Genomic DNA, 57,671 nt, shown 5'->3' on the forward strand with positions numbered 1-57,671 from the left:
GCTCGAAGTGGGGAAGGTTTTGGCGATCGCAGAAGGACAATATCCTGACCGTTTTGGTGGCGATCGGCTTGGCGGTTTTGATTCGAAGCTTTGTGGCGGAATCGCGCTACATTCCGTCGCCGTCGATGGTGCCCACGCTGTATCCCGGCGATCGCATTGCGGTGGAAAAGCTATCCTATCGATTCCGAGACCCACAGCCCGGCGAGGTGGTGGTGTTTTACCCGCCCAGCCAGCTCCAGATGGCGGGCTATCCTGCGGATCAGGCGTTTATCAAGCGGGCGATCGCGGTGGCGGGGCAGACCGTGCAGGTGCATGAGGGCCGCGTTTACGTCGATCGAGTTCCCCTCACCGAACCCTACATTGCCGAACCGCCGTCCTACGAAATGCCTGCCGTGCGGGTGCCTGTGGGAATGCTGTTTGTGATGGGCGATAACCGCAACAACAGTAACGATTCCCACGTTTGGGGCTTTTTGCCGAAAGAGAATGTGATCGGACGCGCTAACCTTCGCTTTTGGCCGCCGGGAGAGATTGGCTTCATTGCAGATCCTGCATCGCCCAAAATTGCAACGAAACAGCCGCTTTGAGGTAAAACGCTTATTGCGACTTTAGCGTTAGCTTCATTTTGGTGTTCGTTGTCATATACATCATCTTGGGGGAGTTAGGAGAAACCATTTCAGAGCGAAGCTGAGCGGTCATATTTGAATCGATCGGTATTAAACGATCCAGCTTCACGACAGTTTGTCCCTGCCCGGTTCCCACGAGGGACTTCAGGTTCAAAATTTTACCGCTTGGGAGCCCAGTCGCATTCATCTGCTGAGGTGATGCCTTCTGATCGAGCGTGACGCGCAACGTCATTCCCCCTTCTTGAAAACTGAGCAGTTCGTAGGTTGCGACTTGTTTGAGGGTAATTCCATTAAACTTAGGCGCAGAAATAACGCGCCACTTTGCTCCCACGCCAAGCGCAGGTTCTGGCACGGGAGAAGACAACTGCTCCACCGAATTGGTAATCTGCTTGAGCATTTGTTTGTTCGCGCTATCGAGTTCGGTCGACAGTTCGAATTTTCCTGACTTGGTTTGTCCCCGGTTATCGGCTACAACCCTCCCGCGAATCCCCTTCAGCTTTTGAAGCTGAGTGCGAAGCTTGTTCAGTTGCTCGGAAGGCAGTTTAGAATCTTCAACCACATCGACGTTCGTGTATTGAAACTGATAGTGGATATCTCCGTTGGGGTCAATCCGATCCACGAGGGTTTCAAAGGTCATGACCGTACCGGGCAACTTGTATATCGGCACGGGCTGACCTGAAATGGCCAGTCCCATATCCATTCCCATCGTCATGGTGGCAGTCTGCTTGGTATTGAGCGCTGGCTTAAACCGCAGGACCTGTTGGGGCGCTCTCCCTACGGCCAGCAATTCTAAGTACGGGCGCGGTGGAGGTGCCTGCTTGGGGACGACTGGCTTTGACTCTGGGGTCGATGGCTGGGCCAAAGCTGCTACCACGCTTCCGCCGCATAAGAGCAGCGCGCTTCCAATTGACAAAACTTTTTTCATACGCTCAAAGTTAACGACTTAGGCTCAGCAATTTTCATTCTGAAGGATTTGGAGTTGATTACAGCATAAGTTGGACTGGGATGATATATGGCACAATGAAGTACGCCAGATCATCTAAAACTCAGGTATTTTTTGTGAGCGCAACTGTCAAAACTCCTCAGCGAGCGGTCTATCCCTTCACGGCGATCGTGGGCCAAGAAGAAATGAAGCTGGCCCTCATCCTTAATGTCATCGACCCCCGCATTGGTGGCGTGATGATCATGGGCGATCGCGGGACGGGTAAGTCCACGACCATTCGCGCGCTGGCCGACTTGTTGCCGGACATTGAAGTGGTGGCAGACGACCCCTTCAACAGCCATCCCAGCGACCCTGAAATGATGAGCGACGACGTTAAAGCCCTCGTCTCTGCGGGGAAAAAGCCTGCCCTTGCCAAAAAGAAAGTGCCCATGGTGGACCTTCCCCTAGGCGCAACAGAAGACCGCGTGTGCGGCACCATCGATATTGAAAAGGCGCTGTCTGAAGGGGTAAAGGCATTTGAGCCGGGACTTTTAGCAAAAGCCAATCGCGGCATCCTCTACGTCGATGAAGTCAACCTGCTCGACGACCACTTGGTCGACGTTCTGCTCGACTCCGCCGCATCGGGCTGGAACACCGTCGAGCGCGAAGGGATTTCGATTCGCCACCCCGCGCGGTTTGTGCTAGTGGGTTCCGGCAACCCAGAAGAAGGAGAACTGCGCCCCCAACTGCTGGATCGGTTTGGGATGCATGCCGAAATCCGAACCGTCAGAGACCCCCACCTACGCGTCCAGATCGTGGAAGAGCGCACCAGCTTCGACCGAAATCCTCAGATTTTTTTAGAAGACCACCAAGCCCAGCAGACGGCACTTCAAGAAAAAATTGTAGCGGCTCAGCACGCCCTCAATAACGTCAAACTCGATCGCGACCTGCGGGTTAACATCTCTCAAGTCTGTTCCGATCTCAATGTAGACGGACTGCGCGGCGATATCGTCACCAATCGAGCCGCAAAAGCCCTTGCTGCCTTTGAAGGGCGCGCTGAAGCCACCGCAGACGACATCAAGCGGGTGATTACCCTTTGCCTGCGCCATCGCCTCCGTAAAGATCCGCTAGAGTCCATCGACTCCGGCTACAAAGTCCAAAAAGCATTCAACCAGGTGTTTGGCCTCAGCGAGGACGACGAGGGCGATACCGCTCAAAACAATAGCGCGATCCCCTCTATGGCTGGAGCTGCAAGGGTTTGACCTGAGTCGTTCTTCCTCAGTCAATCCATATCGAAAAAACTCAGATCGATCTCGTCGTATTTAATGCGGCCATCGGTCATGGTTGGTGGTGGGGGAAATCCAGAATGGTCTTCAGTCGGCTGCGAGGTCGCTTCAGCTGGCTGACTCGTGGCTTTGGACAAACCTTCGCTTTCTAAAACAGCCTCAATGGTTTTGACCAAATCCTTGAGTCGAATTGGTTTGACCAGATAGTGGAGCGTCTCTCCAGCCTGCTGGGCGCGCTCGATCGTGGCGCGATCTGAAAATGCGGTGATGTAGATAACGGGCACCGATTGCTTTTGCTGGATTACTTTACTGGTTTCAATACCATCCAAAGCCCCTTTGAGCATGATATCCATCAGGATAATATCTGGCGGCCTTCGGAGCACTGCATTAATTGCTTCATGACCGGAGCTGACAATACCAGCGATCGTATAGCCTTTGCGTTGCAGATCCAGGGCCAAACTTTCAGCCACGATAAGTTCGTCTTCAACAATCAGAATTGAGGCTAGGTCTTGAGTCAGCATGGAACGTTAGAGGTAGGGACAGTAGAACACAAGCGAAACAGGCAGACAGGGTGCCTAGAGGCGGGCTTCGTAAGCCAGCTCCGAAAAAGTAAGGCAAAAGCAAGTACCTTTTGTATCGGCAGTTTGGGTCAGCGTTGCATCGAGTTGGCGGGCGAGGAGTCGCACCAAACGCAAGCCTAAGGTAGGGCAGTTGTGCCAATCGATGTTTGGCGCAAAGCCCTTGCCGTTATCTTGCACGATCAGTTGGAGTTCGCGGGCGTGGCGCGTGAGGGAAATGGAAATTTTCCCCGGTCTGCCGTCCGAGAATGCATGCTTGAATGCGTTTGTCACGAGCTCGTTGAGAATTAACCCACAGGGCGTTGCAGTTTCGAGATTTAAATCGATGTCGGGAATGTCGATACACAGCTCTATCTCAGCAGCAGTCGCGCTTTGAGAGGCCATAAAGAGGTGGTTGACCAGATCTTTGACGTAGTCTGCAAAATTCAGCTGCGCCAAGTTTTCAGACCCATAAAGCTGTTCGTGAATCATCGCCATCGTGCAAATACGGCTCTGGCTGTCGATGAACATATCGACAATGGTGTCGTCATCGACGTAGCTCGCTTGGAGATTGAGCAAGCTAATAATAACGTTGAGATTGTTTTTGACGCGGTGGTGGATCTCCTGGAGCAAAATTTCTTTCTCTACCAAGGATGCCTTGAGCTGCTCCTCAATTTCTTTGCGATCGCTGATGTCAACGCAATAGCCAATCCGCTCTAAAGGTTTGCCACTCTCGTCATATACGACCTTTTGCTGGTCGTAGAGCCATCGATAGGTGCCATCGCTATGCAGAAATCGATATTCTTGATTGACAATAGGGCGATCGCTCAGCACCTGTACGCGGGGTCTGTCCTCGGGATGAATGCGATCGATCCAAAAATCGGTTTCGATCGTATCGAGCGAGCTATAGCCCAACTGCGCGTGGAGATTCTTTCCAAAAAAAATTCGCTGGCCGTTATCTTGAGCCAAGCAACTGTATAAAATTCCAGGACTAGAAGAGAGCACGTAGCCGATCTGTTCCTGCTGGACCAGCAGGATTTGCTCTGCCCTCGTACCGATCTCTAACGCCCGCTGCCGCCTTTGATTGAGTTCGGCCTGCTCGATTGAAATTGAGACGTGCGCTGCAACTTGAGTCAGAAGATCCAGCTCAGGTGGATTCCAGGCGCGAGTTCCAGAACACTGATGGGCCATAATAAATCCCCAAGGCGTAGATCCGTTCAAAATTGGGACGATCGCCGTCGCTTTTGTACCCAACGACGTCAACGCTTCAAGCAGGGGAGGATTGACCGTTTGGTACGCCTCAACAACATCTTGGATTGCTTTGTAGGGCAGCTTAATCAGGTTTTGCTGACATTGCGGCGAAAATAATGCGGCGGGGAACTCAGCCCCCATCGTCGAGGGCCAGCCTGGCGCGACGGACTCGGCTATTACCTTACCGTCGCCGTTGGGGTTGACGCGGTAAATGAGAATGCGGTCTGTTTGGAGGCACGACTGAATTTCCGAGGTGGTCGTGTAGAGAATCTCCTCCAGATCCAAAGACTGTCGGATTTTAAGAATGAAATCCTTTAAAATCTGAGACTTAGTAGTCTGAAGCTCCAGATTGAGATAGCTCTGTTCGAGTTCGGCAATTTTATGTTTGAGTTGAATATTTGCCTGAAGACCTGAAAGATTTTGTTGACTGACCAAGGTCTTAAGCTGATAGTTTTTCTCTAGCAAAACCTGTTCCGATCGCTGAAGATCGCGGATCTGCTGCTGTTGCTGTTGAGCCTGGAGCGCGCGCCCGAGCGCGCAGGCAACATGTTGGCTGACTCGTTCGACAACCTGAATCTCTAACGTTTCCCAAAGATGCGTGCGGGCGCAGTGATGGGCAACAATTGCACCTAAATCTCGGCCTTTAAAGGTCAGAGGCATCATCAAGCAAGACTTTACCTGCTGCTGACTTAAAATAGCGCTATAGCCTTCGACAAAAGAAGCTTCTTCAACCCGATCGATGGCTTGAGCGCTAAAGCGTCTCTCTTGCCGCGCGCCACTTTGCAAGGCAAAAATACTCTCCACCTCCATCCCCAACGCAGCACTCCATCCTGCCCTCTTGCATTCTGCGGTAATCGCACCCCGAGCGTTTTCATCAAACTGATAAATCGCAACGCGATCGACGTCTAAAAGTTTTTGTAGGGACTGGGTTGCAATATTGAGAATCTCATTGATAGATAGGGACTCTGCAATTTTTAGGGTAATTGAAGCTACGGAACAATCCCACGGACTATCTGACAATCTTTGGCTTAAAAGTCGATCGTTATTACTATTTAAAGCCTGCATAATCGTTTATCTAGTAGATTGGTGCATCAGTCAAAAATGGGCTATTTCCCAGCTTCTGCGCCGTACAGTTCGAACCGTAACCCAGCCATAGAGCGCTCCCCAGTTAATTTTCAGTCAACCGCCCGCGCTTGGCATCCGTAAAAAACCTGAACTTTTGAGTTTTCTATCTAAATCTAGACGCGGAAGGCAGTAAAAACTCGGATTTTACCCTTACGCTGACAACGGGTTCTCGATCGCCTTCTAGCTTTTGCACTGAAAGCACGCGGGATTTGTTCGAGTCCGAGAGGGTTAGGATAGGATTCTAAGGAGTACTCGTTCTAAATCCCATCGAAACTGTTGCCCCCATGTCAGAATCTCCCACGATTGCCGTCGCCCATCTAGGCTGCGAAAAAAATCGGATCGATACCGAACACATGCTGGGCCTGCTGGTCGAAGCAGGGTATGCGGTCGATACCGATGAAGAAATGGCCGATTACGCGATCGTCAATACCTGTAGCTTCATTCAATCGGCGCGCGAGGAATCGGTGCGTACGCTGGTAGAGCTGGCTGAAGCCAATAAGAAAATTATCATTACGGGCTGCATGGCCCAACATTTCCAGGAGCAGCTCTTAGAAGAACTGCCAGAAGCCGTGGCGCTCGTGGGGACGGGGGACTATCACAAAATCGTAGACGTGATTAAACGCGTAGAATCCGGCGAGCGCGTCACGGAAGTGAGTCAAGAACCCACCTACATCGCCGATGAAACGACCCCTCGGTATCGCACCACGACAGAAGGGGTCGCCTACCTCCGCATTGCAGAAGGCTGCGACTATCGCTGTGCGTTCTGTATTATCCCCCACCTGCGCGGCAACCAGCGATCGCGCTCGATCGAATCCATCGTGGCCGAGGCCCATCGGCTGGCCGCCGAAGGGGTCAAAGAGCTGATTCTGATTTCCCAGATCACGACGAACTACGGCACGGACCTGTATGGCAAACCCAAACTGGTCGAGCTTTTGCAAGAATTGGGCAAAGTAGACGTGCCCTGGATTCGGATGCACTATGCCTACCCGACCGGGCTCACGCCCGAAGTCATTGCCGCCATCCGCGACACCGACAACATCCTGCCTTACCTAGACCTACCCCTCCAGCACTCCCATCCCGAGGTCCTGCGGGCCATGAACCGCCCGTGGCAGGGTCGCGTCAACGATGCCATCATCGAGCGCCTCAAGGCCGAACTGCCGGATGCGGTTCTGCGGACGACGCTGATTGTAGGGTTTCCCGGCGAAACGGAAGCGCATTTCGAGCACCTGTGCGCCTTTATCGAGCGCCACGAATTCGACCACGTGGGCGTCTTCACCTTCTCTGCGGAAGAAGGCACGGCTGCCTACCACCTGCCGGACCCAGTTCCCCAGGACGTGATGGATGCCCGACGCGATCGCATCATGGCCCTCCAGCAGCCCATCTCTCTGCGTAACAATCAGAAACAAATTGGCAAAACGGTTCGGGTTTTAATCGAGCAGGAGAATCCCGGTACGGGACAGTTGATCGGACGTTCGGCCCGGTTCTCGCCGGATGTAGATGGATTGGTTTACATTCAGCCCAACCCAGCCGACGGTCAACCCGCTTCCGCTCGGCTGGGTACCATGGCCCTCGTTCAAATTACCGATGCCGATCCTTACGACTTATATGGGCATTTGGTGACAGTCCAAAATCTCTTGAATGTGCCCCAGACTACAAAGTTTTAGCGGCTTTTCAAGATCTTGCGGCGCACAAGTCGAGAAATCCCTACTCTTAAATTATTCGCTTTTTGTAACGGTTTGTTGCAGAATAGAGAAGCGCACGGTGGATCGTTTGCATGCGACCGTTATAGAAGTGCGCATTTGTTTTAGTGACGCTGCTCTGCTGAATTTCAGTTTACGGACAGATGAACGGAAAGCTTGGCTTTTTACTTCATCTCTGTGGATGAGTCTGCTGTTTGCCTGATGAGGGCGAGTTCCGTGCAGACCTTTTCAAATTTGAGCGGCGGCACATTGTTGACCCGCTATTAGGAGAATACATGACCTCATTGTTCAGTCAGCTCGGTCTGTCTCAACAACGCGTTCAATGTCTCGAGAAATTAGGTTTCTCAGAACCGACACCGATTCAGGTACAGGCCATTCCAATTCTATTGGAAGGTAAGGACATCATTGGACAAGCACAAACAGGGACGGGCAAGACGGCTGCGTTTTCGCTCCCCATTCTCGAGCGCATCGACCCCAAATCTAAGGCGGTTCAGGCGCTGATTTTAACCCCAACTCGCGAACTGGCGCTTCAAGTCAGCCAGTCGATTCAGAGTTTTAAGGCAAATCCCAGCATTTTCGTATTGCCTATCTATGGGGGGCAATCCATCGATCGCCAAATTACCCAGATCCGTCGCGGCGCGCAAGTTCTCGTCGGCACGCCCGGACGCGTTTTGGATTTGCTCAATCGAGGCGTCTTGGTCCTCGATCAGCTGATGTGCTTTGTATTAGACGAAGCTGATGAAATGCTGAACATGGGTTTTATTCCAGACGTTCGGCTCATTTTAGGTCGCGTCCCCGAAACTCGCCAAACGGCCTTTTTCTCGGCGACGATGCCCCCGGAAATTTACCGGCTCACGAAGCAATTCTTGAAAGATCCGGTTACGGTCAGCATCAAGCAGGCCCAGGCCAGCCCCCTTCAGATTCGCCAGATTGCCTATCGGGTCCCGAGACTGAGCGCTCGCGCCGCTGTCCTCCAGACGGTGTTGGAGCTAGAAGATCCCGATACGGCCATTATCTTCGTCCAAACCCGACGGGAAGCTGCCGACCTAACCAATCGTTTACAATCCGCAGGCTACAGCGTAGACGAGTACCACGGCGACCTCAGCCAGAGCCAGCGCGAACGGCTCCTGTGGCGCTTCCGGCAGAAGCAGGTGCGCTGGGTGGTCGCGACAGATATTGCCGCCCGTGGTATCCACGTGGACGACTTGACCCACGTCATCAACTACGACGTGCCCGACAGTCAGGAAAGCTACGTCCACCGCATCGGTCGTACGGGTCGGGCGGGCAATGAAGGGGTGGCGATCACGCTGGCTCATACTTCCGAGCGTTGGAAGATGCGCCAGATCGAGAATCACGTCCGTCAAGAAATTCCAGTCCTACCGACGCCGACCCGAGCGCAAATTGAGGAACGACGCCTCGAGAAGCTCACGGGCGAAATGCGCGAAGCCTTGATGGGCGAGCGGCTGGCTTCTTTTCTGCCGATGATTTCTTCCTTGAGCGAAGAGTACGATATCCGGGCGATCGCCGCTGCTGCGTTGCAGATGGCCTTCGACCACTATCCTGCGATTACGACTCAACTCGAAGAAGAGTTAGAAACCGCCAGACCGATCAAAAACAACAAAGTCATCAAAGTCGATCGGCCTCAACAGGTTTCTTCGACGTCCCAGCGCTAGCGCTAACGTCTCGTCTGAATTGACTGAAACGGGTGAGGAGTCTTCTCTAAAGGAGACTCCTCACCATTTTTTGTTACTGTTGACGTAAGACAGCGAGGCAGGGAGATCGGGCAATTCCGCATTTCCCGCACCGCCATTCGAGACCCCCATCAGAACCCCTCATTCGAGACCTATAGGTTTACACCATTGGATAGCCAGACCTCCGTCGAACCGCAATCCTGGCAGCAGGGTCAGTTTATTGAAGTGCCAATTTCAGATCTCAGCGCCACGGGGGATGGAGTGGGCCACTGGGGACCAGACCGCCGCGTCGTATTCGTACCCGATACGGTACCGGGCGATCGCATCTCTGCAAAGCTCGCTTTTGTGAAACCCAGTTACGCCCACGGCGTGCTGGTAGAAGTGTTAGAACCCTCTGCCCATCGCACCAAACCCCACTGCATCGTGGCCGATAAGTGCGGCGGTTGTCAGTGGCAGTTTGCGACTTACGACTATCAGCGCTCGGCCAAGCGCAACCAAGTCATTCAGGCATTAGAGCGGATCGGCAAATTTTCCAACCCGCCCGTCGAAGAGGTATTGGCCGCGCCGTCCCCCTTTGGCTACCGCAATAAATCCACCTATCCTCTGGGGTTCGCGATCGACAAGGGACAGCGCAAGGTGCAGGCGGGCTATTACCAAAAGCGCAGCCATCGCTTAATTAACTTGAACCAATGTCCCGTTCAAGACCCGCGCTTAAATCCCATCCTGGCCTTCCTGAAACAAGAGATCCAGCAGCAGGATTGGTCGATTTACAACGAACAATCCCACAAGGGAGAACTCCGCCATCTGTCCCTGCGGGTGGGACGCCGCACGGGCGAAGTCTTAGCGACGCTGGTGGCCCGCACGGGAAACAATCTCGCGGGCATCGAAGAGCAGGCCAAGCACTGGATGAAAGCCCATCCCGAAATCGTAGGGGTTTGCCTGAATGTAAACGGCGATCGCACCAATCGCATCTTCGGCACCCAAACCCGACGGGTCGCGGGTCAGCCTTTTTTACACGAGACCTTTGCGGGACTGACGATTCAGGTTCACCCCAACACCTTCTTTCAGGTCTATACAGAACAGGCTGAAGCGCTATTGCAGGCGATCTTAGAGCACCTCAACCTGCAAGGCTGCGAAACCGTCTTAGATGCCTACAGCGGCATTGGCACCCTTACCCTACCGATCGCCCGCGTTGCTAAATCCTGTCTGGGGCTGGAGGTCCAGGCCGATGCCGTGGAGCAGGCCATCCAGAACGCCCGGCTCAATGGCATTACAAACGCAGAATTCCAAGTGGGGACGGTGGAGCAAAGCCTGATAGAACTCGAACTTCAGCCCGATGTGGTCCTGCTCGACCCGCCCCGAAAGGGCTGCGAAGCGGGAGTTTTACAGAATCTCATCGAGCGTAAAATACCGCGCATCGTTTACGTGAGCTGCAACGCTGCAACCTTAGCCCGCGATCTGCAAAAACTCTGTCAGGAAGGACCTTACCGACTGGTCCGCGTCAAACCTGCCGACTTTTTTCCGCAAACGGCTCACGTAGAATGCGCCGCCTTTTTAGAGTGTGAGGCAAGCTAACACCGCCCATGACCGATGCATTATTTCACGCCTACGCATCGTTATGCATCTGGATGAGTCTGGGGGTTGTTCTCTATCGAATTTTGCCCGATCGGGTGCCGAGGTGGATAGGACGAGGGTTGTTTTGGGCGGGCATGCCCGTCGAGATCTTTACCTTGGCGCGACACGCTGATTTTTCCCGACCGATCTGGCTGGCGCCGACCGCGACGGTTTGTACGTTGCTATTGGGGCTGGGGATTGCCCTGGGTTTGTTACGACTCAGCCAACGCTGGCCTCAGGACTGGCTCGGCTTGCAGAGCGGGCCGCGTAAGGGCAGTTTTGTGCTGTCCTCAATGCTCGGAAATACGGGCTTTGTGGGACTGGCGATCGCCGCTTCCGTCCTCAATCCCGAAAATTTGGGTCTGGCGGCCTTTTTTACAGTCGCGCACAATGCCACGGGGCTTTACGGCATGGGTGTTTTAGTGGCGCATCACTTTGGAGAACGAGAGCCAGGCGAGGGTGAATCCAGCGATCGTCCTTGGTGGACGTCTTTGATTGCCGTGCTTAAGGTACCATCGCTGTGGGCGTTTCTGCTGGGGGCTTCTACGCAATCCGTGATGTTTTCAGAAGCGACGGAAGCAGCGCTCGCTCGCTCGATTTGGGTTGTGATTCCCTGCGGATTTTTGCTCATGGGAATGCGGCTCAGCCAGCTCAAAAGCTGGCGCAGCCTTGTCTGTGGCTTGGTACCCGCCGGGATCAAAGTACTGCTAATGCCTGCGATTGTGGCGCTGGTAACGCCTTTCTGGGACATTGTAGGCGAACCGCGCTTGGCCCTAGTGTTGATGGCGGGCACCCCTACGGCGTTGACCGCTCTCGTCTTGGCAGAGGAATATAACCTCGATCGCGAGCTAATTGCCAGCAGCATTGCGCTGAGCATGATTGCCTTAATCCCGCTCGTTCCCCTTTGGCTGACGATTCTAAGCTAACAATAAATTTTTCAGTTTTCTGAGATTAATGCAAGGTTAGCTTTTGGTTAAAGTCATGACCTTAAAACCGTTGTCCGAAGGTCGAGTGGTAGGATGATTCTGGAAATAGAGCAAACGTCTAATCCCTATTGAGTTGCAGTTTATGCTGTCCACAATGGAATCTGCCTTTAATAAGGCTTCAGCGATTGAGGCATCTACCGGTCATATCTTATTGGTTGAAGATGAAGAAACGATTCGGGAAACCATCTGCCTCACCCTGCGCGGGGAAGGCTACTCTGTCGTAACTGCAGCCGATGGCCGTACCGCCCTAGACCTCATCCGCACCTATTCCGAGCAACCTCAAGGGGGGGATTTACCGCCTTTAGATCTGGTTATCCTCGATATCATGCTGCCCGGTATCAATGGTTTGGACCTGTGCCGTTTTCTGCGCCGCGAAGGATCGGCGATCCCCGTCCTGATGCTGAGCGCGAAGGGGACGGAAGGCGATCGCGTGGTGGGCTTAGAAGTCGGAGCGGATGACTACTTGACCAAGCCCTTTGGGATGCGAGAATTGGTCGCTCGCTGCCGCGCCCTGCTGCGACGCCAGCGCTTGTTAACGAACGAATCGGCAAACGTAATTCGCTGTCGCGATATCAGCCTGTATCCCCAAGAATGCCGGGTGACGGTGAACGATCGAGAAGTAAACCTTTCGCCCAAAGAGTTCCGCATCTTGGAGCTGTTTATCAGCTACCCCCGGCGCGTGTGGCCCCGAGAACAGCTCTTAGAAAAAATCTGGGGACCCGATTTTATTGGCGACAGTAAAACAGTAGACGTGCACATCCGCTGGCTGCGCGAGAAAATTGAGAAAGATCCGAGCAATCCCGATTATTTAGTGACGGTACGCGGGTTTGGGTACCGCTTTGGGTAGCGAACTGAGATGCAGTGGTAGCGATTAGCGATTGGATTTGGGAATTTGGCGGGGGCCTGGCAACGGGATTGGGGCTGTGGGGATGGTCTTCTTGGCGCTGGCAGCGGCAGTTGAGCCGGATGGTTCGACTGTTTCCCACCGAGTCTTACAGTACGACCATGCCCCTTCAAGTGCGGCTGCTGAAGGCGGTCCAGTTTCAGCAACGCTCAGAACTATCTCTACATCAACGCCTGAATGCCTGGCAGACAATTTTGCAGGCAGCCCCTATCGGCTACCTTGAAGTCGATGCGGAAAATTACGTGTACTGGCACAATGCCAAAGCTGCGGCGCTGCTCAATATCGAACCGCGTCGCTATGGTTCCGTGCTGAAGCGATCGCTGCTTCAAATGGTCCGCTCCTACGAATTAGATCGGCTGATCGAGTCTATCCGACAGCACCAAACGCCCCAATGTCAAGAATGGACCTTTCATTCCATTCAAAGTTCGCCTGCGAAGGATTTACCTCTGCGGGGATCGGGGTTTCCGCTCGAAGGAGGGAACGTCGGCGTGTTCCTCGAAGATCGGTGGGAAGCCGTACAGTTGGCGGAGGAGCGCGATCGCTGGACGTCCGATGTCGCCCACGAGCTCAAAACGCCGCTGACATCAATCCGCCTCATTGCCGAAACCCTTCAACGCAGCATCGACCCATCCCTGAGAAGCTGGGTGGATCGGCTGATCCAAGAAACAGTCCGTTTGAGCGTCCTAGTGCAAGATATTCTGGAGCTCAGTCAGATCGCGTTTCAGAACCCCAATGCCCTCAATCCGATCGAGGTGGACGTGCCCAAGCTGATCCAGAATGCTTGGATTACCCTGGAACCGTTGGCCCAAGCCAAAAATCTATCGCTGTACTACGAAGGCCCAGATCGCCATCTCCTGCGCGCGGATGGCAATCGCCTGTTGCGCGTGTTTCTAAACCTCATCGACAACAGCATCAAATTTAGTCCCGTGGATGCGGCGATCGCCATCTACCTGCGCCCCAACGTACAGATCCCGCTCGCCACTGACGCGGAAGCGACGGAAGAATGGACTCAAATCGAGATCTTGGATGCTGGCACGGGGTTCCCGGAAGACAGTCTCAGCCACGTCTTCAAGCGGTTTTATCGCGCCGATCCCGCTCGGGGTCGCGCGACAGAGGTACCGGAGCACTTGCCGACGGGGGGCGGGAGTGGGTTGGGATTGGCGATCGCCCATCAGATCGTCACCGCCCACGGGGGAACGATCTCGGCCCAAAATCACCCCACCCGAGGCGGTGCTTGGATCCGGATTTCCCTGCCCGTTAACCGTCTCAAAATATCTTCACCTGCGCCTCCAGCGGGACCTGATAGACTAGAGTAAGGCGTTGTTTCGCCTCGAACGCTTTAGACACTTCAGTTTAGCGAAACCGATATGCCACGTTCCCAGCGCAACGATAACTTCATCGACAAATCCTTTACCGTAATGGCCGACCTGATTTTGAAGGTCTTGCCCGCCACCAATCGCCAAAAGGAAGCTTTTGCCTACTATCGCGACGGCATGTCAGCCCAAGGAGACGGAGAATACGCTGAAGCCCTTGACAACTATCAAGAAGCGCTCAAACTTGAGGACGATGACTACGATCGCAGCTACGTCCTTTACAACATGGGGCTGATCTACGCCAGCAACGGGGATCATGCTAAGGCACTGGAGCTATACCATCAGGCCCTCGAACTCAACGGTCGCCTGTGTCAGGCTCTCAATAACGTCGCGGTGATCTATCACTACCAGGGAGAACAGGCTGCGGAAGAAGGCCGTCCCGAAGATTCCGAACAGCTCTTTAACATGGCCGCCGAATATTGGAAGCGCGCGATTCGCGTTGCCCCAAATAACTACATCGAAGCCCAAAACTGGCTCAAGACCACGGGTCGCTCTACGATGGATCTGTACTAGAAACAACCCTTATGATCGACCGAGACCAAGTCCATAAAGTGGCCGTCCTGGCGCGTCTTGCCCTCACGCCCGAAGAAGAGGTGCAATTTACGACCCAACTCGGCAGTATTTTGGATTACTTCGAGCAGCTCAGCGAGCTAGATGTCGCGAACGTAGAACCGACGACCCGCGCCATCGACGCGAGCAATATTACCCGTCCCGACGACCTGCAACCTTGGGGCGATCGCGATGCCATTTTGGACAACGCCCCCGACCAAGACGGCGATTTTTTTAAGGTCCCTAAAATTATGGAAGATGTCGGTTAAATTGGGATGCGAGTCCAATACTGTTCGGATAAGAAGCAAAACCTTGCACCAGCACACGTTCGGCTGAGCGCGGTTCGGCTGAGCTCACCGTCGAAGCCTCACGTCGAAGCCTAAATCCCCCAGAATTGGGGGATTTTGAGTTCAGAACCCCCCGAAATAAAGCCCGGTAGGGCTATAAGAAAGGGGGGCTGGGGGGCCAGTGCAATGATGGATAAGACTTAACCGAACAGTATTGCCTTGCCGCCCATCCTTCAGTCTCAGGATCCAAATGCGATTCTGTTGAAGTTTCTATTTCAGTTAAAAATCCGTATAACAACCCGTACAGATCTTTGCTTTGCAAAGGAACAATCCAAACCACAATCCTTTCTTAAAAGGTGAGCGCTAGCCTTAGCTGTAGATAGACTCCTCATTTATTTCTACGGGTAATTGCTGATAGGCCACCCGAGTTAGAACGTGCAAAAATCCGTGGATTCTCCCATGTGGTCTCAGGAGGCGCTGGGCATAATAAAGCCATGAACAGGTTCGTCACTCGTTTTTTAGCAGCGAACCGCCTCAAACTTTAAGACCGAAAGGTGAGAGTATGTTGTCTTTTCTTGCGTCTCTCGAACTTCAAATTATTGGCATCTGGGCAGTGTGTTTCCTGTTCGGTTTCTATTTACTCGTCGAAGAATCCAACTAAAACGACAACCCAATCCAGGGAAGCGTCTTTACCCTTAGTCTTTGGTATCAAAGTATGACGATCGATGCGACAAGCCTTACTTCTATGTCTGCTTCAGAACACCCCTTTCTCGCACAAGTTTCCTTTAAGCGTCTCGTTCAAAAGCTGTTCGTCCCCGCATTCGATCGCATTCAAATGAACGATCGCCAAACGGCCCATTTGATTTGTCGGCTCATTCCTGCCAATTGTCCGTTCGAGCGCGATATCTTCTTCCTAGGCCGCAAGATCGCGCACATCCCCGCCATGTGCAAACTCAATCCCCTCTACGATCAGTTTGTCGAACTGCGGTTTCGAGCATTATCGTTCTTGGCCGACGAATGCGGCGAAGACATTACGCCCTATTGCCATTAGATTATCGGTAAACTGTCCGTAGCAGATTGAGGTTCGCTTGCGCGAAGCGTTAGTTGGGTTGCCTGCGCCGTTGCTCGATCGCGTGTAGCGGTACGCTCAACACGCAGGAAAAGGTCAAAATATAGGAGAATAGCCCTAGGACGCGCAGGCTACAAGCTAGCCCCTGCGAGGACGACGCACAAATTTGCTCTCCCCAGTTAGAAGCGCAATAGACCAGCCAATAAACAAACGACAAACGAACCAAGGTTTCGTGGGCGGCTTCGGCATCCGTGGGATCCTCTGCCTGCGATCGCCCGTAGAAGTAGAGTCCGGCGACTGAAGCAAAACAAGAGACTAAAAGGATGGAATCGTGCCAGGATAGCGTTTGCATAGGTGGCAATCTACAACAATGAGGATTTATTGCAACAGCTAGTTTAAAAGACGTTCGCACCCCCCCTCCTCAAACCCTCACAAATCTCAACTTTCACCGGAATCTTATCTCGGGGTCGAATTGGTAGAATGCTTGAAAATCGAGCATTTTTGCCTATTAAGTTTTATGGAGCACCTGCCCTTCTTACAACTGTCTCAAGCGCACCTCCAAGTATTAGAAACCTGTCCTCGCAAGTTTCAATATTTATTTTTAGACAGTTTGATGCTCCCACAGCCTTCCCTGGTTTCCGAAAATCAGGTCTTAGGCCGCCAATTTCATCAGCTCATGCAGCAAAGAGAATTGGGTCTAGACATCCAGCCGCTCCTGGACGACAATCCCAAACTCCGGGAGTGGTTTCAGTTCTTTCAAGACGCGCCGCCGCCGCTCCTGACGGGGCAGTGGCGTCAGAGCGAGTATCAATGCACCTTAGAACTGGAGGGGTTTACGCTGATTGCGGTCTACGACCTGCTGATCCGGGACACCAGCACAGCGCAAATCGTCGATTGGAAGACCTATCCTCGCCCGCCCCGCGTCCAATTGCTCCAGCAGCACTGGCAAACGCGGCTGTATCTATTTATCGCGGCAGAAGCCCTGGGTTACCCGCCCGATCGCGTTTCAATGCTGTATTGGTTTGCGGAACTGCCAGAACGGTCTGCCAGCCGCAGTCGCGAAAACTGGCTGTCGATTTCCTACTCCGAAACCCTGCACCGACAAACCCGCGAAACCTTAACGAAACAACTGACGAATCTGCGCGGGTGGGTCAAAGATTTTATAGAACATCGTCAAGATTTTCCTCAAGTTCCCCTTGCCGACCCGAAATGCGGATCGAACGCTCAACCCTGTTCGTTTGCAAGCGCGTGTCAGCGCTATCCAGACCGCCCAGACCGCAGCAATACTGCCCTTGCAGACTTGACCGATCTAGCTGCGATCGCCGAACTGCCGCTCGATCCGCCCATGGGGCCGCCCATGGGAACCCCATCGATCGATTAGCCCAGCATTTTTTGCTTCAATAAGAGCCAAATAAAGGGCACGTCGTTGATGAGATACCGCTTCCACAGGCGCTTGGGTTCCATTGCTAAGCGGTAAAGCCACTCCATTCCCATCTTGCTGGCGATTTGAGGCGCGCGCGGAACCAAACCCGCCTCAAAGTCAATGGTGGCTCCGATGGCAAAAATAATGTTGACGGACGTCAAATATTGTCGGTACTGACCGATCCATTTCTCCTGCTTGGGCGCTCCCACGCCAATCGCGAGAACCGTCGCACCCGACTGATTGATCCGTTTGACGATTCGCAAAGACTCTTCTTCATCTTTATCGAAGCCCAAGGGAGGCGAATAGGCATCTACTACGATATTGCGATTGACTTTTTGATTGATTTTAGTCTGAGCTTGTATAGAGGTTTTTCCCATCCCGCCCAACAGAAATATGGTGATATCCGGGTTATCACGATGGTGCTGATAAAAAGCAGGAAATAAATCCGACCCGGATATTTTTTCAACAATGGGCGATCCTAAAAATCGAGAAGCGAAGAATAGGATTTGACTGTCGCAGAGTTTGTAGTCGGCGATACTGTAGGCCTGCCCAAAATCTTTGTGTTTTCTAACATTCATTAAATGATCGACATTGGGCGTAAATACGGTTCCCTTCTCTAACTTCTGCAGCAGGTCATCCATAGAAAGGTTGTCAATGGGCACCCCCAAAATATCGACCTTCCCAGTCAGGCAAAGCTCTGGGCTGGGCGGCTTGAGGTGATAGCCTTGAACTGGACCGGCGCTGAGCTTCTCCAAAAACATGGAGATATCGATCGCATCGATCGACTTTGCTACGACCATCTGATCCAGAGCGCTGCCCACTTCAAAAATGGATTGGAGCAGAACTTCTGAGGTCGGATCTCGTGTCGATTCCTGGATCAAATCGCCTCGGATTTTCACAAAATCCACATTCAGTCTTTCCCACTGCATAAAGGTGAGATAGTCATTTGCAAAATTGTCCAAGACAACCGTGCAGCCGATTTGCTTGAGATCTCGAATCAGAGAAATATAATTGCTAATATCTTTAGATATATTTTTCTCGGAAAATTCGAGGTGGATCCTGCTGGCCTCAATTTGGGAATCATGAATTAAGTCGTAAATAAATGTCGCAATTTGGCGATCTTCCAAGACTTCTCGCGACAGGTTAATCGAAAGCGTCGAGCGAGGATTGCGATCCAAAATATCTGCGGCACTGTCCAAGACAAATCGATCTAGCCATTTCTCTAAACCTCCTTCAAAAATGAAGGGCATAAAGTCCCGAGGACTTCTGAGCGTACCGCTGGGCGATCGCCATCTTAGTAAAATTTCGTTATGCAGCACAGTTCCGTTCGACAAGTCATAGACCGGCTGATACCACAACTCAAATTGCTTGGTCTTTAGAGGAGAAGCTTCGTGCCGAGGGAAAGTTTGCATTTTTTAAGCGAAGTTTTTTTGGGCTGAGGAGAGAAAAATAGATGAATGGATACAGGCAGGCAAGAAACATCTAAGCATGAAATGTTCTTGCAAGCTTAACCGTTACAAAAAATACCATCAACTATCAATAGGGTTCCCAAAATTCAATAAAGTATTTCTTTTCTCGGGGAAAAAAGCCGCGCTATATTGCAGCTTTTTATTAAGCCTTCTCAAAAGTTAAAAAATATATCTTAAAGATCTTGTTTGGGAGCCGCATTCAAGGTGTGCGAGCGTTCGGCTTAGATCCCGTGGCTTTTGCCAACCATCCAGTGGCGGCGGAAGAATTTGGAAAGAGTTTGTTCTTCTAGACGGAGAAAAATGGGACGACCGTGGGGGCAGGTGCGGGGTTGTTGGGTTTGCTGCCACCGATCGAGCAAAATTTGCATTTCGCTGAGGGTGAGGGTTTGCCCGTTGCGAAGCGCGCTCCGACAGGCGGTAGCCACGAGGGCGGGTTGCGGGTCTGTACAGTGGCTGAGTTCGTAAAGTGCTTGGAGGCAATCCGATCGCCGGGCAAGAACTTTGGGGACGGTGCGAACCGCCCATAAATCTGGTCCAAAGGGTTCGGCAGGGAATCCAAGCCGGGCTAGATTTTGAACTTGGCGATCGCTGAGACGATGCAGCGCTAAGGGCGTATCTAGATCGATCGATTGCCAGTCTTGGCAAAGTTGCTCGTAAAGCACGCGCTCGTGGGCGATATGCTGCTCTACAAGCCACACGCCTGAAGGATGTTCGGCCACGATGTAGGTCTGGTGGAGTTGGGCGATCGCGCGCAAGGAACCTAACTTCAAGCTGTTTGCGTCTCGCGCTTCTAATTCATCGTCGGACGAGGCATGGGGCAGTTGGGCAGAAAGGTTCAGGGGAGCTGCTAAAGCATAGCGACCCTTCGCCTCAGCAGTTTTTAAGAACTGACGGATCTGCAACTCCGAAGCATCGGAGGGCGTTGAGAGATTCAGGACCTGCTGGATGCATTGAGTAATTTGCTGTTTCCACGTTTCGATCTCGTGGAGGTAAATGTGCGATTTAGAGGCGGTTCGGTTCCAGTCCACAAAGCGCGCGGGAACTTTAAGGTGAATCCAGCAAAGGGGATGCCGATGGCGCGGCAATACCTGACGAAAGGCATTGAGAATGCTGTGTTCTAGAGGACCCCATCGTTCCGCCGCAGAGCATTCGTTGACGGAGACGCGGCGACCGTTAACCGCCACGCGCACCCAAGCGGGACGGTGGCGGTGGTAGCGATCGGGGAGTCCTGCCAAAACTTCCAGCGTGGCGGCGGGAGGGCGATCGGGCTGAATTTCAGGTGCGGCGCAGCCTTCGATCGTCGCGTCGGGTACCTCGATGGCAAAGACTTCGCAGCGCAAATCCTCGGGAACGAGTTTGCCGATGATTTGGAGGATTGCATCCTTCGCGCTGCGCCCCGGTGCGAGGCTGAACCACGGTCGCCGATCGCGATACACCTGCCAGGTGACTTGGGGATGGCAGAGAGCATATTCGCCGATTGCAGCCTGAATGGTGGCGAGCCATTGGGTTGCCTTGGTCGTAGCGTCCTGCTGGCGGGAAGGCCAAGTTTCAAAGAGGTGGGTGACGGTGACGGTTGTGCCTGCTGCCATCGCAGTTTCTTCAGCCACTACGACAGCGCCTTTGAGGTCGTAACGGACGCGCCAACCCGTGGATGCAGCTCGAGCGCGGCTGCAAATTTCGAGCCGACCGAGCTGGGCGAGACTGTAAAGAGCTTCTCCGCGAAACCCCAGGGTATGGAGTTCGCTCAGGTGTTCGAAGGCGGATATTTTGCTGGTGGTGTGGGGAAGCGCAGCTTGCTGGAGATCGGCCCAAGTCAGCCCCATCCCATTATCCGTTACTTCAACGCTGCTCAGGTCTGGCCCCAGCGATATAGAAATGCGGGTGGCGGCGGCATCTAGCGCGTTATCGACGAGCTCCCGCACTACGGCTCCTACAGAGTCTACGATCTCCCCGGCAGCAATACGGTGGATGAGTTCGGTATTCAGCGGCTGGATGGCATTGCCCATACCCTCAGTTTAATGGACTGAGCGGCGGCGGGCGGCGTTGCCGCTTTTTTTTGAGGGTCGGGTCTTCCCGGAGGGATGCCGAAACGGTTTGGATGGCTTGCTCTAGAAGCGCGACGGGCAATTCCGTATCGGCTTCGAAGGCGATCGCCAGTTGACGGTCCGCTGACAGCGGGACCAGGTAAAACTCCAGATAAGACATTCCGGCATTGTTGGGTCGTATCAAAACATCGCCAGTCACAGACTGACCCATAAATCGACGGGTTTGATGGTACTGGGGATTGGCAGTGATGCCCCAAAAGCTAAAGCGAACGTACTCCGAGAGTTCCCGCGCGCCGAGGGACGCAATCCCCAGAGCGCTGGGCTGTATTTCAAGGAGCCGGATGGATACGTGGCGCGATCGAGCGGCAGCAGCCGGGTAAAGGACTCCGACGGTTTTGCCACCCAAGGGCTGTAAAGGGGAAAATCCAGGAGGCGTTTCAAACATCACCCCCTGGGTTTGATAGAGCTGGCGCTGAGGAGTAGGGGCTGGGAGTGGGGCTAGTGATGGAGATGGCGGTGAGGCTAGCGATGGAGCTGACGGCGGAACTGGCGATAGAGATGGAGCTGGCGGCGGGACTGGCGATAGAGATGGCGACGGGGCTGGCGATAGAGATGGCAAAGGCGCAGGTACATTGCGCTGCGAGACGATCGCCGCAGAAGCATTCACCTGAGTCAGAGGAAAGCTACCGCAAAGGTTGCTGGCGATCGCGACAGTAGAGAGCGCAAAAACAAGAGACATCGGGATGATTCCTTGAAATTTCTCCAATTCAACCGGGCTGGCTTCCAGCAGTTCGCGCAGAGGGATTTAACCTCAGGTTTTGATGTTGGGGTGGGTCATGTTTTCAGGGCGCACCGCCCGATCGAATTCCGCGCCCGTCAGATACCCCAACTCCACGCAAACTTCGCGTAAAGTCTTAGCTTCAGCGTAAGCTTTTTTAGCAACGGCAGCAGCGGTATCGTAACCGAGCTTGGGCGTCAAGGCCGTCACCAACATCAAAGATCTCTGCACCAGCGCCTCAATTTGAGGGCGATTGGGTTCTAGCCCTACCACCAAATGATCTGTAAACGAAGCGCACGCATCTGCCAGCAGGCGGATAGAGTGCAATAGATTGTGAATCATGACGGGCTTGAATACGTTGAGTTCGAAGTTGCCCTGACTGCCAGCAAGGGCGATCGCCGTATCGTTTCCCATCACCTGCACGCACACCATGGTCATGGCCTCGCACTGGGTCGGGTTGACCTTCCCCGGCATAATGGACGACCCCGGCTCGTTGGCGGGCAGAATCAACTCTCCCAACCCGCAGCGAGGTCCAGAACCCAGCCAGCGCAGATCGTTGGCTATTTTGAGGAGGGACGCCGCCAAGGTTTTGAGCGCGCCGCTGGCCATCACGACGGCATCGTGAGCCGCCAGCGCTGCAAATTTGTTCGGCGCGCTTACAAAAGGCAGTTGGGAGATCGCCGCAATCTTAGCAGCCGCGCGCTCGGCAAACTCTGGGTGGGTATTGAGCCCCGTCCCCACGGCAGTGCCGCCCAGCGCCAGCTCGTAAAGATCGGGCAGCACATTTTGAAGGCGAACCAAGTTTCGATCGAGCTGATGCGCGTACCCAGAAAACTCTTGTCCTAGCGTCAGGGGCACTGCATCCATTAAATGGGTGCGGCCAATTTTGACAATATCCTCATACGCCTTAGCCTTTTCGTCTAGAGCCGTTCTGAGCTTTGCGACCTTTGGAAAAAGCTGATGGTGGATCGACTCTACCGCCGCAATATGCATCGCAGTGGGAAAGACATCATTAGAAGATTGAGATCGATTCACGCAATCGTTGGGATGCACGGGCATTTGGCTGCCCAGCACGCCCCCTAAAAGTTCGATCGCCCGATTTGCAATCACCTCATTGGCATTCATATTACTTTGAGTGCCGCTGCCCGTCTGCCAGACTCGGAGCGGAAAGTGGTCGTCCCAACGTCCTTCCAGCACTTCCCGCGCCGCCCGAATAATGGCCCCAGCGAGAGGCTCCGGCAACAGATTTAAATCTCGATTGGCTTCTGCCGCCGCCATCTTCACCATCCCTAACGCTCGAATCATCTCGCGAGGCATCACGTCGCAGCCGATCGCGAAATAGGCAAGCGATCGCTGGGTTTGAGCGCCCCAATAGCGATCGGCAGGGACTGCGATTTCTCCCATCGTGTCTCGCTCAATTCTTGTATTTTGGGGGTCTTGCGCCGCAGACGCCATAATTGCTGCTCCTGAAGGGAATGGACTCTACCCTTCACAGGATAGAGATATTGCCAAAGTGGTCAACCGATCGTCTTGAGGCTATCATGGGTCTACTTGCAACAGTTCGCGCTTTATTCGGCTCGGGGAAAGGTTTCTAGTCTGACAGGATTGGCTTTGAATCCATTTTTCTCTTGCAGAATAAAGGGAGGAGCGACAGCCGAAAAATAATATAACTTTATTTTGGATGCGGTTGTTTGCCTTTGCGATATTGCTCCGATGGATATTTGTCGATATTTGGCTGGCGGGGGAAAGCTGGCGGGGGAACATAGTCAATCTTTTGAGCGACCGAGCAGCGTTACCGCACTTGCAGTCGTCGGTTGTTCTGGGGGGTAAAAGAGCGGTGCACCGCAGGTGCATTATCCTTAGGAAGAATGGATAATGACTTAATTTTTGAGGTTCGGATTAGGTTCGCTGACGCGTCGTTTTCGTTCTCTACAACCCCTATCGCCCATGTTTTACGATCGCAGACTCTCACAACTGGGTTTTACCTTAGCCGAAACGCTAGTAGCGATTGCCGTTTTGGGGATACTGACGGCGATCGCCGCGCCCGCAATTCGATTTGGGACTGACCCGCTCAAGGACGCGAGCGCCAATATTGCAGGCAATCTCAAGCTTTTGCGAGCCAAGGCAGTCTCTCAAACCTCTGCTTATCGCATGCGACCTGTTGCGACAGCAGTTGGAATCAGTCTTGCCGTTGAATCCGCCGAATCTTGTTCCAGTCCCGTTACGGCCTGGAGTCCCGATCCGGGATTCGCCCTTGAAGATACGGCTTTAGATACCAGCACGTCTGCCGTCGGACAGCGCAAGGGCGTACAGATCGCCCAAGTTTTAATCGACAGTGTGGTTCCTTCTCCCAGCGATAACTGGAACATTTGCTATAACAGTCGCGGTCTGACGAATCAGACCCTAGAACTTACCCTTAAGAACGATCGAAACGCCAAACGCAAAATTACGGTTTTTCGAGGAGGAGGAGTCGATGTTAAAGTGCTTCCCTAGGCAGCAACATGGCTTTGACGCACCATCCACGGCAGGACTGACGTTGGTTGAAACGATGGTTGCGCTGCTCGTCTTCTTGGCAACCCTAGCCGGGGTGGTGCCCGTTTATATGAGCTATCGCCTTCAGACCCTAAAAAATCCAGTCAGGACAGGTGCGGTTGCGGTTTCTCAAAAGATCATGGACGAACTTCGCCAAAGCGAGATCGATACACTGCCGAGCAGCGGCGTAGAACAAACCATCTCTCCAACAGGCGCTACGCTGACCAATATTGATGCTTATGATAAGAAATTCAACGCCAAAATCTACTTTTGCGAGAAGCCCGAGGCGAACCTTTGCGATGCAAAATCTCGGCATATTCGCGTGGCGGTTTTCCAAGCGTTTAGCAATGGAACGGTAGGAAACCAACCCGTATACGAAGTATCTAGCATTTTTACAAAGTTCGATCTGAAGTAGGTTTTTGCAATGCCGCCCTTTAAAAATCTTTTGAGGCACCAGCGCGGACTCTCTCTATTAGAGCTGTTGGTTACGGTGGCGGTCTCGACTGCGATTTTGAGCGTTGCACTGGGCCTCATCGTGACGCAGCGGCAAGAATATCTCGAGCAGCAGGCCAATACCGATGCCAATCAGACAGTTCAGTCGGCCATGGATCTGATCGGCATGGATATTCGCTTGGGCGGAGAACTGGTCGGCGCTGGTTTGAGTCTCCCCGTCATTCGCATCGTAAATGGCAGCGCAGGCGGTCCCGACAACCTCATAATCCAGCGGAAGCTGCTGGCAACGAGCCTGAATGTTTGCGAAGACGTCACGAGCAACCCGACTGAAATTTCGGTCGCCACCACTACGGCGGTTGAAGGCTGCTCTTTTTCGGATGGCAATGGCGATTTTATGCCCGATGATGTTGAAGACTGGCGCGACTATCGCTGCAGTCTCGACTCAGTGGCCGACTGTCAAGATTTAGCCTTACCTTGCCAACAAATCGACGCAACCAGTGCTAATGCTGAATGTTCTTGGGCTTACATTTACAATCCCAGACTTGGGGCAGGCGAGTTTTTTCTTTATTCCGGCGAAAAGCCGAAGGGTGGAGTAAAGCCAGCAGGCAAGAAAAAAGGAGAAAAAAAAGGGGCGGTAAAAGAAAATATTTATCAAATTGAAGTATCGAATCCTAACTTTGCAAATGATTATCCAGTCGCAGATCGGCCCAAGCTTTATATTTTGGAGCAGCGAGAATATTTCTTGGGCAATCCGGATACAAGCGGCGATCGCATTTTGACGCAGCATCTCGTCGACTCAAAACTCAACACTTACGCCAGCCAGGCCCCTTACCAAATTGTCAATCGCCTCCGCGATCTCCAAATCAAGGCAATCATGGCAAGTGGAGAAATGGATGGGTTTAATCCAGGCGCGCCTCCCTATACCGATTGGCAGACGTTGCAGGCCATTAAGGTAAGCTTTTCCGTGGCAAATGCCGGCCCTGACGCCCAACCGACCATTCAGACCCTTACTTCTCAGTTTCTGCCCCGCAACAGCATATCAAGGCCCTAGACCATGAAGTTTCAGCGCGATCGACCCGAGTCGTTTTTACTAGTCATGCTGATTCGCCTTCAATGTCGCAGCGGCAGCGATAGCTACGCGCTAGGAGTATGCCAAGGGGGCTACACCCTCGTCATTACCATTGCCGTACTGTTGATTTTGTCAGTGCTGTTATTGACCTTTGCCATCACGAGCAGGGTCGATAACGCCAGCTCCAATGCATCGGCAAAGGGTAACACGGGCTTTTATGCCGCAGAGGCCGGTCTTAACTGGCGTGCGGGGAAAATTCGGGAAAAATTTGACGGATTCAATCGCCCTTCCGGCACATCGCCCAGCGACTGGAAAGCCTGCCTAGACCCCACCGCCAACAAAGGAACTGGAGACTTTCAATGCAGAACCAACACTGACATCAGCTCCCAAGCGGTCACCACCTATGTTGAAGACCTAACCGCCGATGGGCCGATTCCGGTCGTCATTCCTGCAGGAGAAACCAACGAAGGACTGTCGGCTCAAGAATATCGCTATAACGTCATCGCCGTGGCGCAAGACAAACAAAACAAGCCCACGGCCATCTCCGAAATACGCATTAAAAGTCGACTGATTCCGCTCTTTCAGTTTGCGGCATTCTACGACCAAGACATGGATACGAGCCTTCCGCCGAACATGACGCTCAGCGGGCCGGTCCACAGCAACAACGATTTATACCTCAATGCTTTTGGCAACCTCACCATTAAAGGCCAGGTGACCACCGCCAACAAGCTTTACCGCGGTCTAAAAGACGAAAATAAATGTTCCGGCACCGTCAACATTTACGATGCAACGCTTGCACCCCGTAATTTTGGCAGCGCCCCCTGCTCCGGGGGGCGCACCGAATTCGATGCCGCAGCAGTAGCCCCTTGGAATGGGAAAATTCGCGTTGGCGTGCAGACTTTAAAGCCCCCTCCTCCTGGCGACTTTGATGCAGCCCCCGGCAAGCTCTATTGGGACAGCGCCGATCTGCGACTCGTTCTGGATTTAACCAATGCCTCTGCTCCAGCGCTACAGGTGAGGAGTGCGGGAGACGCCGTGCTCTCCACAGAAACCGCAGCTCTCCTCAACAGCACCGCCTGTGCCCCAACCCAAACTCAAGCAACGGCTGCGACGACCAACACCTTAACCGTAACCCCTGGAACTGCTGGAAGCTTTGCGCCCAACGATTTTTTGACTGTGGGCATCGACCCCCACCTCTACTTTGTGGAGTCCGTAGCCGGAGATACGATCGCGATTAAAGGCTCCTTCGATCCCAATTTTGCCGCCGTACCAGCAGGTGCCATTGTCCGAAAGCCCATCGTTTCTTTCTCTGATAAAACTTTTAGAAACTATCGCGAAAAGCGAGGAGGCACGGGCGTTGATGCCCATACAAAGATCCAGATGCTCAATGTTGACATGCGCGGTTTGCTGGGATGCGCTAAAACCCTCATGGGCAAACCCTTAAACGAAGACTCTGAAGGCGGTTTAGTTTGGTTTTTGACGATAAAAGGGCCTGACTCTGCAACGATTAACGACTATGGCATTCGCGTGTATAACGGCCAGGATTTAGTGACGCCCGTCGATCCGGTTGCGGCAGAAACGCCAAAGGGACTTTCCATCATTTCCGATCAGGCCGTTTACATGCAGGGCAATTACAACTGCGGATCCGCTTGTACCGCTACTTCCTTCGAAGCACCAGCCAATAACGGGCAAAGGATTCCTGCCGCAGTCATGGCAGATACGATTAACGTGCTGTCTAATAGCTGGTCGTTAGATGACTCGACTTCGATCGGCAATGTATTTGTGACAGACCGAAAAACGACCGAAACAACCATCAATACCGCTTTTCTGGCAGGCATCGATATTACCGGCGGTATCAACCGTGGCGGTCGGGATCTGGATGATAATACTGGCGGCGGATTAAATAACTATCCTCGCTTTCACGAAAATTGGGATGGCATCCCATTTAACTATCTGGGCTCGCTGGTTTCGCTATCGGCACCTCGGAAGGTCAATGGCATTTTCTGCGGGAGCCACCACACAAATCCCACCTGCAATATTTACAATCCGCCTACCCGCAACTGGAGCTACGATCCGACATTCAACGATGCGGCCAACCTACCTCCTCTGACGCCTCGCGTGGTTTCTCTGAAGCAAGAGCTGTTCTCGCGGAGCTTCGATCGGGCCACGCTCCCGACTTTTACGCCGTGGGCGCTATTAACGCCTCAACGGTTGTTTAGCGCCCTGGGAACTTTAATACGAATACATCCCTAGCTCGACAGCAAGATTTATACAGGTTTAGGGCAGCGTTTAGGGCGCTTTAGCCCTTAAGTTTGGTCGGTCCTGAAAAAACCGATCTCTAAATTCAGCTTTAATATTGATTTCTCTACGATGTATCTGCAAATCATGAGATCATGCGAATGCATCTATTCACCTACGCCATCTCGGAACGGCTATATGCATAACGCCTAGCAAAATGATCGACCGCTCTATCAATTTGGGTATTATCCCTACAGGGTCAACTTTTCGGTCGATCCTTTCAAATAAGGTCTTTTATTAATTTACTTCGCCAGAGATAAATTAATTGCGTCTCTCAACAGACGTCGGCCAATGCATGACATGCAGCGCCAGGATCGGTTTCAGTTGGCTATTGCTCATCCAGCGAACAGCGGTTAAGTCTGTGGTTACTTCACTCAACTTTTTTTCTAAAACTAGTCAGCGCTTGGGGGTGGAACTCACGCCCGAACGCGTTAATATTGTCCAGCTCGAGCAGAATAAAAAGGGGATTAAGGTCGATGCCTTTATCTCTCTTCCCTTACCGGAAGGCGCTTATCAAGATGGACGGATCGCTGACCCCGATGCGATCGCAGACGTGATTCGCCAGGGCCTTGAAAGCAAAAAAATCAAAGCTCGAAAAGTCGTCAGCGCCATTCCCGTCGGAGAAGCCGTCATTCGGCTCATTCGGCTCCCTGCCGAGCTAGACGACTTTGAATTGAGGGACATGGTGCTCAATCAAGAAGCAGCCCTTTATCTGCCCTTTTCGCGCGAAGATGCGGACGTCGACTTTCAAAAGCTAGACACCGAAATCGACGAAGATGGCATCGAGCGCGTTGAAGTTCTTTTGGTGGCAACGCCCAAGGACATCACAGACACCTACCTCAACGTCTTCGAACAAGCGGGGTTGCAGCTAAAAGTCTTGGAAGTAAGCAGCTTTGCCCTCCTTCGCACCCTGCGCAATCAGCTTTTGCAGTTTGCCACAGGCGAAGCAGTGGCCCTAGTCAATATAGACTGCGACGGCTCCGAAATTAGCATTGTCCTAGACGGCGTGCCCCAATTCAACCGTAAAATCCCCATTGGAACTTTACAGCTTCAAAGCGCCTTGAGTCGCGCAATGAACTTGCCTAGCTCAATGGGAGCCGATCTGTTGCAAGGCATGAGCGTCCCCTTAACCGTAGGGGCGACTGAAACCATGGCTGGAGATACAACGAACCCAAGTGCAGCCGCAATTTTACGGATGCTGGGCGATCTGTCCGACGAACTGCGACGCTCCATCGATTTCTATCTAAACCAAGGCGATAACCTGGAAATCAGTCAAGTATTTTTGTCTGGAGTGGGTGCGGGCATTGGCCAAATCGACGAATTCTTGTCCATGCGGCTGGGCTATCCTGCTATTTTAATCGACCCCATCGAAAACCTTAACATTCAAAGTTTTGGGGATATTCCTGCGGCGCAGCGCCCTGCCTTAGGAATTGTGATGGGTCTAGGATTACGAGAGGTTTAACATTATGTATCAGATTGATATTAATCTTCTCAACGATCGACCCGAACTGGGTACAGGAACAGTTATTCAAGGAACGTTTGCGGGTGGCGGCGAGAGTAAAATGCCGCTGTTCTTGGGTGGAGCACTGGCGGGTGGGCTCGTAGGCCTTGTATTGCTGCTGCTCGGAGGGATAACGCTTTTCAACCAGCAGTTGGCCAGCCGCGAGCAAGCGCTACAGTCAGATCTCGATAAATTAGCCCCTGGTCTATCGAAGGTAGATGAGCTACAGGCTAAGGAGAAAGTCATCCTGGCAGAGACTGCGGCTCTGGCCACCATTTTCAATCAAATTAAGCCGTGGTCTGCTACGCTCCAAGACCTGCGCGATCGCGTTCCGCCCACCCTCCGCATTACCAAAATCGAGCAGACTGCCACAGCGGCCCCTGCACCTAGCCCTTCGCCCAGTCCGGCTGCAGGCGGTGCAGCTGCACCGCCTGCAGCGCCGCCGCCCAGCAGCAACCTAAAAGTGAATGGAAATACCTTAAACTTCAGCGATATCAACGATTTTGAGCTAACGCTACGCAAGTCTCCCTTCATGAAACCGGACAAAACCCAACTCGTAATGTCGCAGCGGGAGGCTGCCAACGCTCAAACAGGCGTTTCATTGGTTCAATACGAACTGCGCACTGAGTTGAGCGACGTACCGGCTTCCGAACTCTTGCAAGTCTTAAATGCTAAAGGCGCTTCAGGATTAGTGTCTCGGATAGAGGTTCTCAAGCGACAAGGAGTAATGAAGCCATGACCGTTTCAGATCGATTCTCTCCCGGTAGCAGCGGTCCAGACGCTTCCGCCTACCCAACTGCATTCGGCGTAACCTTTACTCCAACCGTCAGCGGCATTCTAATCGCCTTGGCCGGTCTTGGACTGTCTGGCTGGATGGCCTTTAACTTGATCGGACCAAAGCTCTCTGAAATGCAGGAGCTGCAGAGCAACATCGCTCAAAAACAGCAGAAGCTAGATCAGCAGCAAAAGACCGTGCAAGACATTCAAAAGATCGTAGCGCGGGTCAACCTAGCCATCGACAAAAACAAACAGGTCCGAGGCTTGTTTTCAACTCAGCAGGCGCTAGACACCTTGTTGCTCGATCTAAACCGGATCATTGTTTCGAGCAATGCGCAACTTCAAAAATTTACGCCCGATTACGGCTTATCTGGGGTAGTTGCCGATAGCTCGGTGGGAGTAGAGCTCAACAACAAGATCAAACGGCAAGTTACCGATGTCTCGTTCGAGGGAACCTTTAACCAGACCCTCGCCATTATGCGAACCATCGATCGGTTCCAAACCTTACTGGTCCTGAGGGACTTCAAGATGGAGCTAAAGCCTGAGAATACGTCTACGCCAGGAGCGGCGCCGACCAACCTCGTGACTTGCAGCTTTAAGCTTTATGCCTACGTCCCGCTCACCGAGGAAGAATTGGCAGCGCTCCAGAAACAGACGGCGGCGGCTAGCCCGGCTAAACCTTCAGGTCAAGCAGCACCAGCTCAGTAAGAATTTCTCGCTTTTTTACAGCTCTAAACGTGTGTATTACAAATAATAGGAGTCAAGGGTGAACTGGGATCTTAAACGCTACGGATTTGCATTTGGCACTGCCGCTTTGGTCGCAGCCGTGCATCTACCTGCTCGAGCGGCACAGACAGAAATTACGGGGGCACAGCTAACCCCCTCAGGGAAAGGATTTGAACTGACGCTCACGACTCAGGGAAACAACCGTCCTCCAATTTTTACCGTCAACCGGGGCAATTCATCGGTTGCCGATATCAGCAACGCGCAGTTGCGCTTACCGAGCGGGCAAACCTTTAGCCAGCCAAAACCAGCCCCCGGTATTGAGTCCATCGAAATGCGCCAGCTCGATGCCAATACCGTGCGGATTACAGTGCTGGGTAGCCAATCCGCTCCAGTCAGCGACACTATCCGTCGAGATGAAAGCCAAGGTCTATTGGTCCTGCGCTTTAATGCCGTTGCAGTTGGAGAAGGGGTCGGACCGTCAGCTAACGCTACTCCTAGTTCCGGTCAGTCGCCAAATGCCGTGCCGCCGTTCAGATCTCGGGCGATCGCACCTCCTGTTGGAGACATTGCCGTCGGGGCCATCAATTCTGAAGCTGACTCTGTAGAGTTAAACAACGCGCAGATTATCCCCAAGCTACTGCTTCGCAACGCGCCCGTACGGGAGGTTCTGACGCTGTTGGGTCGGTCTGCCAATGTCAACGTTGCCTTTGCAGAAGGCGAAAGCAGCAGCGACCCGGCCAAACCCGGCGCGGGCGACTCAGGCTCTACCATCTCGCTCGATATCGAAAACGAGTCGGTGCAGGATGTCTTTAACTATGTCCTGCGGTTATCTGGACTGCAGGCCAATAAGGTCGGCAATACGATCTTTGTCGGGAAAAACCTCCCTGGAGATGCCCAGAATCGCATCGTGCGCACCCTGCGTCTGAACCAATTGAGGGCTAGTGCCAAGGTAACCCTTACGACCGAACTGACGAGCAAGTCAGAAATAGGCGGATCGATCTCCAGCACTTCTGCCACCGGTACTTCATCTGGATCGTCGGCCTCTAAGTCGGATTCTTCCATCAATCGACTCACCAGTACCAGCGAAGAAGTAACTGAAAAAGGCGCTATAGAAATCCTTGAGTCCTATGGCGCTAACAATGGCGGTGGAGGAGGACAAGATGGAGGGGTGTCGGCTGACTTACTAAAGGGTTTGCAGGTTGTCGCGGATGCGCGGCTCAACTCGGTCACGCTGATTGGGACACCTCGCAAGGTTGCGGTGGCAACCAACATTATTCAGCAGCTTGACCTGCGTCGACGCCAAGCCGCTGTCAATGTCAAAATTGTAGATATTAACTTGCTTAAAGGTAGGAACTTTGATTCTAGCCTATCGTTTAATCTAAATGGGGCGAATAGATTTCAGTCAGGCCCGGCTGGAAGCATTGGTAATGCCTTAGGTATTGTCTTTGGCGGTGGTGGTGGTCCTGTGAGTATTACCAATATCGCTAACAGCATAGTAGGTAGTCTGATTGCCAATGTAACTAATGATAACGCCAAAATTTTGACGGATCCTACGCTGATCGTGCAAGAGGGGAGTTCAGCTCAGGTCAACCTTACAACTGAGGTATTCTCAGGCTTTGAACAATCTTCAACACCACAATCAGTACCTGGTAGTACAGCAGCAGCTGCAACGGTCACGGTTAAACCCATCATTCGTCAAGCTGGTGTTATTTTTAACGTAGCAATTGATCGCATTGATGACAATGGGTTCATTTCTTTAAACGTCTCACCTGAAGTCAGCTCTATTGCAAGTGAATATAGCTTTGTTTTCCCTGGCACCAGCGATACACAGCGAGGCTCACTTTTGAACCAAAGGCGTTTAGAAACAGGAAAGGTTCGTTTACGCGACGGTCAAACCTTAGTTCTGACAGGTATTATTCAGGATACGGACAGAGCTACCATTAGTAAAGTGCCTATTTTAGGAGACATTCCTCTTCTTGGCCGTTTGTTCCGTCGGGAAACAGGTACGCGCGCTCGCAGCGAGCTAGTGGTGTTAGTAACCCCTAGAGTACTAGATGACTCTGCCCAAGCTGGAACGGGATATCAATATTCTCCGAGTCCTGACGCGCAAAAGCTGTTGGAAAAGTAAGCAAACGCTCAAAACAGACAACGCCGAACTGAGTTCGGCGTTGTGGCGTTCTGGATAGTCTGACTCAAACTCGCAATATCTCTCAGATCGAAATTTGTAAATCGGACTTCTGCTGGGTTCGAACTTAAGGCTCTACTTTAAGCTTCGGTCTCGCCCAATGTATCCTTAAGAACGGTACGCGCGGCTAAATGATTGCGCGTGGAGGTCAATATTTCTACCTCTCGCTCCAACCGCTCCGCAGTATTCTGCATTTCCAGCAATGCTTGTTGCTCTGGCGCAACGCCGTGGAAATTACTGGCAACCCAGTAGGATAATTCCGTAGGCAGATCGGGTAAATCGTCGGGCAGGGAGATGTCCTGCTCCGTTAACTTAGCCGAGAGCTTGACGACATCGCCCAGTAAGTCTTGGACTTCTCTCGCGAGAGATCTGAGATCCTTGGGTTGGGGAAGATCTTCGACCCATTCTACTAAACCGACCCGATAGGGTTTTTCGCGGGTATAATCTAACACTCGAAATCGCTGCTGCCCCAAGCACACCACCATCATGCGATCGTCAGGCATGCGCTCGAACTTGACGATCTCGGCACAGCAACCCACCGTTACGGCTCGACCTTGAACTGGATCCCACATCAGCACCCCAAACCGGCGATCGCTGTCCAAAATCGTATTCATCATGATGCGGTAGCGAAATTCAAAAATATGAAGCGGTAGCGGACGGCCCGGAAATAGAACTACCTCCGGCAAAGGGAAGATAGGCAGTTCGCGAACGGCAATAGATGAGGAGAAAGCCATGCTAGAAGCTCTATTTTTGAATCCGTAGGGGTATATTCTCTCCTACTCTAGCCCATCTTTCGGTACCGAGGGGACAGGATCGATAAAATGCCGGATCTTTAAGATCTCTGAGGATAAGAAGACTCAAAACGACAGCCCAGAACCCTTTAAAGTTCTGAGCTGCTGTGGCGTTTGGAACCGAAGGCGCTGGTTGCGACTAAAGCTTTACTTCAATATCTACACCAGAGGGAAGATCGAGCTTCATCAGCGCGTCGATCGTTTTAGGAGAAGGTTGGTAAATATCGATAATGCGGCGGTGGGTGCGGGTCTCAAAATGCTCTCGCGAGTCTTTGTCGACGTGGGGCGATCGCAGGACGCAGTAAATGCGGCGGCGAGTCGGCAAAGGAATCGGCCCGACGGGGGTGGCCTCAGTACGCTTCGCAGTTTCTACAATCTTTTCGCAGGATGCATCCAGCAATCGATGGTCGAAGGCTTTCAAACGGATTCGAATCTTTTGCTGTTGCAAAGTTGACGTTGACATATCACCAAGTTCTCGTTTTGATTTTCAAGGTTCGGAGGAAAACGCTGCAAAACAGCTTTTAGGCTGCTTCGCAGCGTCTTTTCATATCGCTTAGCCCATCCCGAACGATCGGGCCGGAACGTTTTAGCCGGAACGATCTGGATCGACTATTTGATAATTTTAGACACGACGCCCGCACCAATAGTACGGCCACCTTCGCGAATGGCAAAGCGCATCCCTTGCTCGATCGCGATGGGGTTGATGAGCTGAACGGTCATCTTAATGCGATCGCCCGGCATGATCATTTCAGCTTCGCTGCCGTCATCGGCAGTGAAGGTGCTGATGGTTCCGGTTACATCGGTGGTGCGCACGTAGAATTGAGGGCGGTAGCCGGGGAAAAACGGGGTGTGACGTCCGCCTTCTTCCTTCTTAAGCACGTAAACTTCAGATTCAAACTCAGTGTGGGGCTTAATCGAACCGGGCTTAGCAATGACCATCCCGCGCTCGATATCTTCCTTCTGAATCCCCCGCAGTAGAATGCCCGCGTTGTCGCCTGCCATTCCTTCATCCAAGGACTTCTTGAACATTTCAATCCCGGTTACGACACTCTTGCGAGTATTGCGAATCCCGACGATTTCCACTTCGTCTTGAACCTTAACTTTCCCGCGCTCGATCCGACCCGTGGCAACAGTACCCCGACCCGTAATCGAGAACACGTCTTCAATGGCCATCAGGAAGGGCTTGTCCACATCGCGCTCGGGAGTGGGCACGTAGGCATCCACTTCTTCCATGAGCTTGTAGATCTTATCGACCCACTCATCGTCGCCAAGCTTCAGCTTCGTGTTGGAAGTCAACGCTTCTACGGCTTTGAGGGCAGAACCTGCAACGACCGGAATGTCATCGCCGGGGAAGTCGTAGCTGCTGAGCAATTCGCGAATTTCGAGTTCGACCAACTCGAGGAGTTCGTCGTCATCCACTTGATCCTGCTTGTTCATAAACACGACCAGGCTAGGAACGCCAACCTGCTTGGCTAGAAGGATGTGTTCGCGGGTTTGAGGCATGGGGCCGTCTGCCGCAGATACCACCAAAATCGCCCCATCCATCTGCGCCGCACCCGTGATCATGTTTTTGACATAGTCAGCGTGTCCGGGGCAGTCCACGTGGGCATAGTGACGATTGGCCGTTTCGTACTCAACGTGGGCCGTGTTGATCGTAATCCCACGCGCTTTTTCTTCGGGAGCCGCGTCAATTTCGTCATACTTTCTGGCCTGAGCCTGACCGATCGCAGCCAAAGACATGGTGATCGCTGCGGTCAAGGTTGTTTTCCCGTGGTCGACGTGACCGATGGTTCCAATGTTGACGTGGGGTTTATTTCGTTCAAATTTAGCGCGTGCCATGATGACTCAACTATTCCTCTTCGATGATTATGCGTTCCCTTTGTTTTTCGCGATGATGGCTTCAGCGACACTTCGAGGAATTTCCTCGTAGCAACTAAACTCCATCGAGAATATGCCGCGACCCTGGGTCATAGACCGGATATCTGTAGCATATCCAAACATGGTGGCTAAGGGTACCTTTGAAGTAATCTTCGCCAGCCCTTGGTCTACGGTTTGGCCCTCAATGTGGCCGCGCCGCGAGATGAGATCGCCCATGACGCCACCGAGAAAGTCTTCGGGCACCTCGACCCCAACCTTCATCATCGGCTCCAGCAGCACTGGAGATGCTTTCATGACTGCTTCTTTAATAGCCATCGATCCGGCGATCTTAAAGGCCATCTCAGAAGAGTCTACATCGTGGTAAGAACCATCCACCATGGTTGCCTTGATATCGATCAAGGGGTAGCCCGCTAGGATACCAGACTCGCAGGCTTCTTTCATACCCTGGGCAGCAGGGCCAATATATTCTTTTGGAACGGTACCCCCTACAATTTTAGACACAAACTCAAACCCAGACCCAACTTCGCCGGGTTCGACTTCGATCACAACGTGGCCGTACTGACCTTTGCCGCCGCTTTGACGAATGAATTTACCTTCTGCCCTGACAGCCTTGCGAATGGTTTCGCGGTAGGCAACTTGAGGTGCGCCTACGTTCGCTTCCACCTTAAATTCTCGAAGCATCCGGTCGATTAAAATTTCAAGGTGCAGTTCGCCCATCCCGGCAATGACGGTTTGGTTTGTCTCTGAATCTACGCTCACGCGAAACGTAGGGTCTTCCTCCGAGAGCGATTGGAGGGCTTTAGACAGCTTCTCCATATCTTGCTTTGTTTTTGGCTCTACCGCCACCGAAATCACTGGCTCCGGAATGAAGAGGGATTCTAAGATAATGGGGGCGCTGTCGTCGCAAAGGGTATCGCCGGTAAAGGTGTCTTTCAGCCCCAAAGCTGCGCCCAGATCCCCTGCCCGAAGCTCGTCCACTTCAATGCGATCGTCTGCCTTTAGCACGATCAACCGGGAAATTCGTTCTTTTTTGTTTTTGGAAGAATTCAGAACGTAGGTCCCTTTCTTGAGGATGCCAGAATAAACGCGCACGAATGTCAGGCGACCGTAGGGATCGGCCATCACCTTAAAAGCAAGGGCAGACAGAGGTTCCTCGTCATCGGCATGGCGCAAAGCCTCAGCGCCATCTTCCAGCATCCCGACCACAGGGGGAATTTCAAGGGGAGACGGAAGATAATCTAAAACTGCATCCAGCAAAAGCTGAACGCCCTTATTTTTGAAGGCAGAGCCGCACAACATCGGTACGATAGTGCCGTCAATGGTCCCTTTTCGCAGCGCCTGCCGAATTTCCGCCTCTGTCAGAGCTTCCCCTTCCAGATATTTTTCCGTCAGGGCATCGTCGGTTTCAGCAACGGATTCGATCAGCTTGAGCCGAAAAATTTCTGCATTTTCTTTGACTTCTTCGGGAACGTCAACTTCCGAAATATCATTGCCGATGTCATCGTTGTAGAGATACGCCCGCATCTTGACGAGATCCACGATGCCGCGCAAATCGCTCTCCTGACCGATCGGGATTTGGATCGGGACCGCATTGGCCCTCATGCGATCGCGGATTTGCCCGTAAACCTTATAAAAATCCGCTCCCGTGCGATCCATCTTATTCACAAAGACAATCCGGGGCACTTTGTAACGATCCGCCTGTCGCCAAACCGTCTCCGACTGAGGCTGAACCCCACCTACGGAGCAAAATACGGCGATGACCCCATCCAAGACCCGCATCGAGCGCTCCACCTCAATGGTGAAGTCCACATGTCCTGGGGTATCGATAATATTGATTTGATGGTCTTTCCAACTGGTGGTAATGGCAGCAGCGGTAATGGTGATGCCCCGTTCCCGCTCTTGCTCCATCCAATCGGTTACGGTGTTGCCATCGTGAACCTCGCCGATCTTGTGAACCACGCCGGAGTAGTAGAGGATGCGTTCGGTTGTCGTCGTTTTCCCCGCATCAATATGAGCAGCAATACCAATATTGCGCACTTTGTTTAACGGGATCGAACGGGCCACCTCTACCTCCTAGTGTCTTGGCAGATCGATTGACACAAAAGGATCGAAAATCCTCTTAGACTAATTCTAGTCGGTCTCTCGAGACCGTTGCGACTAGTAGCGATAGTGGGCGAAAGCTTTGTTTGCCTCAGCCATCCTGTGAGTTTCTTCGCGCTTCCGGATTGCTCCGCCCGTATCGTTGGCAGCATCCATCAATTCGTTGGCGAGTTTGGCAACCATGGAGCGACCCGACCGCGCGCGCGAATATTGAATAATCCATCGCAGTGCCAGCGCAACACCGCGATCGGTCCGAACTTCCATCGGCACTTGGTACGTTGCACCACCCACGCGACGGGCTTTTACCTCTACAAGAGGGGTTGCTTTGCGAACCGCATTTTCAAAAACCTCTAGCGGATCTTGCCCCGTTCGTTCTTCAATGACTTTAAGAGAGTCATAGAGCACCCCTGAAGCAACTGACTTCTTGCCGCTGTACATGATGCGACGAATCGCCATGTTAATCAGGCGGCTATTGTAAACCGGATCGGGGGGGACTGGACGCTTCGGGGCACGGTTACGACGAGACATGGACGACCTTCAATTTATAATCTACAGGTAATAATCAAGCACAGACGTCAAAACGAGAGAAGAGCGAGCGCGCTCTTGAACCTCAGGCAAAAAGTTAAATATTTGAGATTCGAGATCGAAGCAACCGAGAAATTGCTTTGGTGTTGTTTTGGATCGAACGTTGCGCGATGGCGGACAAAACAGCGGCGATCGATCGATGCGACTATTTACTTGGCTTTGGGACGCTTTGCACCATACTTGGAGCGACCCTGCTTGCGATCTTTCACACCAGATGTATCTAAAGTACCGCGAATAATGTGATAGCGTACGCCAGGCAGATCCTTGACCCGACCGCCGCGAATCATAACAACAGAGTGCTCTTGTAGGTTATGCCCGATGCCAGGGATGTAAGCCGTAACCTCAAACCCTGAAGTTAAGCGAACCCGAGCAACTTTACGCAAAGCTGAATTAGGCTTCTTTGGCGTTGTCGTGTACACACGAGTGCAAACCCCCCGACGCTGCGGGCAACTCTTAAGAGCTGGTGATTTTGTTTTCTTGATCGCTTTTTCGCGTTCGCTGCGAATGAGTTGCTGAATGGTGGGCATGGGTTAGGATTGGCTTATCTCTCAGAGGACTGTTTTTTCTTCCAAATGATAACTATATCGAGCTATGTATCACTCTGTCAAATCGGCGAGCAGTCGATCTCGGATCGAGCGGACAAGGCGCTTCTTGCACGAGACCCTATCCCGTCAGTCCTGGTAGATTCAGGCCGGCGGTGAGGTCTTCCATTCTTTCGCGCATGGTATCCGTCGATTTGACGTAAGCATCTTTCATCGCAGCAGACACTAAATCGGAAAGGATTTCCCGACCCTCGGCATAAGCTTGCTCGGAAATCTCGACGCGAAGAGGTTCTTGATTTCCGCTCATCACCACTTTGACTAACCCACCGCCAGCTTCGCCTTCAATTTGCATCTGTTCTAGATCTTCTTGAAGCTGTTTAGCTCCTTCTTGAACTTTCTGCGCTTTCTTGATCGCGTCCGCAAGCTCTTTCATCTTGCCGAGGCCGAATCCAAATCCCTGTCCTTGTGACATAATTCGTTGTCTTTAATGGGGTTGATACGAGTCTTAAGCGTTCTTCAACGCGGCAGAATTTCTGCACGAGACTTTTTCTATGATACTTGGACTTGTCCTAAGCCGCTCGATCGAAGTTTCCTAAAATCTTGACTTCGGGACGAAGCTTCAAAGCCCAACGATTTTCGATTTGCGTTTGGATGTGGAAAATCAGGGCGTAGATATCGGAAGCTGTCGCATTGCCGAGGTTGACAATGAAGTTTGCGTGCTTTAGGGCAACTTGAGCGCCTCCAATCGTAAAACCTTTCAAGCCGGAATTTTCGATCAGCCAACCGGCTGTTTTGGGGAGTGGATTGCGAAAAACGCTGCCGCAACTGGGAAGATCGTAGGGTTGCGTGCCCAGGCGATGGTTGAGGTGCGATTCCGTGGTTGCCTGCACCGCTTCGGCGGATTGACCTTGCTGAAGGGAAAAGGTTGCACTCAGAACGATGGATTGCCCGCCCTGAAGCGTTGAGGAACGGTAGCTGTATTCCAGTTCGGCATTGGAGCGTTTGCGTTGGGTTCCATCCGGTTCGAGGACGATCGCCTCTACCAAGGAGTCCGATATAGATTCGCCGTGAGCCCCTGCATTCATCACAACCGCACCCCCAATCGTTCCAGGAATGCCGACGGCCCACTCCAGTCCGGCCCAGCCCTGTTTTGCGAGCTGCCAGCAGAGCCGGGGGAGGGGTTTGCCTGCCGCAACCGTAATGGTTTGGGTTTCTTCGCAAAACGTCTGGTCGCGCAGGTGGCGCGTTGAAATCACGAGGCCCGGCAGTCCGCGATCGCTGATCAGCAGGTTTGAGCCTGCCCCCAGCACGGTAATGGGAAGCCCTTCGCTGGAGGCCCACTGAACGCTTGCCTGAAGTTGGTCGAGGGAATGGGGTGCAATAAACCACTGCGCAGGCCCACCGACGCGATAGGTGGTCATTTCTGCCAGCCTAAAATTTGCCTCAAGGTAACAGTCGCCTGAGGGGATGTAGAGGCGCTCCGGGTGGGTGAGGATCATCGCAGGGCTACCTCGGCGCGGTCTGCTGCGGTCTGTTGAAAGTGGACGAGCACCTCGGGAATAATTCGGTTCAGATCTCCAGCACCCAAAAAAACGACCAAATCGCCGGGCTTGAGCGTTGCTTTGAGGTAGGCTGCAACATCGACAAGCGTTTCTTGATAGGACACGTTGCCGTGATGTTCTGCGATCGCCGCTGCAACGTTAGCGCCATTCATATCGGCAGGTTTGGCCTCTCCCGCACTATAGACATCCATTGCAATCACGCAATCTGCATCGTCAAAGGCCCGACTAAATTCTTCTAGAAATGTTTGGGTGCGACTGTAACGATGGGGTTGAAAAACGGCAACCACCCTTCGATTGGCATCCCGAGCGGCGGCGCGCAGCTTGGCGGAGGCGAGCGTAGCGCGAATCTCGCTGGGATGGTGGGCGTAGTCGTCGATGAAACTGATGCCGTTGGCTTCGCCGCGATGCTCGAACCGACGCCTTGCACCTTCAAAGGTTTGGAGCGCGGTCGCTATGGTTTCAAAGGATAGACCCAAGCGCCGCCCGACGGCGATCGCCGCTAAGGCATTGCTCAAGTTATGACAGCCCAGTAGGCTAAAGGAAAGCTGCCCCAAAAGTTGGCCTTTTTCATAAATCGCGGCGGTCGTTTGGGCAGAACCGTAGACTATCGAATCTGCTGTGTAGTCAGGGTTTAGCTCCCGATTCAGGCCGTAGGTTGAGATCGAACCGCCTGCCGAGTTAGGCTCGATGCGGGTTCGAGTCGTTTCGCAGTCGATACAAAGCACCATGTGGTGAGAGCGATCGACAAACGCCTGGAAAATTTGAACCACCTCATCCAACGTTGAATAATGGTCTGGGTGATCGAGTTCTATATTGGTAATCACGCCAATGTGGGAATGAAACTTAACCAAAGATCCATCCGACTCATCCGCTTCTGCAATGAGATAGGGGCTTTGACCGACTCTAGCATTTCCTTCCCAAGCGGCAACTTCTCCGCCCACTATAATTGTGGGATCTAGACCCGCTTCAACCAATAAATATCCAATCAGGCTACTCGTCGTCGTTTTACCGTGGGTTCCAGCGACAGCAACGCTTTTTGCCGATTCGCCAATCAGTGCCGCCAACACATCGGAACGATGAAAAATAGGGCATCCCAGCCGAACGGCAGCTTGATACTCTAGATTGCTGGGCTGAATGGCTGTCGAGCAGATCACTTGGGGTAAGACTGCCGTCTCTGTCGCCCCAGCTTTTTCGGGATCGGAGGTCGAAGACAGAACCTGCTGAGGTCGCTGAAAGTAATCTAAGTTTTCAGCATTTTGTTCCCAGAAAATTTGAGCGCCGAGGGTTTGAAGCTTTTGGGTAATGTGCGTATTGCGAACGTCCGAGCCTGAAACGGGTAAGTGGCGCTTCGTCAAAATATAAGCTATGGCAGACATGCCGATCCCACCGATCCCGATAAAATGAAAAGGCCGACCCTCTAAGTCAACGGCATTCAGCATTCTGTTGTCGCTCCTTCAAACACCACAAATGTCCGCAATGTATATAACTTGGCCCCCGCCCTAGACTTTTGACAATCTACCGTTTCACTTCTTTACGGATCGCCCACCCGACAATAAGGCTGAGCCTGCAATGAATGGAACGTTTTTTTGACGCGCTGAGGCTATCGGCTCGATTTGATTGAATTGTCTAAATTTTCACCTCACAGTTTGAGGTTTTTCGGCTGTTCTGTCAACTTGCCGACAAAATTTAAAAATTAGGCGCATCCTTGCTTCTGAAAGAAAAACTTTGACGACCCTCTAGTCACAATGAGCAAGGATATATAAAATGAGGGTCTCAAGCGCTATCTTTGCTGGATAGCGTCTTATATTCATTGTTTAGCGTAAGATTGCCAAGGCTTGGTTTTAGCTGAGCGATCGCAATCGGTGACGGTTTAATGGGTTTGTAACTGTTTCGTTCTGGGTCATTGAGTGGCCCGTCTGTGCCAAAGAGTAAGGAGATAGCAGTAGTGGCAGAATACGCTCGAAAACCCCTCAGCGTTGGACAGCGGCGGCAGCTTTTAAAGCAGCGACGGCAAGCTGCCCAGAAGCGAGTGCGCCAGCAGTCGCAAAATCTGCACCCGCAAAGCCTGCGGCCAAAGAGTCCGATCGCAAAGCGGCGCGCGAATGCAACCTCAATCCAATCGCCAGAGGGATTGGTAAACCCGCGAGCGCAGCAGCGGTCGGTTCAGCTCGGTCTCCCCACCAGTCGAAGTTCGGCAACGGCGCGCAGAGACAGTCAGTCGTTCGCTTCAGACGGGCAAAGGACTGACCAGAAAGCAACGCCTTCTCCTAGAAATCGAGCGCGGACCAGTCGACCTCAGCGGAAGCCGAATTGGATTCAAAACGTTTTGAGGCTCGGCTTTTTAGGGTTGGGAATGTCAGCGATGGCTGGCACGGCCCTTGCTATTTTGCACCCCGAACCCCCTTCAGGAACCTTAGCTGGCAGCAAACAGGCTCTCAATCTGCTCAGTCCATCCAACCTAGTTTCTGGCGATCGAGGAGCGAGCGGAAGCGCAGGGATCGCAAACTTTGGGGCGACGGTACCCGTTCTGAATCCTGGCAAAGAGCTTACAGAGGCGAAAGCCAAAATTCAGGCCCTTGCCGCAGCGCAAAAAGATTTAGAGGCGGGGATGTTCTTCTACAATCCCGAGAATGGTGCTTACCTCGACGTCGCTGGCGATCGCGCCTTTCCAGCAGCCAGCACCATTAAGCTCCCCATCCTGGTTGCGTTCTTCCAAGCGATCGATGCGGGACAGATCCGCTTAGATGAAATGCTCGCGATGCGGAAGGAGCTGATCGCCTCCGAAGCAGGGGTGATGCAGTACCTGCCAGTCGGCACTAAGTTTAGCGCTCTAGAAACCGCCGACAAGATGATTACGATCAGCGACAATACCGCTACCAATATGATGATCGATCGGCTTGGCGGTATGACGGCCCTCAACCAGCGTTTTAGAGGTTGGGGGTTGACTCAGACCAGCCTACAGAACGTATTACCAGATCTAAAAGGTACCAACACGGTTACCCCAAAGGATCTCTCGACCCTCATGCTCAAGATCGGCCAAGGCGACCTGCTCACGCCCCGCAGCCGCGATCTCGTTTTAGATACGCTGCGGCGAACTGTAACCAATACGCTCTTACCCCCCGGCTTGGGCGAAGGCGCGACGATCGCTCACAAAACGGGCGATATCGGCTCGGTGGTGGGAGATGCGGGATTAGTGGGGATGCCCAACGGACAGCGCTACGTCGCCGCCATCTTCGTCAAACGCCCTCACAATGACTCCAGGGCGCAGGAACTCATTCGTCAAATTTCCAAGGTTAGCTACCAAGCGCTGTTGAGTTCTAGTAAAACTGCCTCCCCCCCTCCAACTGCTGCAAAAACTGCGCCCTAGGGCGATCGTCGCTCTCTTCTCTAAGAATTGCTTCAAAACGATCGGCAAACATCCTGTCGCGACAGACAGAGGGTTTGTCGATCGTTTTTGTTACAGGCGGTTGGAAGCTACTATAGATTAGGAGTATCAAGCTCAATTCGTCCCAAGTTTGTTGCAGCCGATGGCAGTTGTCCGGTTGCGCGATCGTTGGGCCTAAGGAAATTAATTAACTGCAATGCGTTTTATCGATCGAGCTGAAGTCTATGTCAAAGGTGGGAAAGGTGGGGATGGCATGGTTGCCTTTCGTCGCGAAAAGTACGTCCCTGCGGGCGGGCCTGCCGGTGGAAATGGCGGACGGGGTGGAGCGGTAATTTTTCGAGCCGTGCCTAACCTGCAAACCCTTCTCGATTTTCGCTTCGTCCATATTTTTGCCGCTCAGGATGGAACGCGGGGCGGGCCTAAGAATTTGACGGGAGCTGCGGGCGCCGACCTGATCGTGGATGTGCCTTGCGGTACGGTTATCTATGACAACGATACGGACGAATGTATTGGGGACCTGACCGAACCGGATCAGAAGCTTACGATCGCCCAAGGCGGAAAGGGCGGGCTCGGCAACAAGCATTTTCTATCCAATCGAAACCGCGCGCCAGAACACGCCCTGCCGGGGTTGCCTGGAGAAGAACGCAGTCTCCGGCTAGAGCTAAAACTGCTGGCAGAAGTGGGCATTATCGGGCTACCCAATGCGGGTAAATCAACTCTGATCTCGGTTCTATCGGCCGCGCGACCCAAAATTGCAGATTACCCGTTTACAACCCTCGTTCCAAATTTAGGCGTCGTCCCTCATCCCAGCGGCGATGGCGTGGTGTTCGCCGATATTCCGGGACTGATTGAGGGTGCCCATGCCGGAACTGGTTTAGGGCACGAGTTTTTGCGGCATATCGAGCGAACCCACGTTTTGGTCCATCTGGTCGATGCGACAGCCCCCGACCCCATTCAAAACTACCGGGTGATTCAGCAAGAGCTTGAAGCCTACGGGCACGGGTTGGAAAAACGCCTCCAAATTGTGGCGCTCAACAAGACCGATGCGATCGCCCCGCAAGTGCTAGCTGAAATCCGTGCAGACCTTCAGTCTTGTTGCGGGCAGGACGTGCTGGCTATTTCTGCGATCGCCCAACAGCACCTCGATTCCTTGTTGCAAGAGGTATGGAGTTCATTAGATCGCGCCAAGCAGCAGCGCGCCGAGCAACAGCGCGTCGAGGAAGAGTCTATGGCAACCCTTCAGCCGTTTTTCTAGCGGTTTACTTTAGGATGCTGACAAAAACAAAGCGGTCTCAGTAATAACGCCCAGGATAATGAGGGCTTTTTGGGTTAAGCGGGTATTCTAAGCGTAGCTAACGGAATAGCGAAACATTTATCGATTCAAATTTACGAAAAACGTAGAATTTTTGACCCGTCGCTGTGCCGCGACAAAGAAAAACCATACACTAAAGATCGATATCGCTTGCCTCGAGTCAACTAAAGCACTGCAATTTTCTGCGGAACCTCTAAAGAATGGAAGCCAACCACGCCACCGAAACCAGCACGCTGCTGTTGATCGATGACGATCCAAACCTAGTCCTCCTCGTCAAGGATTATTTAGAGCTGAGAGGATACATCGTCATTACGGCCAAGAACGGTCGAGATGCGCTAAAAGTCTTGGAAAAAGACATTCCCAAACTGATTATTTGCGACGTGATGATGCCGGAGATGGATGGGTATGCCTTTGTTAAAAAGGTCCGGGAAAATCCCCAGACCAACTGGCTCCCCATTTTGTTTCTATCGGCAAAGGGGCAAATTCAGGATCGAGTTGCGGGCCTGAGCAAGGGGGCAGATGTATATATGGTGAAGCCCTTCGAACCCGACGAACTGGTCGCTCAAATTGAGGCATCTTTAAATCAAGCGTCGCGGATGCGTCAGATGCAGGGACCGAATGTCGGCAGTGCGGTTTCGGTTCACGTCCCCTTTGATGTGGAGCTTACCCCAACGGAGCAGCGCGTCATTCAAATGGTTGCCAAAGGCATGGCCAATCGGGAAATTGCGGAAAGCCTCAGCGTGAGCCAGCGCACGGTCGAAAGTCACGTCAGCAATATGTTGGGCAAAACCGGATTGCACAACCGGACGGAACTAGCCCGCTGGGCGATCGAGCAGCGCATGATCTGAGGTCGTTTGCATTGCGGGAAGCGCGTTACTCAGAAGAGCCGTCTCGTCTCCAGAGCCAGACTAGACCAATCCCCACGCCGACCTGCAACAGAAGGTTGGGCAGGGTTTCGACTAGGTTCTCTCCGGCGATCGCCTTCATTAAAAACACGAACGCTCCCAGAAACGCCGAACCCGCGAGCGCAACGTAAAAAAAGCGTCTGAATCCCCTGCCGGGAGCCGCGGCCTCGGAACGCAACCGGGCCATTTGTTCTTCGTCCAGCGGTTGTTTTTGCATAAAAAGTCGATCGGCAATCCCTCAATGTTAGAACTCAATCGAACCCCGCTATTCCACAGCTGCCGCGACGGGATCTGCGTTTAGGGCTGGTGCAGACAGCACAGGTTCGACTCGATCCAAAATCTCAACCAATTCTTGCTCGAAGGCAATTTGAGCGCGGTTCGTCCGCCCTCCAACGTAGAGGATGCCACCTTCAGTGAGCGCCCATACCTGAGAGTGAGAGATATAGCTCATGAGAACGCTCAGCATCAGCAAGCCAAACCCAGTATAGAGAAAGGGAATACCGGGATCTGCTTTAATTTGCAACCCCGTACTCCCAATAATGTCAATGAGGGAGAGTTCGACGCCTTCCACTGTTAGCTTCATGCCATTTCGCAAAGAACCGACGAGCTTACCAGCCGTGTCGTAAATGACCACAGTACCTTGAAGGTCCCGCGCGATCAGCGCCACTCCGGCACTCATGTCTGGCTTGATGGGAACCCAGGTACCCCAGATCCGACCGTCAGAGACGGGAAGACGCGCCATGGGAAGCTGAAAGATGGGGCTATTGTTGACGCGGACCTTGACAGCGGCGATCGCCCAGTCCGTTTGATATACCGTCACGCCGTCGTGCTTGAGCGGCTGATTGACGTGAATGGTTTTGCGATCGACTTCTCGACCCCGAGCATCTAGCACCGATAGGTCCGAGTAAAACTGATCGATATCGCCGCTGTTGGTGTAATCGATCCAAAACCGATTCACCTTCATCGACCAGTCTTTTGGAATGCGAGACTGAGCTAGAGCGCCAGCTTCGACAATATTTTTAACACTAAAAGTTGCGCCGCTGGGGACCATCTCCTGTGCCATAAAACCCGTAAACGATCCCCAAATGGAACCCAGCAAAATTAAGATCATGCTGGCGTGAACCACAATAGGGCCGATCCGTCCGGCTAAACCCTTGCGAGCGTAGAGCGCGTTGTCGGCTTGAAATACTTTGTAGCGCTTTTGCTCGAGCCCCTGCACCAATCCAGCTAAAGACGCTGACGGAAGGGTCGTACTCAGGGCCAGTTTTTCGAACTGGCGCGGGCGATCGTAAAATTTCCAAGCGCGCGCGGCTTTGAGGGCCGGAATCTGACGGCTGTAGGTACAGGTCGCAAGGCTCAATCCAAATAGGATCAGCAGCGACAAAAACCACCAGGTGGAGTAAACATGGTTGAGACCCCAGTTGAGCAGCACTTTCCAGCTTAAAAAGCCAAACAAAGCCGGATTCTCGGGATAGTTCGCTTGGTAAAACGAGACGGGCTGTCCCTGTTCGATGACGGTACCGGAAATGCTGAATAGGGCGATCGCCAACAGCAGCACGATCGCCAGACCGAAATCTGCCAGAAACGGCAACAGGTCTTTGCGGAAAAAATTCACGATTGAAAACGCGCGAACGGTCATGTCATTGAACCCCTAGATCGCAGAAGGCAAAAACCTCGTCATCAACGAAAATACGCCAAACCCGACCAGCAACGCGCCGCTGGCCGGATTGATCCAGCCCGACCAGCGACGAATCGACAGAAACTGCTTGAGGGTTGCTGTAAACGTTCCCACCACGATAATCGGCAGTACGTACCCGCTGGTATAGGCCAACAGCAACCCCGCGCCCAGCATTGGATTTTGCGTGCTAGAAATCCAAGCCAGGAGGGTCGCCAGTACCGGGGTACTGCACGGTGATGCCACCAGCCCAAAGGTCAATCCCAGCAAAAAAGCACGAATTCCTTTAGGAACGGCTTCTAAATTCCAATTTTGGCCGAGGGAGAGCGCGGGCAGTCGCAGCGGCAGCGCCTCTAGCAGATAGAGCCCCATGAGAATGGCGATCGCGCTTACGGCCAAGCCTAAGCCCGTTCCGACTTGCCCGTAGACTCGACCCAACAACGCGGCCCCAATTCCCAAGCCAGCCAACGTTGTCGAAAGGCCGAGGGCAAACCAAGCGGACTGAGCCATCCCCTGCCAGCGGCTCTGAGCTTCGTAGCCCCCAATGTAGCCCACCGTAATCGGGAGCATGGATAGCGTACAGGGCGTAAAACTCGTCAGCAAACCAACCCCAAACAAAAGTGCGAGACTGAGAAGGTTTAAATGGCTGAGTTGCTGCTCCACTAAAGTATTGGCCCACTGGTCCAGCCCATACAAGCTCAATTGAATGCGCTCAAAAACGGTCATTGCAGCAAGTATTGACCCAGTTAATAATGTATTAATGTATTTCAATTCTAACGAGCGTTGCGCAGCAGTGGAACGACATTGGACTCTTCACTTTCGCGGGCCACCCGAATTAGCAGTCCCGAAATAACTAAGCTGGCAATCATGGAATTACTGCCGTAGCTGAACAATGGTAAAGGCAGACCAGTTGTAGGCAACACCCCGACTGCCACGCCAATGTGAAGGAAAGACTGTCCTACCATAAAGATCATTGCCCCAATTGCAATTAATCGGTAAACCGGGTGAGGGGTTTTGAGGGCTACTTTCAGCGCTAAAAAACTATAGAGCATGAGCATCAAGATCAAAAAGATGCTGCCGACCAAGCCAAACTCCTCGCTAAAAATTGAAAAGATAAAATCCGTATGCTGCTCCGGCAGATAAGACAGCTTTTGTTGAGACCGCCCAAAACCCGCACCCCAAAGCCCTCCGGAACCCACAGCTAGCAAACTTTGAATCAGCTGATACCCATCCTGCATCGGATCGGCCCAAGGGTTGAGAAACACCAACCGCCGCCTTTGATAGGCAGAAATGCTCACGCTCGTGACGGCAACGAGAATACCTGCCAAGGCTGTTCCGCCCAGTTGAAAATAGGGTAAACCTGCCGCTAAAGCCACCAACCAAAGTGTAATGCCGCACAGCGCAGCGGTACTCAAATTAGGCTGGATCAAAATTCCCAGTAGCGTTAAGGCAAATAAACCCAGCCATAGCATTTTTTCCTGTAGCGTCAACCGAGTCCATCGCGCAAAAATCTGAGCGCTTTGCAAAACCAAAATTGGCTTCATGATTTCCGTCGGCTGGAGCGGAAACGGACCGATCTGAATCCAACGCGTGGCTCCATTGGCCGAAGTGCCAATACCGGGCAAACGAGTGATAAAAATAAGCCCCAGCAGGATAAAGAAAAGAATTTTCGCAGCCATCAAAAACCGCTTGAGCGGCATCCGCACCGCTAATGTGAACCCCACGAGGCCAAACAGTACCCCTATCAGCTGCCGTTTGATATAGAACAGACCATCCTCAGACCTCACCAACCCCGCATGATACGAAGCCGAATAAAGCACCGTCAAGCCAAGAAACAGCCAAATAAACGTGAGCCAATTGAGAACGCGGGCCTCAGTCGCCCACTGTTCTATAGAAGGATCTAAAAATGGAATAACGCGGCGAAGGTTCACAAGCAAAGCACCGGAGCCAAATCGTTGTCAGTATAGCGGATTTATTCCGAAAAGACGCTAGCTAGATATCTCTTCATGGGTTGAAGTTTCTCGACTGGCGCGTCTCGTTTGTAGAAAGGCTTCAACCAAGTTGTCAAACGCATTAAGGGAGATCGGCAACGCCAACCTCCCTCATCTAGCAAACATGTGATGTATTGACCCATCAAAGCACTAGAGCAAACCAGTATTCGCTCCGGGCTTACCGGTTGCCAGCTCGACCTTCACAATTTTGCCGCCCATCTTCATGATGCGCTGCTGCTCGGTAAACCAGTTATCGTAAGGAACTAATTTTGTAAAGTAAGTATTTTGTAATTCCCGCTGCGTGCGAATCCGGGTTTGGCTGGGCACACAAGCTGTCACCTTAAACATCCGCATGATCTGACTTTCTCCTATCCGTCTATTCGCGTTGTAAAGTTTTCTGCCTTAAATGGAGCGAAGGTCTGGGAACTCAAGATAAAAACCAGACTGTCAAAACCAACCTCTATATTGCTACCTGAGATTAGTCTTTAACAAGCTAGCCTTCACCCTCAATTTCCCAGACCCCTACTGAATCGAGATGAGATTTTGCAATCTCAAGTGGCTTAGCTCAAGCCAGAGCAAATGTAGCTGAAGTACACGCCCATTTCTTTGCCAGCATCGGGACCCACGAGTCCGGAAGTGACCTCACCCATTGCTTGGATGGCCTGTACCGTTGCGGTAACGGGAACGCCCAAGGAATTATAGGTTTCTTTCAAACCGTTGAGAACGCGCTCGTCCAAGATGGAGGCATCGCCAGCTAGCATGGCATAGGTGGCATAGCGGAGGTAGTAATCCAAGTCGCGAATGCAAGCTGCATAGCGACGGGTGGTGTACATGTTGCCGCCGGGACGGGTGATGTCTGAATACAGAAGGGACTTGGCAACTGCTTCTTTGACGATGGTAGCGGCGTTAGCGCTGATCACAGAAGCAGCCCGAACGCGAAGTTCGCCGGTCTGGAAGTAACCTTTGAGTTTGTCGAGTGCAGAAGAGTCTAGATACTGACCCTGAACGTCAGAGGCGTTAATAACTGCGGTAATGGCGTCTTGCATAATTTCGTTTCCTAATCTACCTTGAAACCTTAAATTCAATCGTTATTAGAGCGATCGCAGAAGAAGAAAAACCCACTACTGCATTGCACCGATGACGAAATCGAAGTAAGCGCCAGCTTCAGCAGCATCTTCACCAGATAGTAAAGAAGCAGAAACGCTCTTCATAGCGCGGACGCCTTCAGCGACTGCGGGGATGGGAGTACCCAAGGAATTGTACATTTCCTTGACGCCCACAATCCCAATTTCTTCGATGGGGGTAACGTCGCCGGAAACCACGCCGTAGGTGACGAGACGGAGGTAGTAGTCGAGGTCGCGCAGGCAGGTAGCGGTCATTTCTTCACCGTAGGCATTGCCGCCGGGAGAAACGATGTCGGGACGCTTTTGGAACATTTGGTCGCCAGCACCCTTAACGATGCGCTCGCGGTTTTCGGTGAGAACTTGAGCGATCCGAAGACGACGTTCGCCAGAGGTGACAAACCCTTTGATCCGATCCAATTCTCCGGGGCTTAGATAGCGGGCTTCAGCATCCGCATTCACGATTGACTTCGTGACTACACTCATTGATGGATTCCTCTAGTTAAGAAAGATCGACAAAACTATCTTAAGGGACTTTACGGTATCGCTACGCGCAGGAAGTCTCTCTGCAACGGATGGGAACTTTCGGCTTGCTCGCGTTCGAGCAAACGCTCGCCCGCACCTATCGCCAACCGAAAACAATGCTGTCTTGTGAGTTCGATGAAGTAACTCAGAGCCAGCTCCCTACCGCAATCATTTTCCGGCATTACGGTAACGATCCCGATAAAGCTGTAATACTTTTTAAAACTCTGCTTTCAGCTTTAAGATTTTCTGTGCGAAAACCAGTCCCAGCAGGCCTTAGAAAATATCGGACAGAGCTTCTAATGTAGCAATATTTCTTAAAAAAAGCCCGAACGCTTCTCAAAATGAGGAGCGTTCGGGCTTTTTTTAAGCTAAAGCTGTACCGAAAAGCGAACTTTTGTAACCAGAACGTTACACCTGAGAGAAGCTAGGGACCACAATGCTGTCGTCCTGCTTTGTGAGCTGGTTGTACAGCCGCTCGGTATTGGGGAAGTTTGCCGCAGGTAGGGTCGGGAAGCGACGATAGGGTACCGTATCTTCGCCGAAGACCTGGGAGTATTCCGCGCTGTAGACCATGGCTCGGATAAAGGCTTTAATCCCATCCTTGGCCAAAATCTGGTTGTAAAGCCGGATTTCAGCTTGGTCGAGGGGTGCGCGTCCTAGGAAGTGTTTGGTTCCGAGTTCGATCACCTTGGTGTTGGGGAATGGGGTATAAAATTCCTTGACGTAGAGGGGCGAAGTCCCGATACCTTCGATAAATTCTTTAACGGAGATATCGTTGTTGCTGAGTTGGGTTTCGAGAACGGTGAAGTCGTTCTGGATGCTGAACGGATTGCGATCGCGCTCGAAGATTTGCCGATAGGCCGCTTGGGTCAGCGCCTTGAGGTACGTCTTATCGACGTTCCTGGTCAGCTTGAAGACCTTGGTTTGCTCTCGTTGCTTGCTCACGCCTTGGCCGATTCGACCCTGAATCTGAGATTCGGCGGGTTGATTTTGCGCCACTCCCAGCTCGATAAAGCGAGGCGTGGGTTCGGTCTGAGCTGCCTGAGCCATTTGAGCGGCGGCGCTACCGCGAACGGTGCGCATGGACAATCCGGCAGGGGTGAGATAGCGTTCGTGGGGTACGGTATCTTCGCCGAAGGCCATTTCGTACTCTTTGCTGTCGATGAGGGCGTCGACGAGGGCGTAAAAACCCTTCTTGGCGCACAAATCGAAATAGCGGTTCATCTCCTGACGACCGTAGGTTGGGCGCCCCAAGATGCGACGGTGGATGTACTCGATCGCCTTACAGACATACAGCGGCGTCCAGTACAAACTCCGGAACACGTTGGACTTCGCCAAGATGCGGACGAACTCTTTAAGAGTGATTTCACCATTTTCGAGCTTAATTTCCGCCACCTTTTGACGTTGACCGTCATAGAGATCGCGTCCGAAAATCTGGAGGTAGGTGGCCCGGATAATCGCCTGAGTCGAGCTTTCCGAAAACTTAACGCTGACGCCCTTGTTAGTCGCCCTGCGCTTCCCAATTTTTTGATTAAAGCTCGGAACCTGATCCAGCTTAAAGACCTTAGGACCTAGGGTACCCGGCGCAACGCCACAAGCATCGGGGTTGCTCAGCTGGTTATTGATTCCCGGCCCGCAGTTAATCAAAATCCGGCGGGTATCTTTGCCGAAGGGGGCAGGGGCAGCAGAAGGCGTGCGGGTTTCCTTCGGAAAGATAGCACCAAACTGAATTTCCAGCGGGTCGTGACCCACGCCGTAGACGTGCTGGTCTGGGAGGGGCTGGTCTTGAGAGGCAAAAACCGTTAAGAATTCAGGGTTCTTTCGGAAAGGCGCGCTGTAGCGGAACAGATTTTGCTGAGCGCCCCAATTCCGACATTCTTGAGCCTCTTGTCCCAAACCGCGCAGGTAAGGGACCGTTTCTTCGCCAAAGTAATCAGAATACTCTTGGGAGTCGACGAGGGCATCGATCAGTGCGGCCAAACCGCCGGAAGAAACAATGGAGAAGTAGCGCTGGACTTCTTCCCGGCTGCTGGGACCGCGACCCAAAACGTGACGGAAGGCCAGTTCTAAGGCACGGCTGTTGATAAAGGGTTCGTAAAAAAGTTTTCCGTAGAGCGGAGATTTGCACAGACGCCGAATGAATTCCTTCATGGAAATTTCGCCGCCTTTCACCTTGGTCTCTAGGTAGGAATTGGAAAGACTATAGGCTTTGGTAATATCCCGCTCGAAAACCTGACGGTAGGCGGCTCTGATGACTTCATTTTTTTCTGAAGTAGACAGCCCCGTCTTCATGACGAATTTGGGACGGCGTTCTGCAGAGAGAAAATAAATTTGTGGTAAGCGCAACCCTTGCTGATCGGTAGAGTTACCCTTGCGAACTTTATCGGAAGGGGTGGCAGCCTTAAATTCGTTGATTAAAACTTCAAAGTATTGCAGAACGAGCGCTTGAGCATCTGCATCGCCATTGAAATAGGAGATTGCAGCTCCGCCCATTTCTTGCAGTGCTACTAGGGTCGCATCGGTCGAGCAGGCATTCTCAATGACTTCCCGCAGGCCGCGGACGTTAACCGCAATAATATTGGGGTCCCCTGCGACGATTGCATAGCTGGTGTAGCGCAAGAACCAGCTTAGGTCGCGCAGGGATTTCTGCATTCGCTCGGGGCCGTAGCGCGAAATATTGATCTGTCGGAAACCTGGGGGGGTAGGGCCGCCGATCGCAGAGGAGCGAAGGACAGACCGAAACGCGCTGCCGATAGAACTACCCCTAGATTCGACGTAGGTTGTCATCCCCATTTTCTGGGCTCGGGCAGCATCGCTGCCGCCGCCAACAAAAGCCAATTCCCGTTCGGGAGGCTTTTCTAGATAAGCCATGGGCGAGCCGCCCACAAAAATACGGTTGGCAGCACGAGAAACGATAACCTCAGCATTTTGAGCCAAGACTGCTGCTATCTCGAGGCGCTTAAGACCAGAGCTGAGATAGATCGACAGCTCGTTAAGCTCGCCCTGCTGTAGAAAGCGGTCTTGCTGCTCCGCTTGAATGATGGTCGCAACGGGGACAGTCTGGTACAACTGCGGGCGTGCGACTGAGCTTCCTCCACTTGACTTTACAATCATCTGCTTTCGAAGGCTCCCTTCAAATTACTGCGCTATAAATGACGATGGAACGATACAAGTTTCTTAATCAAACGCACTGAAGGATTTCAGCGAATCTGAGAAGGTCACTGGGCCAATGCGGTTGGGATTTTAAGAATTTAACTTTTACATTAAAACGATTCGCGCCCCTATTCTTTGTTCATTAACAAATGTGTAGGACTTTTCTGAAGCATTGGCTGGAGGCTCAAACCTTACTTTTTAGAGCTCGACCAAGTCCCCCTTTAACTTAGTAACCTGTTCCGAAGTGCCGTAATATTACGAAGTGTAAAATCACTGTTAAGTTTAATGACGTCGATCCGCGCGCTCGCCTGCGGCGCAAGGGTTTGAGTTAGCTATCGAGTTCTTGAGCGAGGACGGTGGAGATCGCCGTTTGGGTGCGATCGCGAAACTCTGACACATTTACTTTGTCGAGTAAAACGACCGCTGACAGCATCAGCAGCGCTTCGACGAGAAAGACCAGTCCGTAGGCCCACAGGGTTTGCGCCCCAAACAGCGAACGGCCTAAATCCAGGAGAGCGCCGCCTGCCACCGTTGCGCTGGCTTGGGACATAGCTTGGGCCAAGCCCCAAGCGCCAATAAAGGTTCCTGCCGTTTCTGCTGCCGTCAGGTCCAGCATCAAGCTCACGGCGCTATTGGTCACCAGTCCGTAGCCCAGTCCTAAGCCAATCATAGCCAGCTGGAGTGCAGGTTGAGACTGGGTGAATCCCACGGCGATGACGCCGAGAAAACAAGCCGCGACCGCTTTACAGCCAAAGCGCGCCGTGGCCTGTTTCCCCCAGCGCGGCACGATCAAAAACCCCGTTGCCGTAATTCCAATGAGGGTGCCGATGCCCCAAAAGGCGTTGAGCTGCGTGCTTTGGGAAAGCGTCATGCCAAAGACTTCGCCGCCATAGGGTTCTAGAATGGGCTGCTGGAGAAATAAGCCGAGGGTCATCAGGACCAAGAAGCTAAAAAATATCCCCGTTTGGCGGCTGGCGGTGAGGATGCGGAAGGCGGTTTTTAGAGTGATTTGGTCCTCGCGTCCGGCGATCGCCGATCGATACCCGTAGCGGGAGTAGCGGTTTTCCACGCCAAAGGTCGCAATAAAGGCAAATCCTAAAACGCAGGCGGGTAAGACGAGAAAGAGCCTGTTAATCGTAGATTGCAGCGTTTCTGGAGTCAGACCCTTGAGCAAAATGCCGCTGGTTACAGCGCCAATCACAATCCCGACCATGAGCATAGCCCACACCACGCCCACCACTTTGGAGCGATTGTCTTCATCGGAAACATCGACTAGGAGCGCGGCAAACGGCGTCGAACTGGCGCTCACGCAGATTCCGTAGAGGGCAAAGGTTAGGCCCAGCAAGCCCATCCAGCCGTACGTATTTGCCGTCCAGCCCTCCAATTTGATGCTATCTGCCAGCCGCCAGATGACCTGAACCGCAGCAAAGGCGCACAGGGTAAACATCGCCGTGCCCAGCCGGACATACCCGGTCCGATGGTAGCCGAACAGCGGTTTTGAGTCGGAGAGCTGCCCAAACCAGACCCGGATCGGCGAAACAAACTGGTACATGGCCAAGGCTCCCCCGGCAAGGGTGGCGGGAATCGCCAGAAAAGCCGGATCGATGAGCACTCGGTTCAGCACCCCTAGGGTCAGAATCGACATAATGCCCAGCCCCATCTGAAATAGCCCTAAACGGAGGATGGTTCGGATCGGGAGCTTGGGCGGCAACGTCTTGGATGCAGTTACGGAGGGCAGAGTGTCCATGAGAATCCAAAAATGGCGACAATCGGTATTCCAGTTAAGCCTAACTGAGCAATCGGTCCTAAGTCGATCCGGCGATGCAACTTGAGTTGTCTCTAAAATTCGTGCAAAGCTAAAGAAGCCAACGGCGGCGATTCGGAGTAAAAACGCATGTCTGTCGAGAACCAACCCATTTCATTGCCAGAGGGACTCAAGGCGGCGATCGCCTGTTTAGATCTGTCTTTAGAGTCAGAACTGGCGCTGTATCGCGATCGTCAAAGCCAAGCGGCGAGCGCGCTTGCCTTGCCCAGCGCCGATCCAGACGATGCAGTATTGCCCTCCTCAGATTCAACGCTAGAAGCATTCCTCGCGACGGACGATGCGAGGACGTTTTCTGCTGAGGCAAACAATGTCAGCGACGAACCAGAAGCAACGGAAGGGGAGCTAGATCGGGTTACTGCGGAGCTAGAGAGCGAGGATGAGAGCGAGACGTTACCGGAACCTTACGGTGCCGAACTGACGGCGCAGCCAAAAGCCTTCGATCGATTCTTAGACCCCTCTATTGAAGATTATTTAGAATCATCGGAGGCGCTGCTGAAGCATTTAGACGAACCCACCGAAACCGAACCTTCTCCGGCACGAGAACCCGCACCACCCGCTTCGAAGCAACGGTGGGTCGTCGGCGCGGGAATTGTATTGCTCGTTCTGGGCGCGATCGCACTGGCTGGGCTGTTTGTGATGTTGGCGCAGCGATGGTTTTCAGCCAAGCCCTCTGCCCCTGCGGTAACGCCTCAATCTTCCGCATCGCCGCCATTACAACCGACTCCATCGATTTCGCCGCTGTCTAATTCGGCGATCGCCACGGAGGCTGTCTCCGCCAACCTTGCCAAAACGGGCGCGCTTCCCCCCCGTCCCTCAGCGACGCCAACGCCATCGCCAACGCCATCGATTGACCCTAACGCAGCAAACTACATCGTGTTAGCGGCCAACGGCAGCGCTGAAACGCTTCGCAAAGCCCGGCGGCTCGTCCCCGATGCATTTGTGACCGATGTGAGCGGCCAAAGGCGAATCCAGTTGGGGTCCTTAGACAGCTTGCAGCAGGCGCAGCAAATGGTGAACGAGCTAAAAAATCAGGGATTTCCAGCATCTATTGTGGCTCAGAACTAGACTCCGAACAGCATTTAGGGAGAGAGTAGTTCTTTAAGAGCAGTTCAGCAATCGTAAGTAAAG

Annotated in this window: 50 protein-coding genes (1 of these 50 cut by a window edge); 24 read left to right on the forward strand and 26 right to left on the reverse strand. The window is 52.7% G+C overall.

Annotated features, from left to right (window positions below; translation table 11 throughout):
- Positions 1 to 584, forward strand: the 3' portion of a protein-coding gene (lepB, locus tag R6H26_RS18860; protein ID WP_404784592.1) for a signal peptidase I. Its footprint begins 37 nt before the window's first position; the window shows 584 of its 621 coding nt (coding positions 38–621); its start codon lies off the left edge, out of view; it ends in the stop codon at positions 582 to 584.
- A gap of 10 nt (positions 585 to 594) precedes the next feature.
- Here the strand turns inward: lepB and R6H26_RS18865 are convergent, their stop codons facing one another.
- Positions 595 to 1,548, reverse strand: a complete 954-nt coding sequence (locus R6H26_RS18865; protein WP_404784594.1) for a hypothetical protein — start codon at positions 1,546 to 1,548, stop codon at positions 595 to 597.
- 134 nt (positions 1,549 to 1,682) lie between these two features.
- Here R6H26_RS18865 and bchI point away from each other — a divergent pair, with 134 nt between their 5' ends.
- The gene (gene bchI, locus R6H26_RS18870) at positions 1,683 to 2,807 is read left to right on the forward strand and encodes a magnesium chelatase ATPase subunit I (RefSeq protein WP_404784596.1); all 1,125 of its coding nucleotides are present in this window, start codon (positions 1,683 to 1,685) and stop codon (positions 2,805 to 2,807) included.
- 20 nt (positions 2,808 to 2,827) lie between these two features.
- On the opposite strand, the gene R6H26_RS18875 is transcribed toward bchI, so the two are convergent.
- Positions 2,828 to 3,352, reverse strand: coding sequence for a response regulator (locus tag R6H26_RS18875; RefSeq protein ID WP_404784598.1), 525 nt, complete (start codon positions 3,350 to 3,352; stop codon positions 2,828 to 2,830).
- Positions 3,353 to 3,406: 54 nt separating this feature from the next.
- Positions 3,407 to 5,704 carry a GAF domain-containing protein gene (locus R6H26_RS18880; RefSeq protein WP_404784600.1) on the reverse strand — a complete coding sequence of 766 codons (2,298 nt, stop codon included), beginning with the start codon at positions 5,702 to 5,704 and terminating at the stop codon, positions 3,407 to 3,409.
- 344 nt (positions 5,705 to 6,048) lie between these two features.
- On the opposite strand from R6H26_RS18880, the gene rimO reads away from it, so the two are divergent.
- The 9 genes from rimO to R6H26_RS18925 all read left to right on the forward strand — a co-directional run bounded on the left by rimO (position 6,049) and on the right by R6H26_RS18925 (position 15,919).
- On the forward strand, positions 6,049 to 7,428 hold the full coding sequence (rimO, locus tag R6H26_RS18885) for a 30S ribosomal protein S12 methylthiotransferase RimO (RefSeq protein ID WP_404784602.1): 1,380 nt from the start codon (positions 6,049 to 6,051) through the stop codon (positions 7,426 to 7,428).
- Between the two features lie 311 nt (positions 7,429 to 7,739).
- A complete protein-coding gene (locus R6H26_RS18890; protein ID WP_404784604.1) occupies positions 7,740 to 9,137 on the forward strand; it encodes a DEAD/DEAH box helicase in 1,398 nt (465 codons plus the stop codon).
- A gap of 186 nt (positions 9,138 to 9,323) precedes the next feature.
- A complete protein-coding gene (rlmD, locus tag R6H26_RS18895) occupies positions 9,324 to 10,730 on the forward strand; it encodes a 23S rRNA (uracil(1939)-C(5))-methyltransferase RlmD (protein WP_404784605.1) in 1,407 nt (468 codons plus the stop codon).
- A gap of 8 nt (positions 10,731 to 10,738) precedes the next feature.
- Positions 10,739 to 11,695, forward strand: a complete 957-nt coding sequence (locus R6H26_RS18900; RefSeq protein WP_404784607.1) for an AEC family transporter — start codon at positions 10,739 to 10,741, stop codon at positions 11,693 to 11,695.
- Positions 11,696 to 11,849: 154 nt separating this feature from the next.
- On the forward strand, positions 11,850 to 12,602 hold the full coding sequence (locus tag R6H26_RS18905; RefSeq protein WP_404791374.1) for a response regulator transcription factor: 753 nt from the start codon (positions 11,850 to 11,852) through the stop codon (positions 12,600 to 12,602).
- A 14-nt stretch (positions 12,603 to 12,616) separates the two neighbouring features.
- On the forward strand, positions 12,617 to 13,975 hold the full coding sequence (locus tag R6H26_RS18910) for a sensor histidine kinase (RefSeq protein ID WP_404784609.1): 1,359 nt from the start codon (positions 12,617 to 12,619) through the stop codon (positions 13,973 to 13,975).
- 51 nt (positions 13,976 to 14,026) lie between these two features.
- Positions 14,027 to 14,545, forward strand: a complete 519-nt coding sequence (locus R6H26_RS18915) for a photosystem I assembly protein Ycf3 (RefSeq protein ID WP_404784611.1) — start codon at positions 14,027 to 14,029, stop codon at positions 14,543 to 14,545.
- An 11-nt stretch (positions 14,546 to 14,556) separates the two neighbouring features.
- Positions 14,557 to 14,850 carry an Asp-tRNA(Asn)/Glu-tRNA(Gln) amidotransferase subunit GatC gene (gene gatC, locus R6H26_RS18920; RefSeq protein WP_404784613.1) on the forward strand — a complete coding sequence of 98 codons (294 nt, stop codon included), beginning with the start codon at positions 14,557 to 14,559 and terminating at the stop codon, positions 14,848 to 14,850.
- A 763-nt stretch (positions 14,851 to 15,613) separates the two neighbouring features.
- Entirely contained in the window at positions 15,614 to 15,919 is a 306-nt protein-coding gene (locus tag R6H26_RS18925) for a Mo-dependent nitrogenase C-terminal domain-containing protein (RefSeq protein WP_404784614.1), read from the forward strand.
- Between the two features lie 49 nt (positions 15,920 to 15,968).
- Here R6H26_RS18925 and R6H26_RS18930 read toward each other — a convergent pair whose 3' ends face one another.
- Complete coding sequence (locus R6H26_RS18930) at positions 15,969 to 16,289, reverse strand: hypothetical protein (RefSeq protein ID WP_404784616.1); 321 nt, start codon at positions 16,287 to 16,289, stop codon at positions 15,969 to 15,971.
- 165 nt (positions 16,290 to 16,454) lie between these two features.
- Between R6H26_RS18930 and R6H26_RS18935 the strand changes: the two genes are divergently transcribed.
- A complete protein-coding gene (locus R6H26_RS18935; RefSeq protein ID WP_404784618.1) occupies positions 16,455 to 17,318 on the forward strand; it encodes a PD-(D/E)XK nuclease family protein in 864 nt (287 codons plus the stop codon).
- Here the strand turns inward: R6H26_RS18935 and R6H26_RS18940 are convergent.
- From R6H26_RS18940 to fumC, 4 genes are all read right to left on the reverse strand, one after another.
- On the reverse strand, positions 17,315 to 18,772 hold the full coding sequence (locus tag R6H26_RS18940; RefSeq protein ID WP_404784620.1) for a WecB/TagA/CpsF family glycosyltransferase: 1,458 nt from the start codon (positions 18,770 to 18,772) through the stop codon (positions 17,315 to 17,317). The two genes, R6H26_RS18935 and R6H26_RS18940, sit on opposite strands and share 4 nt — an antisense overlap.
- Before the next feature lie 278 nt (positions 18,773 to 19,050).
- On the reverse strand, positions 19,051 to 20,835 hold the full coding sequence (gene mutL, locus R6H26_RS18945; protein WP_404784622.1) for a DNA mismatch repair endonuclease MutL: 1,785 nt from the start codon (positions 20,833 to 20,835) through the stop codon (positions 19,051 to 19,053).
- Positions 20,836 to 20,839: 4 nt separating this feature from the next.
- Positions 20,840 to 21,613 (reverse strand): hypothetical protein, encoded by a 774-nt coding sequence (locus R6H26_RS18950; RefSeq protein WP_404784623.1) that lies wholly within the window; start codon positions 21,611 to 21,613, stop codon positions 20,840 to 20,842.
- A 72-nt stretch (positions 21,614 to 21,685) separates the two neighbouring features.
- Entirely contained in the window at positions 21,686 to 23,107 is a 1,422-nt protein-coding gene (fumC, locus tag R6H26_RS18955; protein WP_404784624.1) for a class II fumarate hydratase, read from the reverse strand.
- A gap of 492 nt (positions 23,108 to 23,599) precedes the next feature.
- On the opposite strand from fumC, the gene R6H26_RS18960 reads away from it, so the two are divergent.
- The 8 genes from R6H26_RS18960 to R6H26_RS18995 all read left to right on the forward strand — a co-directional run bounded on the left by R6H26_RS18960 (position 23,600) and on the right by R6H26_RS18995 (position 33,136).
- The gene (locus tag R6H26_RS18960; protein WP_404784626.1) at positions 23,600 to 24,145 is read left to right on the forward strand and encodes a Tfp pilus assembly protein FimT/FimU; all 546 of its coding nucleotides are present in this window, start codon (positions 23,600 to 23,602) and stop codon (positions 24,143 to 24,145) included.
- Positions 24,126 to 24,599, forward strand: a complete 474-nt coding sequence (locus R6H26_RS18965) for a PilW family protein (protein ID WP_404784627.1) — start codon at positions 24,126 to 24,128, stop codon at positions 24,597 to 24,599. The genes R6H26_RS18960 and R6H26_RS18965 overlap by 20 nt, the downstream gene beginning before the upstream one ends.
- Positions 24,600 to 24,608: 9 nt before the next feature.
- Positions 24,609 to 25,688, forward strand: coding sequence for a PilW family protein (locus R6H26_RS18970; protein ID WP_404784629.1), 1,080 nt, complete (start codon positions 24,609 to 24,611; stop codon positions 25,686 to 25,688).
- A gap of 3 nt (positions 25,689 to 25,691) precedes the next feature.
- The gene (locus R6H26_RS18975) at positions 25,692 to 27,959 is read left to right on the forward strand and encodes a hypothetical protein (RefSeq protein WP_404784631.1); all 2,268 of its coding nucleotides are present in this window, start codon (positions 25,692 to 25,694) and stop codon (positions 27,957 to 27,959) included.
- A 406-nt stretch (positions 27,960 to 28,365) separates the two neighbouring features.
- On the forward strand, positions 28,366 to 29,466 hold the full coding sequence (pilM, locus tag R6H26_RS18980) for a type IV pilus assembly protein PilM (protein ID WP_404784632.1): 1,101 nt from the start codon (positions 28,366 to 28,368) through the stop codon (positions 29,464 to 29,466).
- A 4-nt stretch (positions 29,467 to 29,470) separates the two neighbouring features.
- The gene (locus tag R6H26_RS18985) at positions 29,471 to 30,244 is read left to right on the forward strand and encodes a PilN domain-containing protein (protein ID WP_404784634.1); all 774 of its coding nucleotides are present in this window, start codon (positions 29,471 to 29,473) and stop codon (positions 30,242 to 30,244) included.
- Positions 30,241 to 30,990 (forward strand): YlbF family regulator, encoded by a 750-nt coding sequence (locus tag R6H26_RS18990; RefSeq protein WP_404784636.1) that lies wholly within the window; start codon positions 30,241 to 30,243, stop codon positions 30,988 to 30,990. The genes R6H26_RS18985 and R6H26_RS18990 overlap by 4 nt, the downstream gene beginning before the upstream one ends.
- Positions 30,991 to 31,048: 58 nt before the next feature.
- Entirely contained in the window at positions 31,049 to 33,136 is a 2,088-nt protein-coding gene (locus R6H26_RS18995) for an AMIN domain-containing protein (RefSeq protein ID WP_404784638.1), read from the forward strand.
- 137 nt (positions 33,137 to 33,273) lie between these two features.
- Here R6H26_RS18995 and R6H26_RS19000 read toward each other — a convergent pair whose 3' ends face one another.
- From R6H26_RS19000 to murC, 9 genes are all read right to left on the reverse strand, one after another.
- Positions 33,274 to 33,927 (reverse strand): LON peptidase substrate-binding domain-containing protein, encoded by a 654-nt coding sequence (locus R6H26_RS19000; protein WP_404784640.1) that lies wholly within the window; start codon positions 33,925 to 33,927, stop codon positions 33,274 to 33,276.
- Positions 33,928 to 34,123: 196 nt separating this feature from the next.
- Positions 34,124 to 34,447, reverse strand: a complete 324-nt coding sequence (gene rpsJ / locus R6H26_RS19005) for a 30S ribosomal protein S10 (RefSeq protein ID WP_404784641.1) — start codon at positions 34,445 to 34,447, stop codon at positions 34,124 to 34,126.
- 146 nt (positions 34,448 to 34,593) lie between these two features.
- Positions 34,594 to 35,823 carry an elongation factor Tu gene (tuf, locus tag R6H26_RS19010; protein ID WP_404784642.1) on the reverse strand — a complete coding sequence of 410 codons (1,230 nt, stop codon included), beginning with the start codon at positions 35,821 to 35,823 and terminating at the stop codon, positions 34,594 to 34,596.
- Between the two features lie 27 nt (positions 35,824 to 35,850).
- Positions 35,851 to 37,926, reverse strand: a complete 2,076-nt coding sequence (gene fusA / locus R6H26_RS19015) for an elongation factor G (RefSeq protein WP_404784644.1) — start codon at positions 37,924 to 37,926, stop codon at positions 35,851 to 35,853.
- A gap of 93 nt (positions 37,927 to 38,019) precedes the next feature.
- Complete coding sequence (rpsG, locus tag R6H26_RS19020; RefSeq protein ID WP_404784645.1) at positions 38,020 to 38,490, reverse strand: 30S ribosomal protein S7; 471 nt, start codon at positions 38,488 to 38,490, stop codon at positions 38,020 to 38,022.
- 206 nt (positions 38,491 to 38,696) lie between these two features.
- Entirely contained in the window at positions 38,697 to 39,074 is a 378-nt protein-coding gene (gene rpsL, locus R6H26_RS19025) for a 30S ribosomal protein S12 (RefSeq protein ID WP_404784646.1), read from the reverse strand.
- 136 nt (positions 39,075 to 39,210) lie between these two features.
- On the reverse strand, positions 39,211 to 39,561 hold the full coding sequence (locus R6H26_RS19030) for a YbaB/EbfC family nucleoid-associated protein (RefSeq protein ID WP_404784648.1): 351 nt from the start codon (positions 39,559 to 39,561) through the stop codon (positions 39,211 to 39,213).
- A 97-nt stretch (positions 39,562 to 39,658) separates the two neighbouring features.
- Positions 39,659 to 40,588, reverse strand: coding sequence for a UDP-N-acetylmuramate dehydrogenase (gene murB / locus R6H26_RS19035; protein WP_404784649.1), 930 nt, complete (start codon positions 40,586 to 40,588; stop codon positions 39,659 to 39,661).
- Positions 40,585 to 42,090 (reverse strand): UDP-N-acetylmuramate--L-alanine ligase, encoded by a 1,506-nt coding sequence (gene murC / locus R6H26_RS19040; protein WP_404784651.1) that lies wholly within the window; start codon positions 42,088 to 42,090, stop codon positions 40,585 to 40,587. Before murC ends, murB begins: the two co-directional genes overlap by 4 nt.
- A 506-nt stretch (positions 42,091 to 42,596) precedes the next feature.
- On the opposite strand from murC, the gene R6H26_RS19045 reads away from it, so the two are divergent.
- The 3 genes from R6H26_RS19045 to R6H26_RS19055 all read left to right on the forward strand — a co-directional run bounded on the left by R6H26_RS19045 (position 42,597) and on the right by R6H26_RS19055 (position 46,196).
- Positions 42,597 to 44,018, forward strand: coding sequence for a serine hydrolase (locus tag R6H26_RS19045; protein ID WP_404784652.1), 1,422 nt, complete (start codon positions 42,597 to 42,599; stop codon positions 44,016 to 44,018).
- 214 nt (positions 44,019 to 44,232) lie between these two features.
- The gene (gene obgE, locus R6H26_RS19050) at positions 44,233 to 45,291 is read left to right on the forward strand and encodes a GTPase ObgE (protein ID WP_404784654.1); all 1,059 of its coding nucleotides are present in this window, start codon (positions 44,233 to 44,235) and stop codon (positions 45,289 to 45,291) included.
- Between the two features lie 257 nt (positions 45,292 to 45,548).
- Positions 45,549 to 46,196: a response regulator transcription factor gene (locus R6H26_RS19055; protein ID WP_404784656.1), complete on the forward strand. Its 648-nt coding sequence runs from the start codon at positions 45,549 to 45,551 to the stop codon at positions 46,194 to 46,196.
- A 25-nt stretch (positions 46,197 to 46,221) separates the two neighbouring features.
- Here R6H26_RS19055 and R6H26_RS19060 read toward each other — a convergent pair whose 3' ends face one another.
- From R6H26_RS19060 to R6H26_RS19100, 9 genes are all read right to left on the reverse strand, one after another.
- The gene (locus R6H26_RS19060; RefSeq protein WP_404784657.1) at positions 46,222 to 46,470 is read right to left on the reverse strand and encodes a DUF3493 domain-containing protein; all 249 of its coding nucleotides are present in this window, start codon (positions 46,468 to 46,470) and stop codon (positions 46,222 to 46,224) included.
- Between the two features lie 48 nt (positions 46,471 to 46,518).
- Positions 46,519 to 47,892 (reverse strand): cytochrome c biogenesis protein, encoded by a 1,374-nt coding sequence (locus tag R6H26_RS19065; protein ID WP_404784659.1) that lies wholly within the window; start codon positions 47,890 to 47,892, stop codon positions 46,519 to 46,521.
- Positions 47,893 to 47,904: 12 nt separating this feature from the next.
- A complete protein-coding gene (locus R6H26_RS19070) occupies positions 47,905 to 48,654 on the reverse strand; it encodes a cytochrome c biogenesis protein CcdA (protein ID WP_404784660.1) in 750 nt (249 codons plus the stop codon).
- A gap of 47 nt (positions 48,655 to 48,701) precedes the next feature.
- A complete protein-coding gene (locus R6H26_RS19075; protein WP_404784661.1) occupies positions 48,702 to 49,859 on the reverse strand; it encodes an FtsW/RodA/SpoVE family cell cycle protein in 1,158 nt (385 codons plus the stop codon).
- 210 nt (positions 49,860 to 50,069) lie between these two features.
- Complete coding sequence (locus R6H26_RS19080) at positions 50,070 to 50,273, reverse strand: phycobilisome linker polypeptide (RefSeq protein ID WP_404784662.1); 204 nt, start codon at positions 50,271 to 50,273, stop codon at positions 50,070 to 50,072.
- A 206-nt stretch (positions 50,274 to 50,479) separates the two neighbouring features.
- Entirely contained in the window at positions 50,480 to 50,965 is a 486-nt protein-coding gene (apcB, locus tag R6H26_RS19085) for an allophycocyanin subunit beta (RefSeq protein ID WP_404784664.1), read from the reverse strand.
- A gap of 75 nt (positions 50,966 to 51,040) precedes the next feature.
- Positions 51,041 to 51,526, reverse strand: coding sequence for an allophycocyanin subunit alpha (apcA, locus tag R6H26_RS19090; RefSeq protein WP_404784666.1), 486 nt, complete (start codon positions 51,524 to 51,526; stop codon positions 51,041 to 51,043).
- 447 nt (positions 51,527 to 51,973) lie between these two features.
- Entirely contained in the window at positions 51,974 to 54,679 is a 2,706-nt protein-coding gene (locus R6H26_RS19095; protein ID WP_404784667.1) for a phycobilisome rod-core linker polypeptide, read from the reverse strand.
- A 367-nt stretch (positions 54,680 to 55,046) separates the two neighbouring features.
- Positions 55,047 to 56,465, reverse strand: coding sequence for a BCD family MFS transporter (locus R6H26_RS19100; RefSeq protein WP_404784669.1), 1,419 nt, complete (start codon positions 56,463 to 56,465; stop codon positions 55,047 to 55,049).
- 147 nt (positions 56,466 to 56,612) lie between these two features.
- Between R6H26_RS19100 and R6H26_RS19105 the strand changes: the two genes are divergently transcribed.
- Positions 56,613 to 57,608, forward strand: coding sequence for a hypothetical protein (locus tag R6H26_RS19105; RefSeq protein ID WP_404784670.1), 996 nt, complete (start codon positions 56,613 to 56,615; stop codon positions 57,606 to 57,608).
- Positions 57,609 to 57,671 lie beyond the last annotated feature (63 nt).

Source organism: Altericista sp. CCNU0014 (genome assembly GCF_044923475.1).
In the GTDB taxonomy this organism is placed as follows: Bacteria; Cyanobacteriota; Cyanobacteriia; order Thermosynechococcales; family Thermosynechococcaceae; genus JAAURS01.

Bases quoted from the DNA above. Each gene is read 5' to 3' on its own strand.
- R6H26_RS18960 (WP_404784626.1), top strand. From the start codon at position 23,600: ATGTTTTACGATCGCAGACTCTCACAACTGGGTTTTACCTTAGCCGAA.
- R6H26_RS18890 (WP_404784604.1), top strand. From the start codon at position 7,740: ATGACCTCATTGTTCAGTCAGCTCGGTCTGTCTCAACAACGCGTTCAA.
- R6H26_RS19055 (WP_404784656.1), top strand. From the start codon at position 45,549: ATGGAAGCCAACCACGCCACCGAAACCAGCACGCTGCTGTTGATCGAT.
- R6H26_RS18905 (WP_404791374.1), top strand. From the start codon at position 11,850: ATGGAATCTGCCTTTAATAAGGCTTCAGCGATTGAGGCATCTACCGGT.
- apcB (WP_404784664.1), bottom strand. From the start codon at position 50,965: ATGCAAGACGCCATTACCGCAGTTATTAACGCCTCTGACGTTCAGGGT.
- rimO (WP_404784602.1), top strand. From the start codon at position 6,049: ATGTCAGAATCTCCCACGATTGCCGTCGCCCATCTAGGCTGCGAAAAA.
- apcA (WP_404784666.1), bottom strand. From the start codon at position 51,526: ATGAGTGTAGTCACGAAGTCAATCGTGAATGCGGATGCTGAAGCCCGC.
- R6H26_RS19070 (WP_404784660.1), bottom strand. From the start codon at position 48,654: ATGACCGTTTTTGAGCGCATTCAATTGAGCTTGTATGGGCTGGACCAG.
- R6H26_RS19065 (WP_404784659.1), bottom strand. From the start codon at position 47,892: ATGACCGTTCGCGCGTTTTCAATCGTGAATTTTTTCCGCAAAGACCTG.
- R6H26_RS18925 (WP_404784614.1), top strand. From the start codon at position 15,614: ATGTCTGCTTCAGAACACCCCTTTCTCGCACAAGTTTCCTTTAAGCGT.
- obgE (WP_404784654.1), top strand. From the start codon at position 44,233: ATGCGTTTTATCGATCGAGCTGAAGTCTATGTCAAAGGTGGGAAAGGT.
- R6H26_RS19030 (WP_404784648.1), bottom strand. From the start codon at position 39,561: ATGTCACAAGGACAGGGATTTGGATTCGGCCTCGGCAAGATGAAAGAG.
- R6H26_RS18865 (WP_404784594.1), bottom strand. From the start codon at position 1,548: ATGAAAAAAGTTTTGTCAATTGGAAGCGCGCTGCTCTTATGCGGCGGA.
- R6H26_RS18880 (WP_404784600.1), bottom strand. From the start codon at position 5,704: ATGCAGGCTTTAAATAGTAATAACGATCGACTTTTAAGCCAAAGATTG.
- R6H26_RS19060 (WP_404784657.1), bottom strand. From the start codon at position 46,470: ATGCAAAAACAACCGCTGGACGAAGAACAAATGGCCCGGTTGCGTTCC.
- R6H26_RS18875 (WP_404784598.1), bottom strand. From the start codon at position 3,352: ATGCTGACTCAAGACCTAGCCTCAATTCTGATTGTTGAAGACGAACTT.
- R6H26_RS18940 (WP_404784620.1), bottom strand. From the start codon at position 18,772: ATGCAAACTTTCCCTCGGCACGAAGCTTCTCCTCTAAAGACCAAGCAA.
- murC (WP_404784651.1), bottom strand. From the start codon at position 42,090: ATGCTGAATGCCGTTGACTTAGAGGGTCGGCCTTTTCATTTTATCGGG.
- rpsG (WP_404784645.1), bottom strand. From the start codon at position 38,490: ATGTCTCGTCGTAACCGTGCCCCGAAGCGTCCAGTCCCCCCCGATCCG.
- R6H26_RS18970 (WP_404784629.1), top strand. From the start codon at position 24,609: ATGCCGCCCTTTAAAAATCTTTTGAGGCACCAGCGCGGACTCTCTCTA.
- R6H26_RS18900 (WP_404784607.1), top strand. From the start codon at position 10,739: ATGACCGATGCATTATTTCACGCCTACGCATCGTTATGCATCTGGATG.
- R6H26_RS18965 (WP_404784627.1), top strand. From the start codon at position 24,126: ATGTTAAAGTGCTTCCCTAGGCAGCAACATGGCTTTGACGCACCATCC.
- rpsL (WP_404784646.1), bottom strand. From the start codon at position 39,074: ATGCCCACCATTCAGCAACTCATTCGCAGCGAACGCGAAAAAGCGATC.
- mutL (WP_404784622.1), bottom strand. From the start codon at position 20,835: ATGGGCAATGCCATCCAGCCGCTGAATACCGAACTCATCCACCGTATT.
- tuf (WP_404784642.1), bottom strand. From the start codon at position 35,823: ATGGCACGCGCTAAATTTGAACGAAATAAACCCCACGTCAACATTGGA.
- R6H26_RS19000 (WP_404784640.1), bottom strand. From the start codon at position 33,927: ATGGCTTTCTCCTCATCTATTGCCGTTCGCGAACTGCCTATCTTCCCT.
- R6H26_RS18975 (WP_404784631.1), top strand. From the start codon at position 25,692: ATGAAGTTTCAGCGCGATCGACCCGAGTCGTTTTTACTAGTCATGCTG.
- R6H26_RS19100 (WP_404784669.1), bottom strand. From the start codon at position 56,465: ATGGACACTCTGCCCTCCGTAACTGCATCCAAGACGTTGCCGCCCAAG.
- R6H26_RS18935 (WP_404784618.1), top strand. From the start codon at position 16,455: ATGGAGCACCTGCCCTTCTTACAACTGTCTCAAGCGCACCTCCAAGTA.
- R6H26_RS18985 (WP_404784634.1), top strand. From the start codon at position 29,471: ATGTATCAGATTGATATTAATCTTCTCAACGATCGACCCGAACTGGGT.
- R6H26_RS18930 (WP_404784616.1), bottom strand. From the start codon at position 16,289: ATGCAAACGCTATCCTGGCACGATTCCATCCTTTTAGTCTCTTGTTTT.
- rpsJ (WP_404784641.1), bottom strand. From the start codon at position 34,447: ATGTCAACGTCAACTTTGCAACAGCAAAAGATTCGAATCCGTTTGAAA.
- R6H26_RS19095 (WP_404784667.1), bottom strand. From the start codon at position 54,679: ATGATTGTAAAGTCAAGTGGAGGAAGCTCAGTCGCACGCCCGCAGTTG.
- fumC (WP_404784624.1), bottom strand. From the start codon at position 23,107: ATGGCGTCTGCGGCGCAAGACCCCCAAAATACAAGAATTGAGCGAGAC.
- gatC (WP_404784613.1), top strand. From the start codon at position 14,557: ATGATCGACCGAGACCAAGTCCATAAAGTGGCCGTCCTGGCGCGTCTT.
- R6H26_RS18915 (WP_404784611.1), top strand. From the start codon at position 14,027: ATGCCACGTTCCCAGCGCAACGATAACTTCATCGACAAATCCTTTACC.
- R6H26_RS19105 (WP_404784670.1), top strand. From the start codon at position 56,613: ATGTCTGTCGAGAACCAACCCATTTCATTGCCAGAGGGACTCAAGGCG.
- murB (WP_404784649.1), bottom strand. From the start codon at position 40,588: ATGATCCTCACCCACCCGGAGCGCCTCTACATCCCCTCAGGCGACTGT.
- R6H26_RS18950 (WP_404784623.1), bottom strand. From the start codon at position 21,613: ATGTCTCTTGTTTTTGCGCTCTCTACTGTCGCGATCGCCAGCAACCTT.
- R6H26_RS19080 (WP_404784662.1), bottom strand. From the start codon at position 50,273: ATGCGGATGTTTAAGGTGACAGCTTGTGTGCCCAGCCAAACCCGGATT.
- R6H26_RS18990 (WP_404784636.1), top strand. From the start codon at position 30,241: ATGACCGTTTCAGATCGATTCTCTCCCGGTAGCAGCGGTCCAGACGCT.